The following is a 57,671-nucleotide window of genomic DNA, read 5'->3' on the forward strand; positions in this document are numbered from 1 at the left end:
GGTGAAGGCTCGCCTTACGATATTAATGCCGAAATAGGCCAAATACACTCAAGTGTCGCGCCAATTGCGGATGAAAAAGTTATCGTTAAAACAGCTCCCGATAGTTTTGTAGGAACAGACTTAGGCGAACAAGTAGATGTAATTGGTAATAATAAATTGATCATTGTTGGGTTTATGACCCACATGTGTGTGACATTTACAGCGCAAGGTGCATTTTTAAGAGGTAACCACGCAACGGTAGTCGCTGACGCGTGCGCTACAAGACCATTACAAACTTCAGTAAGTGATGTGTTGGCATATGATCTACATAAAAGTGCCTTAGCAACCATTAATGACTTATATGGCGTGGTTATCCCAAGTGCTGATGACTTAAGCTAAGAAAGTGTTTTTAATTTATAAATTTAAATGGGCAATTTATTGTTCATTTAAATAGCACAAAGTGGTTATTAATATAATGATATGACTTTCATTGTGAAAAGAGTAATTTATGATTGTTTATTATTCAAAAATACATATTTGATTTCTGCCAGCTTTCTTTGCTTTATATAAAGCAATGTCAGCGCTTTTTATTAGGGTTTCTGTGTGTGTATCTGCATTTGGATAACTACAAAAGCAACCAAAGCTAAGTGTTATGTAAGGGGCAATAGGAGAGAACTCATGCGTAATATTCAGTGCTTTTATTTTTTGCTCAATTAACAAAGCAAATTTATGGCATTGCTCTATATTCGTAGCAGGTAAAATGATTGCGAATTCTTCACCGCCATAGCGAGCTGCTATGTCACCCTCACGTTTACATAAACTTTTTAATGCACGAGCAACGTGTTTTAACGTTTCATCGCCTTTGTGGTGGCCATAATTGTCGTTATAGCGCTTAAAAAAGTCGATATCACACATAATTAAACTAATTGGTTGGTGTTGTCTTGCAGAGCGTTTAATTTCGCTCTTTAGGGAAGTATCAAAAAATCGGCGGTTGGCAATATCAGTAAGTGCATCGGTGTTTGCTAACTTATTTAATTTTGTATTAGCGTTAATTAATTGTTTTTGGGCTAACTGCAGCTTTTTTTTATAGTTTATGTTTTTGAGTGCGTTATTAATAATTTCGCCTACGAGCTTGATTCTTATTAAATCTATTTTGCTCCATTGGCGTTTTGTATTAACACAGTCACAGCCAATAAAACCAACAAGCTCCTTGTCAAAGCGCAGGCCAACACATAAAACAGACTGAATACTCTGCGCTTCAAACTCTGCTTTTTCTGAATTCGCTTCTGGCGGTAACTGAGCAACATCATTAACTTTAAATAGGTGTGTTAAGTTCATTACATCAAAAAAGTAGGGTAGCTCGGCTTTAGGGACGTTTTGCAACCTGTCTTTGTAGGCAGTTATGCCGGTGTTCACCCATTCATGCGTATTGGTTAAAGTTTCACTATCGGTATTAAATTCAAATAAGTAGCTTCTATCTGCTTTACAAACGGTGCCTATGGCTTTGAGTGCAAAGTTAATTTGTTGATCAATATTGTCATTTTGAATATCAATTAGTTTGGTGGATATTTTTGAAATAATATGGTCAAAATTATATTGCTCTGCATGACTATGGTCTTGCTCTAAAGTGATCATAGAAACAGAGTCATCAATGATTGAGTAGTTCACATTTAAAAGCTGAGGCGTGAATTCACACTCTAATAAAACAGCTGTTAGAGTAGATGTGAATAATTGCTCAACGGTAACAACCGTATCATCATTAAAGTCGCGAAGCGTAATATTGTTAAAAACATCGCTGCTAAGCGCGTCGTCACTATTTATGTTAAGTAACGTTTTGGCATGTTGGTTTAAGATGTAATTATGTGTTTTATTGTCATAAACAATCACCGCTAAATTAATTAGATTAAAAACCTGCCAAATTGTATTGTTTGAGTCATGGCTCACGGGTTTCTCCGCATTAAAATATGATAACTGACCATATTTATGAATTAATTATTATTTTTGTATCTGCTTAGTTATTTTTAGTACAGTTTTTTGTGTTTTACTAAGTTTTTAGTGCGTTTATTTGGCCTACGTATTACAATTGTGACTGTATATCATTACGTATTTCCCAATTTGCTTTATTTCATAAGCTTACTTTATTTTTAGTGAAGGTCTATTATATTTCATGACAGAAATAACCACACATCACGCTTCTCGTCGCCGTTTGTTAATTGCACTTGCAATTACCTGCTCATTTATGGTGATTCAATTAGTGGGTGCGTATTACGCAAACTCACTTGCAGTACTTGCTGATGCAGGGCATTTGTTTGTTCATAATAGCTCTTTGTTCATTGCTCTCATTGCGTCTAGCTTTGCTATTCATTTAGCTAAAACCTATAACGATGGCCATCAAAAAGCAGAGCTAATAGGGGGGTTGATCAACGGCGTTTTATACCTAGCCATTAGTTCACTTATCTTATATGAGGGCACTGAGCGCTTTATGCATCATAAAGGGGGACATGAGCTGGTTATTAATAGTTACTTGATGTCGGTAATTGCTGCTATTGGTTTTTTATTTCATGGCGCAGCGGCATGGGTGCTTTATAAAGGCCGTAAGGCGAGCATTAATGTGTATGCCGTGTTTTTACACTCGTTTTTTGATTTAATATCAACGGTTTCTACTTTTGCTGCTGGTGTACTTATATACATAACAGGCTGGAATGTAATTGATATTTTATCGAGCATGTTAATTGCGTCTTTTGTCTTATTTACCGGTATTAAGGTCATTATTAGCTGTCTCAAGGGGTTGCGTTCAAATAAAGCTAAGTTACCTAAAGTGGCCGATATTGAAACAGAAATAACCACCATGGAACATGTTGCAAATGTGCACAATGTCACTGTTGTTCGTAAAAACAAAAAGGTTATTGTTGGTGCTCATGTTGTGCTAAAACAACACTGTACTATAGAAAAACATGATGAAGAGTGCCGCTTAAAGGTAATTAAACTGCTTGCAGATAAATTTAATGTGCGCAACAGCGTATTACAAATAGAAAGCTACGAATGCAAGCACATACACTAATGCGTTAAACCTAAAAGCGACTTAACTAAGTCGCTTTTAGTTTCGTATCAAATCAATAATTTTTTCGAAGCACTCCGGGCTCATTAAATCGTTAGCACTCATAGGGCGAGCAAGGTAGTAACCTTGTAGCTTATGACAGCCAATATTTTTTAAAAACTCTAGCTGCTCCCGCGTTTCTACCCCTTCGGCAATGCAATATAACTCTAAGTTTTCAGCGAGTGAGTAAATCGTTTTAATAATAGATTCATTCCCTTTATCAATACCAATACTATTAACAAAGCTTTGATCTATTTTTATCACATTAATTGGAAATTGACTCAAATAAGTTAACGATGAATAGCCAGTGCCAAAATCATCAAGAAACAGGTTGAACCCAGCAGCCTGTAAGCTTTTTAGTTGCTTAGCTGCTTTGTATTTATCTTCTAATAGCGTGTTTTCTGTAATTTCTAAACGAAGTTGTTGTGGTTTTATCTGTGCTTTTTCTAGTATGGAGCTGAGCTGCTGCGTTATATTGGACTTTAAAATATGTTTTGGAGACAAATTTAACGATATGTAAAACAACGGGTTAATGTTCAAAAGTGGAGCAAGCTCAGTAATTGCACGCTGTAATGCTTGCTCAGTTAACATATCAATTAAGCCAGTCTCTTCAGCAATAGGTATAAATAAAGCGGGAGAAACCGGTTTGCCTTGGTTTTCCCAGCGCATAAGTAATTCAACCCCACTTATTGTTTTATCTAGTGTATTAACAATAGGTTGATAGTGATTAAAAAACAGATTATCCCTAGCAGCATCTTTTAAGTCGTTTTCAAGAATAAGCTTTTGTTTAATTTGCTCATTCATTTTTTCATTAAAAAACTGAAATCCATTTCTGCCTGCTTGTTTAGCATGCATCATGGCAATATCTGCGTTACGTATGAGGGCATCGGTCGATGTTGCATCGTATGGGTACAATGCAATACCAATACTGGCTGATATATTAATCGCGAAGTCTTCAATAATAACCTTGTTAGCCAGCTCTTTGCTCATTTCGTTGAGGGTGTGTTGTAAAGAGGCCATTGAGGTAACGTTTTCAACTAACACTAAAAATTCATCACCACTTTGGCGGCCAAATGTAGCGTCATCACCTAAGTATTGGCTCACTCGCTCGGTAATATTGCACAATAGTTTGTCACCCACTGCATGACCAAAGGAGTCATTGACGGGTTTAAATTTATCTAAATCTATAAATATAACAGCGCATTGCGAATCGTCTTTAGCGGCGCTTGTAATGGCATTTTCGATTTTTTGATTCATTAAACTACGATTAGGTAAGCCCGTTAACGCATCGTAATTAGCAAGGTAGCGTAACTCATTTTCAGCGCGTTTCTGCTCTGTTAAATCGGTAATAACAATAACATAATAACTGACTTTATCTTTTTCATTAGCAACGGCTGTGGCACTTAAATGAATAGGGTGTTTTTCAGCTTTTGTGGTCTTTACATAAGCATTTGTTCGCCAGTTTTCTTTTGGTTTAAGTGCTTTTAAAATTGTTGCAAACTCTCTACACTTAGCTTGACCAATGGCATTAATAAATAATTTTGAGGTAACAATCCCCTCTCTGCCTTCATCAGAAAACACATCCATAAAGCTGTTATTGGCTGAAAATGGCACGAGGTCTTCATCTAAAATAAGTAAAAAGTCATTTATTTGACTAAATGCTTCGCCTAATATCTTGGCTTGTTGTTCGTTTGCCAGCTGCTCGGTAATATTAGTAAAAATACCCGACACATAAAGAGGCTCTTTAGTGTCTTCATTATAAATAGTTTGCCCCAAATCATGAAACCATAACCAGTGCCCATCTTTGTGCCGTAAACGATAAGTAGCTTGCCAATGTTTTTGCTTAGTTTGGTTTGTAAAAGTATTCCATTTACTTTGTAGCCTGCGACGCTCATCAGGATGCATAATATTAAAAAAACTACTTATATCGATGCGTTCAGGTAAGTTCTCGTAGCCAAGCTCTGCGCCTCTATCTGTATTTACTGAGTTATCTGCAAAGCTATAGTTCCATACACCGCTTTTATTACTTTTTAGTGCCAGCTCAGTTTGTGTTTTAGAGTGCACAGCGGCGCGGTGAGCTTGTTCAATTGCAATTTTACGGCTTCGGTATTGCCAGAAAAATAAAAACAAAATAACAACAATAGCAATAAAATATAAAGTATATGCAATAGGAGACTGCCAAGGGGCGTAAGCTACACTAAATTTTAACTGTATGGGGTCACTTGTGATCACTCCATTTCGCTGTTGAGTAGAGACAGACAAAGTATAATCACCAGGTTGTAATTTAGTAAAAAACACCTGGTTAGATTTTAAATCGTTGTAGCTCAAAGACGAAGGGCCTGTAAGCTCAACTTTGTAGTAGGTTTTATTAATATTTTTATAATCAAAATTTGAAAACCGAACCGTTAAGCCCATATCGTCGTGCTTAAGCATTAATGGATCAGTGCTGTATTTTGAAGGGGAGTAATTAAGGGCTTGTGAAAACAAACTAATATTAGTAATTGCTAAGTTATTATTGATTTTTCGCTGTTCATTATCAAATTGATCTGGGTCAAACATTAGCACGCCGCTACGGTTACCAAACGCTAACTCGTTGTTGTGTAATCTTAATGCTGCTAGAGCTGTAAAGTGATTGTTACTTAAGCCATCTTTTATTGTGTACGTGGTGATGTTAAGCGTATCTAAATTAAGTTGATAAAGACCGTTATCAGTACTTATCCATAAAAAGTCTTTATTATCTGCAATAAGTTTAAAAATAGAGTTAGTATTTAATGAGTTGTGTTTATCAAATACATGCACTTGCTGATATGTTTTAGCGTTTACTGCAATTAAGCCTTCTTGGGTGGTGGCTAACCACAGCAGCCCTCGCTTAGCATCGTAATAATAATTCTCTACTGTATGGTAAAGATTGTTTTTTGCTGTTTTAGATTCAAAAATAGTAACTAAAGTCGCTGTTTCTTCGTTGTATCGATAAAGCGTGTCAGAGGTACTTAACAGTAATTCGCCAGGGAAAGCCTCAGAGGGGGTATGAAACGTATATGCAAGCATGGGCGATACCTGCTCTTTTAGTCCATTAATAACTCGGTTTTCGCCTGTGTTACCATTAAATATATAAAAGTTATCATTGTTTATATAAGCAAAAGTATCGGGTGCAACTTGTGCAATGCCGAACGTATAGTCGGTATTTAACTTGTACTGAGTAATGTATTTGTTTTTTTCAAATGTTGTTGTTTCTTTATTAAAGAGATCGAGCCCGGAAAAAGTTGCTAGCCATAGGTAGTTATCGCCTTTGCCATATGCAGGGAAAATATCACCTATAGCCGATAGGCCATAGACCGCTTTGCTATCTTTAGATTGTAGATATAAGTCACTCTTTTGGGTTTCTAAGTTATACTGAACAAGCCCATCGTCAGTGCCTATCCACAGTAATTTACTATTATCTTGGTAAATAGTATTTACAATATTATTTTCAGGTAAGGTTATTTTTTTAAACTTTTTTGTTTGTGCTGCCCAAGTAAATATTCCATGTGTTCTAGAACCTAACCAAAGTAAGCCCGACTCATCAAACATAATATCGTTTATCGTGTTCTCTGTTACGTTGTAGTTACTATCTTTGAAGTTTAAAATAGGGCTAATGCTTGTGTTTTTTCTATCGAATTCAAATAACCCACTTTCTGTGGCAATAAACTCACCATACGGTGTGTTTATATAATCCCAAATATTATAGTCACTTATCAAAGTTGTTAATGCTGAAGGGTTTATATTTTTAATTTCATCAAAAGCAATCCGATACATTCCTTCAACCGTACCAATTAACAAACCGAGCTCATCATCTATGGATAAAAATTTAACATTGTTGCTATCGTTTGTAACTTCTTGAATGTCGTTAAGTGTTATTTGTTGTAGGTCGTTATTGGCAAAGCTATAAACATATAGCCCCTGATCGGCACCAATATACAATGTGTTTTGGTATAATGATAATGCTCTAATAAACATATTTTCATCGGGCAAAGATGAGATGAGTGTTAGGCCTTTTGATGTTTTACCATATCGGTAGATGTGCGAATCAATAGAAAAATAAAAATGCGCCGGTTGTTCAGCAACAGCCTGAACAGGAGAGAACTTTTCTTGATTTTGGTTTAAATGCCCTGAATATATTAGCTCTGCTTGCAAGGTATTAGGGTTAATCAAATAACTTCCTGCAAGTTGAGTATTAACCAGAATTTGGCCGTCAATTGCTTTATAAATACTATTAATGTAGTTATTTTTTAAACCCAATTCGCTCTCGTAAGGCGTGACTTGGTATCCGTCGAATCGGTATAAACCTTCAGTTGTAGCAATCCATACATAGCCCACGTCATCTTGGAGTGATTTCACTATAAAGCTTTGCGACAATTGTTCGTTGTTAGTGATACGTTGTAATTGTTCTGAATAAGTTTGTGAAGCAAAGCTATGCTGCGAGCAAACAAATAAAAACATATAAACAATAAAGAAAAACTTACTCAAAAGCACTTACCCTTACAACGAACAAGGTTGGTATTAAATATTGGCGTAATATAACATGAGTTTAATTCAAAAATTACAAAAAGCATTAAATGTAAACTGTTTGTTGTGTTTTTGTTGTTTGTTACAAGGTTAATCTAGTTATAACGTAAGGACATAGTATGAATTACGCAGGAAATATTAAAGCAGAGCACAGTATACTTTTAGTTATCGACTTACAAAGTAAGTTAGCACCAGCGATTGCTTCGTTTAATGACACGCTAGATTGTGCTTTGCAGTTAGCAAAAGCAAGTGCTATTCATCAAATTCCTTCAATAATTACAGAACATTATAAAAAAGGACTAGGTGAAAGTGATGAGAAAATAAAATCTGTGTTACCTAATGCTCGCTATTTTGAAAAAATTAACTTTAGTGCCTGTGCACAAGAGGGGTTTTTAGATACTCTTGCGCAATTAAATCGCCCACATATAGTTGTAATTGGCACTGAAGCGCACGTTTGTGTGTTACAAACATGCTTAGATTTATTACAGCAGGGTTATGCGGTCACTGTGGCAGCTGATGCAGTAGCATCAAGAAACACAGAGCACAAAGCTATTGCACTAGAACAGCTTCGTCAAGCCGGTGCTATAGTCTCTTGTGTAGAGACCATCATATTTCAATGGACAACAAAAGCAGGGACGTCTACCTTTAAACAAATACTACCAATTGTTAAGTAGCGCATTAAAAACGGTTTTAAATCAAATAATTTGTACTTTGTTTGATTTGAAATAATAAATAGCTAGCTGTTTTGAGTTTAAATATCAGCTGAACGTGTTTAAATTAGAACACAATTAATTTAAGGTTTTTATGTCTAGTGTAAGTCGGTTATTCACAATTATTTTTAGTCTTTTGTTTATTGAGTCTATAGGTATTGGTCTTTATTTTGGCACCCTGACAGAAGCATTTCTTGTCGGCTTACCGTTATGTTTGCTCCCCATTTGGCTTTTAAAAACCCAACCCGATAGCAAAATGACACCGCATGTTGTTGCGGCTGCAATTATGATGTTTTCATTTTTACATATTCAACAAGCCTATGGCCTTATTGAAGTGCATTTCGAAATATTCATTTTCTTAGCCATGCTAATAATGTTCATAGAGTGGCGAGTGTTTATTACCGCTATTGTGTTTGTAGCTATACACCATTTATCTTTTTACTATTTGCAAACACAAAATACTGGTTTTTACGTATTTGATCCAGACCGACTCGCCTTTTCAACAGTGCTTATTCACGCAGCGTATGCCATTGTGGAAGCGCTTGTAGCTGGTTTTATTGCCGTAACATTAAATCGCGAACGCCGTGCGGGTCTATCGTTAAGTTATGCCACAGAGCAAATAATGCAAGATCCAAATCAAGTTAAGCTTTCTATGCGAGCAGATGACACAACAAGCAAAGCGGTAGTTGGTTTTAATACTTTGCTTGAGTACTTATCAGATGTGATTAAGCAAGTTCAAGTTCAGTCAGACTCTTTAAAAAATAACTCTAAAGAGCTTATTCATGTTCATGATGAGTTAGCCAATAGCGCGCAGCAACGAAACGCGCAAACAGATGATATTGCTAATTCAGGCGCACAAGTTGCGCATGGTTTTAAGTTAGTTGAACAAGAAAGCGATACTTTAAAACAACAAGTTAATAGCATTACTGAATCAGCCAATGTTGCGCTGGAAGAAGTATTACAAACCGACAGAAAAAGCACCGAGCTACTCACCTTGTTAACAAACACTGAAGAGCAGTTAAGCCATTTAGTGGCCGCTGGGGATGTTATTACTAGTTTACTCAATGAAATTTCAGGCATAGCCGACCAAACTAATTTATTAGCCCTTAATGCTGCAATAGAGGCCGCACGAGCGGGTGAGCATGGCAGAGGGTTTGCTGTTGTTGCCGATGAAGTACGCTCGCTTGCAAATAGCAGCCAAGCAACAACAACCAAAATAGCGTCTACGCTTACTGATCTGGTAAATAATAGTCGCACGTCAACTCAGTCGATGAATCAATGTGTAGAATTTGTGGTTGATTTAACAAAAATAAGCGCAACGATGAAAGAGAATATTTCGTCAATGAGTGATCAAATTCAAGCGGTATCTGCCAGCACTAACTCAGTAGCTCAAGTGGTTTCCGAACAGGCTGGAAATACAGAGCAAATAGCAATGAGTACAAATCAAATGCGCCAAAATCAGTATCAAGAGACTAAAATAGTTGAGCAGTTAACGGCTAAAGTGCAGCTGATAGACGTAAGTATTGATGTATTAGAGCAAAGTATTGCAAAATTTAAGTAAGTCTCGTTATTTCACCATTAGCTTAATTTGTATATGGCTTGCTTTTGTTGTGTCGGCACTTGTTTACTTTCAGCTAGGGCAGCTAAAGCCCTTTGATGAGGGTAATATGCTTAAACAGCAAAACTGGTTTTCGCAATTTAAAAACCAAGTACTGTGGCAAAACAAAGACAGTGCTCAACTTGTGATTATTACGCAAGAAAATTGCGGCTGTACAATTCAAGCACAGCCTCATTTATCAGCCTTGCAACGCTTTGCTACAAACCAAGGTGTTGAAGTGCAAAATTTTGTATTAAATAATGAGTTAAAGTCAGTGGTCCCTGCCACACCTGCCGCCGTTTTAATTGATAAAAATGGTGAGTTTGTTTATGCAGGGCCTTTATCTGAAGGGCTGGCATGCTCTCAAGGTAGTGGCTTTGTGGAAACCGTTATTAGTAATTTACAGGCCGGATTTAACTCATCATTATTAATAGCGGATACAAAAGGCTGCTATTGTGTAAATAACGCCTAAATCATATACCCTTATATAAAAAGCGCTTACAACTAACTTGTATAAAAGTAGGTAAGCGCTTTTTATTGTTTAACGATTAAAGAGTGATTTAAACGTTATTTAATCATTATATAGTCACTAAACCATAAATACCCAACAGTACAAAAACACTGGCTGCTATCGCTCTTACGGTATTTAATGGAATTCTTTTTAGTAACGCCTTACCGGCATAAATAACAGGGACATTGGCAATTAACATGCCTAATGTAGTACCCAGCGTAACCCAAAGTACTGATTGATATTGTGCACCGAGCAACACGGTTGCAATTTGTGTTTTGTCCCCAATTTCAGCAATAAAAAATAAGATTAAGGCCACTAAAAATGCACCATAGCGGTCGTATTTATGGCTCACTTCTTCATCTTTATCTGGAATAAGTAGCCACAGCCCTACCACAATAAAGCTTATATTGACTATCCAAGGTAAGTATTCGACGGCAAAGTTTCCGCTTAGCCAATCACCAAACCATGCAGATAAACCATGATTAATAATAGTAGCAGCGAGAATGCCTAAAATAAGTGCAATTTTATTATGAAAGCGAGCAGCTAATAGTAAAGATAAAAGCTGGGTTTTATCGCCTATTTCAGCAAGGGCAACAGTGACGGTAGAGGTTAAAAAAATATCCATTAATATAATCTTCAGGCGGGAATACTAAACCAAGGCAAACAGCTATCTCCCGCCATGAGGATAGTGTCTACCTAGGTCTCGCCGATAACGCTTGCTACAACATTACAAACTTACCATGCACATGAGGTGCAATTATGTTGATAAGTTTACTCATTACTGAGCGGGCTACTCCCCTAAAAGAGCAGCGATTATTCCACAAAGTTTAAAGTAGGTAAATATATACGGGTAACTTTTAAATTTAAAAGGTGGCTTTGTGTCGTTAGTGCACAAATAAACTTGCTTTTGGCTATCAAGTTAGCTGTAATAATAAACAGAAGGAAGTTGAACAATTTGAAATTATATTCACGTGTAAAGGAATTTAAATATGCAATCAACTGTCGTTAAATCAACAATGGCAACCATTCAAAATGGAGTTATGAAAGCGGACGGAAAGTTTTGGATTACGCAAACCGACTTAAATTTTGAACCTTTTAATGAAAAATTAGGGTTAGAACCATATACAATTGCCCGTGATACAATTTTAAAAGTGGTTGAATGTAAAGGCAAAGGCGCAGGCCTTGTTCCAATAACAGCTGATGCGATAGAGGTTTTCACGCAAGATGGCAGCTCGTATCAGTTTATACTCTCAAACCCCAGTGATTGGATAAATATATTGTCAAATCAAACGAGTGCTTAAAGTAACAAGCATGCCATCAATTAATAATTTTAATTGATGGCAAATAAGGCTTTCATTTAAGGTATAACTCCTAACATGCGGCAAAATGAAAGTACCTAAACTTTAAATACATTAACTTGCCCTTGTAGCATTGCCGCAAGCTGTGCGAGTTCTTGCGATGCCTGTGCATTTTGCTGTGAGCTTTCGCTAACCGACGTGATACTCGCGCTAAACTCATTAATATTACTGCTTAGCTCATTTGCGACCATTTTTTGCTCCTGAGTTGCGGTTGATATTTGAGTATTCATATCTGCAATTTCAGTAACTTCACGGTTAATTTCGCTGAGCACCTGCGAAGAATAATTAGCATGCTCAACACTCTCTTTAGCGCTGCTTTCAGCGTTACCCATGGCATTAACAGCTTGCTGAGCCATGCCTTGTAGTTTAGTGATCATTTCATTAATGCTAGCGGTTGCCTTTTGAGTATTGTGGGCAAGTTGCCTTACTTCATCGGCTACAACGGCAAAACCACGACCAGAATCGCCAGCTCTTGCTGCTTCAATAGCTGCATTTAGAGCTAACAAGTTAGTTTGCTCAGCAACGCTTTGAATCATCATAACAACTTGGTTTATATCATTGGTTTGTGTATTTAGATCTGTAATGAGCTGCGTATTAGTATTAACTAAAGTTGAAAGCGTATTTATTGACTCTATATTATCAGCAACAGCTTGTTGCCCTTGGCCTGCCTTAATGTCGGCACTTGTTGCCTTGTCGGAGGTTGTTTGCGCGTTTTGAGCAACTTGTTCTATTGCACTGCTCATTTGAGTAATTGCAGTTGCAATCATAGCCGATTGTTGCTCTTGCTGCGTTGCTGTACTGGCAACCTGAATACTAATAGAGTTCATTTCTTCAGCTGCAGAGGCAAGTGTCAGCGTTGCGCCTGCCATATCTTTTACTAAACCTTGGATCCGAAGTAGCATATCATTAAAGTTAGATGCGGTATCTGCAATCTCATCCTTACCTTGAACCTCAGCACGAGCTGTTAAATCAGCATTGGTCGCAATGTGCGTTATGGTATCGCGTAATGACATTAATGGATTTTGTATCGAAGAATAAATAAAGTAAGCAACAATCAGTAACAGTAAAATCAATATCGCGATTGTCACACTCATTATCAATTTTATAAATTGATAATTCTCATCAGCTTTAACTTTAAAATCACTTGCTTCTTTAAGTTGTAAATCAATTAAAGCTTGGTAGCTGGCACTCAGCGGATCAAAGAGTTGGTAAAGCTCATAAACAAATTGCTTTTGTGGGATTAGTAAAAACTCACCACTATTAATACTTACAATTAAATTATTCAAGTGCGTAAGCACAGGCTGTAGTTTACTTTCAACGTTATCTACTAAGCGCTTTTCTTCAGCTGTTAGCTGTGTGCTCAGGTAGGCTTTCCATTCATTATCAGCCGTATTTCTAGCATCATTAATATTCGCTAAAAGCGCTGATTTGGTAATAGACTCAGCACGATACTTGTGAAGTAAATCAACAATATTTACAGCGTAATTATCAGACACATGTTTAATTTGCTTAAGTGGTACGACTCGGTCGTCGTATAAACTATCAATCCCTGCTACTAACCTTCCCATTGTGTTTATTGAAAAAAACGATGTAATTAAAAAAATCATAATTGGTAGCAATGCAAGCACGGCTAAACGGGTACGCACAGAATAATTGTTTAACATAGTTATCCAAAATTACAGCAATAATAAAAAAGTATAATATGGATAAAAAATTTTACTGAATTTTTATATGAAAATTATTCAGTTTTAAAACTCTTTTGTGTTTTAAGTTAAAAAATGCCTGCCTAATTTAAAAAAGCTTTTACTCGCATAACCCAATCAATCTTTATTATTGTTACTGCAGATAGGGGGGTAGGTAATCTTGTCATTGTTTGCAAAACGCCAAGCAAATTATGTGTGATTGAACTGCGCTTAGAGCGAGAAGCAGACGGTCAGGTAAACTCGTTTTTGGACAAAAATGAGTTAGAGCTGAAGGACGGCTCTGTGCCATTTGCGGACTGTCGTAACCTTAGACTCTTGTTAGCCATTTACTCTGGTAGTGAAAATGTGAACTCTTGATAGTCGTGTTCTTTAGTCAGTGCTGAGGCTGTATTTTCAAAGTGCTGTAAAAAAAATTCAGACTCTACTGAATCAGGTGTCACATGCTCTTTCACAAATGGGTGCAATGCAATTCCTGCATTCAGAGACAAAGGCACAAAGTTGAAAAATATTTGAGATTTACTGAAACCTAAAGATTTTGCCTCTTCTTCAAATTTATCTGCATTTAAATAGTTACGAATTAGATCTCTAGCATTAGCTCTCAATCTTGATTCATTTCGTGGCAAAGTTAACAAATCGTCTAAATCAGACCAAGATAGAGGTATATCAAAGTACCCTCCACCTTCTTCCTCTTCAGGTACAACAGAATTTACGTATAGATACTTCTTTTTGTTTGTAGGCTTTTCACAAACTTGATTATGGTAGTTCCATAAACTTCTAATTCTGTTTGCTTTGTTATGGTGGCGAGCATTGCGAATTGCCAGAATTATGCAAAGTTCAGGGACTGAATACCAATCTACTGGCTTTCCTAATTCTTGCGCCATCAAATCATATAAATTATGGAATGCATTTAATTTTGCGTTAATTGCAGTTTCCACAGTACCCACGGCTTCTGCTCTATCAATATCAATTAATTGTTTTAATCTTTGATTCGATTCAAGCAGAACTCTAAACGTTTGAGTCAGGTCTTCGAAGGAATGGGTAAGCATATAAACTCCGTACGTATGAATTAATGGCTAACAGCTTATTGAACACCGTTTTGGTGGTTTATAACACACCAAAACGGCGTATATTACATACCCCGATAATTTCACCAATAATTTCCTTTGTAAACAAGTAATTAAAATAGCGAGATATTAAGCATGTTATTTTTCCCCAAAGCGGCGTTTAATAATGTTATCGAACAGAATTAGGCTCTTACTCAAAGAAGTAATAATAAATTTAACTTTTCAGTGTCCGCTCCTCGCTCATACCCGAATTCTTTTGTAGCGAGCTAAGCTTAAAACTCCATAAACACCGGAGTACAACTAATGCACCAGTTAACTATATATCAGCCTAAAGAGCCTTGGAATAAAAATAAGCTTGTAGGACAAAAGTTACCTCTAAAATTACAGCAAATATGGGCTATCCGAATACGACTGGAACTTTTTCATAAAATAAGAGATCTAGCACTATTTAACCTAGCCATAGATAGCAAACTAAGAGGGTGTGATTTAGTTTCACTAAAAGTTAATGACATTGCACATGGTAAAGCAATCCAATCACGGGCAATAGTCGTTCAAAAAAAGACTGGTATGCCTGTTCAATTTGAAATTACTGGAAATACAAGGAAATCAATTGTGGCGCTCATAGAGCAATTTACTCTCAATTCTTATGATTACTTGTTTAAGTCACGAATTCATTCCTCTGAACACCTTTCAACCCGTCAATATGGACGTATAGTTGACTCTTGGGTCACCTCAATTGGGTTAGATAAGACTCAATATGGCACTCATTCAATGAGACGTACCAAACCATCACTAATTTACAAAAAAACTAAAAATTTAAGAGCCTGTCAGCTTCTACTTGGCCATAGAAAACTAGAGAGCACTGTCAGGTACTTGGGAATAGAAGTTGATGATGCGTTAGAAGTATCAGAACAGATCGATGCTTAAATTTGAACCTAAGCCAGACTCGAAGTTAGAGTCTGGCACGTGCCATAATCCGACCTTGAGACACATAGAGATTAAGACTGCAAAGATACGAAAGCGGAAGTTAGCTTTGGCCTGTTTAACGACAAATATTCCGACAAAGCAGTCATGACTATTAGTTTATTGTTAAATCTAATCTTTCTTTTCGTTCATCTACTCAATAACCCCACGCTAAACGTGACTTTAGCGTGGGGTTAGAGTTCACAGTAATTTTATCTGGATAGCTCTTTTATTTTTTTCTCTGAAAACCAGCGATATAAAACAGGTAAAACAAATAATGTTAACAGTGTTGCAGTTACCAAGCCGCCAACAATAACACTCGCTAATGGGCGCTGTATTTCTGCACCAACACCATTAGACATTAACATCGGTATCAAACCTAAAGCTGATGTTATAGCAGTCATAAGTACAGGTCTTAATCTTGAAGTAGCGCCTTCAAAAACGGCTTTAGATGCTTCTAGACCGTCTTTAATACGTTGGTTGATACTTTCTACCATAACGACCCCATTCAATACCGCTACACCAAATAAGGTAATAAAGCCAACGGAGCTTGGTACAGACAAGTATTGTCCAGATAAATATAAGGAGAAAACTCCGCCAATTACAGCAAGCGGCACGTTGACCAATATCAGCATAGCTTGACCAACAGAACCAAAGGCAAAGTAAAGTAGTAGTGCGATTAGTGCTAACGATAAAGGTACAACTATAGCTAACCTATTTTGAGCACGTTTTTGACTTTCGAACTGGCCGCCAATCGAAACAGAATAACCTGAAGGTAAGTCAACCTTTTCAGCAATTACCGTTCTGATATCGGCAACCACGCTTCCCATATCTCGATTTTGTACATTTGCTTGGATAACGACTCTTCGTTGTACATCATCGCGTCTAACTTGTGGTGGGCCTGACTCAAATGAGACTGAGGCTACGTCACCCAGCCGCACCCAAGCACCAGTAGGTGATTGAAGCCGAATATCAGCAATAGCTTCTTTGTTACTTCGGTACTCTTCCTCTATGCGAACGTAAATATCATAACGTTCATTACCATTGATTATTTGTCCGGCTTCAACACCACCAATACCATCACGCACAACCTCCATTATGTCACTCACAGACAATCCAAAGCGTGATAGTTCTTGCCTGTTAGGACTTATCACCAATTGCGCTTCACCAGCAATTTGCTCCAATGCAACATCCCTTGCACCTTCAATGTTTTTAATTGCTGTTTCTATTTCTTGACCTTTAGCCGCCAGTACCTCAAGTTCAGGCCCAAACAACTTTATCGCCAACTGAGCCTTAACACCAGATAGTAGCTCATCGACACGAGTCGCAATAGGTTGAGAAAAGTTGAGTAGCAACCCAGGGAATTCTTCTAAAGATCTCTCCATTTTTCCTTGAAGTTCATATCGATTAGATGCACTGGTCCACTCAGAAACAGGCTTCAACCCTATGTAAATTTCGATGTTATTCACAGGCTCTGGGTCTCCACCTATTTCTGCTCGACCAATTCGGCTTAATGCATAGGTTACTTCAGGGAAAGCCATTAGTTTTTCTTCTAGAATTGGTGCCACAGTGAGCGCGGTATCTAAACTGGAAGAAGGTGCAAGCGTTGCTCTTAAGTTTATCGTCCCTTCTTCTAACTCAGGTACAAATTCAGTACCAATTAATGGAACTAATGCAAAGGCAGAGAAAACTAATATAAGTGCGGCTGAAATGACTAATTTGGTGCGTTTTAGTGCGAATGTAAGCCCTTTTCTGTAGAGTTTGTCTAATGGCCTAAGAACAAAGCTTTCCCTCTCTTTTACACCTGACTTAAATAAATAAGTAGCTAAAGCGGGTACAACAAACAACGCAACCACAATAGCAGATATAACAGCTAAAATGATGCTTATTGCCATAGGTTGAAATAACTTTGCCTCAACACCTTCAAAGCTAAATAAAGGCGTAAATACGACTAAAATAATAGAAGCTGCAAAAAATACGGGACGAGCCACTTCTTTACCCGCATTTTGAAGACGTAACTTAATACCATGCTCATCTTGTTCTACATCATGTGGATCAGTATCAGCACTAGGCACTCTTTCTTTTACAGTTTTTAAATGGGTAGAGTCTGGTCTATTTAAATGCTTAAACATGTTTTCAACCATCACGACTGAACCATCAACTAGCATACCAATGGCTACGGCAATGCCACCCAATGACATAAGGTTTGCAGAAATGCCCCACCAAGCCATGATCATTAACGCGATACCAATTGAAATTGGAATAGATATTAGGACAAGGAAGGTTGCACGTATATTCATTAAAAATAGTGCTAATACAATACAGATGAAAATAAATGCTAGTAATAGTGCATCAACTACTGTATCAACGGCTTTTTCAATCAAATCAGCCTGATCATAAAATGGTTCAAAGCGAACACCTTTAGGCAATGCTTGATTAATCAATGGGATTCTTGCATTGATACCATCAATGGTGGCTTTAGTATTAGACCCCATGCGTTTTAAGACAATGCCAGAGACAACTTCACCTAAATTTTCGACTTTACCGTCTTCGGTTTTGCGCGTCATTGTGACAGCACCTTGACGAATTTCACTGCCCATTTCAACTTTAGCAATATCCGAAACCGTCACAACTGTCCCATCAACTGTTTTGACGGGAACTTGTTTGATATTACTAATACCAGCGTCACCACTTTCAAACCAACCTGCACCTCTAATAACAAGCTGCTCTTGCCCACGGTTCATATACCATCCGCCAACATTGGCATTGTTGTTATCTAGGGCACCAACAACGTCTTCTTGCGTTAGGTTATAAGAAAGAAGCTTAGATGGATCTACATTTACTTGGTACTGCCTAACAATACCTCCAAAGGAGAGTACATCAGTAACACCATCGACAGGCATAACGAGTAATTTTACTACCCAATCATTGAGACTCCTGAGTGCCATAGCATCATAGCCTGCATCTTTATCTGAAATAAGAAGGTACTGAAATACTTGGCCTAGCCCTGAGGTGTTTGGCCCCATTTCGGGTGTGCCGACACCTTCTGGTATCAGTTCTTTTGCGGCTTGAAGACGCTCAAATACAAGTTGTCTTGCAAAGTAAATGTCGGTGCCTTCTTTGAAAACAACCGTGACGCCAGACAAGCCTGTTTTAGAAATTGAGCGCACTTGTTCTACATCAGGTAAGGCATACATGACCGCTTCAATGGGGTACGTAATGAGTTGTTCAACTTCTTCAGCAGCTAGTCCTGGCGCTTCAGTATTTACAGCAACTTGAACATTAGTAACATCAGGAAAGGCATCTAAATTTAGTTTTGGTATAACCATAATTGCGCCGACAATTGTGGCAAACAGCGCAATCAAAATCAGGAGTCTATTATTAACAGACCAATCTATTATTTTATTAAACATAGTCTTGCTCCTTAGTGGTTATGCGGATCAAATCCGCCTTTAGCGATTTCAGAAGCAACAAAAAATGCGCCTTTGGTTACAATTCGCGTCCCACTATCAAGGCCAATGATTTCCCTAAAATCACCTAAGGCTCGGCCTAGTTCTACTTCTACAGCTTTAAATTCTCCAGGGTGGTCTTCGACAAATACGGTCCAATCACCATCTGCGCTGCGGATCAATGCTTCTTCTGGCACAGCCATCACTTTCTGCTTTGTGGCAAACTGAAAGTAAACTTTTACAAACATACCTGAATGAAGGTTATCATCAGCATTCTGTACCCCCAATCTAATAATTCTTGTACGAGTTACGGGATCAATTGTATGGGCTTCTTGGATAACTTTGGCATTGTAACTCTGGCCTTCTAATTTAAGTACCGCAGGAGAATCAATTGATAAATTTAGCTTTTTATTTGGAGAAACTTTTGCTTCAACCCATAGTTGTTTTTCATCAGCTAACAACATGACTGAATCCCCAGCATCAACACGTTGCCCTTGGATAAAGTCGTCTTGAAGCACGACACCTTCACGGTGCGCCGTTAATGCATATTGTCCAAATGCTTTAATGTCTTTGTTAGAAATACCATTTATTGCTTTTTCAGTTAACCCTAAAGCAATGAGCTTGCCATAGCTCGCATTGTATGTTGTTTCAGCTTGTAATAATCGACTTTCACTCACCGTCTTATTACCCAGCTTTTTTACACGTTGCCATTCGGTTGAAGCGATTAAATAGTCAGCTTGTGCTTGTGCCATTGCTTCACTAAATAATGTAACTAACTTCTGACCTATTTCTACATACTCGCCAAGCGCTGCATGGCGACTGATAATGACTGACTCTGTACGTGGTGATACCACATAACTTTTATAGCCATTAGCTTTTATTTCGCCAGGTGCATATACGGAGCTAAATTGATATTCAGGCTTAACACTTTCCACTTTAATGTTAGCAAGCGACATCTTCTTTGGATCAATAGTGATACCTTCTTCATGTCCTTCTTCTCCCTCTTTATTACCACCTTCATGGCCGTGCTCGTCATGGTCACCTTTATCTTCTTCATGTCCCTTTTCGTGTTCATGCTCATCTTGATGTTCTTTTTCTTCTTGTTTCGAAACGTTTGTGACAGAACCAGTTCCATCTGACGACTGTGCAAAAGCATCATGATTTGTAGTAAACCCAACTAACAGGCAGCTAATTACTACGGCTAAAAATTTTTTACTAATTACTGTATTCATTTTTGTAACCTATATTTTTAATAAATTTAAGATTTCGTTTTTCGCTACTGAAAAAACAAAGCGCTCAAATCTCAAATTTGGATAACTGACCCATACTTAAAATGAAGGATATTTCTGCAAGCTTGAATTGATTTTCCAAACGTATTCCTGCATGAAGCCCTTCCGCACGTTGATTTAATGCAAGTAAGTAGTCAGAAGTATTAATGTCACCAGCTTCCCAGCGCTTATTTAATAAGTTTTCGCTGCTATCTAATCTGCCTTTTGTCAGTTTTTGCCATTGCTCATAATATTTTTTACTGACAATAAGCGATTCATAATTAGCTTTTGCTTCAAATGACTGCTTTCGATAAACCGACCGAAAGTTAGCCTCTGCTGCAATTGCTTCTGAATAAGCGGCTTTAACAGTATCTGAATAGTTATTTCTGATATTTAAAGGCATTGAGAAAGTCACGCCAATCAAGTCTTCATCTCCACTTTTCCCTGCGTTAACTCCAATGGTTGGATTGGCTTTAGATTCCATAGTGGTTAGTTGAGCTTTAGATTGTTTTATCTTCCATTGCGCTCTAGCGAGTTTAACTTTTGGATGTTCCTCAACCCACTGAGAGTTAAATGAATAGTTTGTTGCTCCAAAAGTAAATGAAAACAAATTGGTAGTATTAGGCGTCCAATCAGGCAATAACTCCTGAACATTTACCTCTGCATTTTTCAAAGCAATTTGCGACTCAGATATTTCACTGAAAACTTGGGACAAGTTTAAATAAACCAGTTCAGCGTCAAGTGGCTCTAAAAGTCCTGCTTTTCGCTTATCTTCAATAATTCCAACGAGCGTTTGTAATTGATTTTCTCTTACTGAAAGTAACTGAGCCACCTTTTTTGCTGCTTGCCAATTAACTATTGCAGTTAAAGCGTTAGCCTTTTTAGAATCGAGTAGAGATAACAATTGTTGCTGGTTTGCATAAACACCAATTTCACCAATGCTTTTATTTGCTGATTGCTTATCCCAAAAATCAATCGTTTGACTGATACCAATAGAATAATTATCAAAATCACCCTCTTTTTCATAGCTTGCTTCAAGCTCTGGGTTATATACGGCTTTAGTTAAGCTCTTGGCTCTATGATTACTTGCATTAAGTAACTCTTTAGCCGCAACAACTTCGGGATCTTTATTTATTTGACTATCTAGCCATGAAATACTTTTCTGTTTGGCATAAGTGGCAACTGAAAAACTCACAGCCATACATAAAGACAGGACTAAACCTGCATTTTTTAAATATATATACATAAAAATTCTTAATTTTAAAATTAATAAACACGAAACCTTTATCCATTATTAAAGGATAAATAGGTCATTAAAAATTAATCTAATTAAGAAATGGGCGGACGAAGTATCGCTTCAAGAAAGGTACTTGTTTGATCAATTTGATAAGGCGTTTTATTGATAATGTTTAGTTTGCCCGTGGTATTTGAATTACTGACTAAAATCCAAGATAAGTGGCTGCCACTGCAATGTCCGCAGTGATGACAATCTTTTTCATTATGCTGCTCATCACCTACATTATCATTTGAGACATTTCGATCATCTGCATGATCATGTTGAATTTGAAGGTGCTCTATATCTATTTGGTGATTCTCAGGTGTTGCGGATACAACAGCAGTTAACGATTGCAAAACAATCGAAACGACTAATAGTATTTTTAACGCAACATTGAATTTCAAAATAAACACCTACTTAAATATGAAAAATTATAATATCAAAAAAAGGTTTTCTAAACTAGCCATGCGCATGTTTTTCATGCTCGTCACGGCAAGTTTCTTGAGGAAACTCAAACTCAATGGTTGTATGAGATAAATTATAAGAAGAAAGTTCCTTAGCCACTTGTTGTTTTAGCCTAATTAATTTATCAACCTCAAAGTTATGGGCTAACTCTAGGTGAGCAGTTAATACGTGACTTTCCCCGTCTAATGACCAAAAGTGCATATGATGAATCCCATTAATTTCAGGTATAGCCTTTATCGCTTTTTCAATATTATTCTGCACTTCTTCATCAGGTGTAGCTTGAAGAAATAGTGCCAATGTTGTTTTCAGGTTTTTCAAAACGTTAAACAATATAAACAGTGTAAAGCCTATAGAAAGCAAAGGATCTAATATTGGTAGATCTACAAAAAGCAGCACGATAGAAACAATTAGGACTGCAACCCAGCCAAGTACGTCTTCAAGCAAATGCCACGTAAGTACTTTTTCGTTCAGCGTTTTACCCGCTTTTAGTTTAAATACTGCATACCCATTAACAGCAACCCCAAGTAATGCAAGACCCAACATTCCTTCAGCCATTGGCATTTCAGGATTAGATAATCTTGGTATTGCTTCAAATAGCACCCAGACAGAACCAATAACTAATACAATACTGTTAATTAATGCGCCAAACAGGGTAAGACGACGATAGCCATAGCTAAATCTATCGGATGCTTCTTTATCCGAGAAACGACTCAGTATCCAAGCGAATCCTATAGATAAACTGTCACCCAGGTCATGTACAGCATCAGCCATAATAGCGGTACTGTTGGTTAGCCAACCACCAATAAATTCGATAATAGTAAATGAAACATTAAGGAAAAATGTCCAACCTATACGGTCGTCTTTTCCATGCGAATGGCTATGGCTATGATTGTGCATTTTCCACCTCAAGAACTTTTAAATTTCTTACATTGACTACGTTAAAATTGATAAAGTGACGGATCACTCGTTGATACATCCAACGTTTGATTCCTGATAAGTTAGTTCCTTTTTCGAGATAAAACTCATCAGGGGAATTATAAACACCAAAATCATCATGAATACCTTCTTTTTGTATATAGGTATCTTGACCACGCCAATCTGTATCTGGCGAAGAGAAACACTTTGTTGCAACACCATAACCACAAAATTCGTTTTTTATTTGACTAAATTTGTGCTGTAGTGAACTTAAATATTGTTCATCTAATATAAAGCCTTCTAAGTTTATCCAACGATCCTTGAAATAAACTTCAATCCAACTATGAATGATATATTTAGGTGCTAACCAAAATACATAAGTTGGAATAGCTCCTTTTTGTAATCGCTGCTCAATAGTAAAGCCGTGAAAACGACATTGAATACCTAATCCTCGTAACAAAGCCATCAGCAAGTTACCCTTGGTATTGCATTGTCCGTAACCATCGGCTAAAACACTGCTTGCTGAAATATCATCACTCTCATTGTAACCAAATAATATTTCATCTTTAACAAATTGGTAGGCTGCACCAATTTTGTTGAAGTCATCGAGTTCTTGCCAATTACGCTCAGAAATTAATGATTGAATTGTAGAGTGTTCAAAATTTACTATCTTGGTTTTTTCTAGATATTTGCTATTCATTGATGTTTCCTTACTTTGAACAACCAAAGGTTGATTGTTTATCTTCATTTGGTGTTTAACGTGTTTTCTCAGCAACAGCTAATTCTTGTTTAGCATCGCTTAGTATTCGGTAAGCGCCTCGAAGAATTAACATTGAAATGATGCTACCAATGACGATATCAGGCCAACGCTGTTTCAGCACCATAACGAGTATGCCTGCGATAACGACACCAAGATTTGCAATTACATCATTCGCTGAAAATATCCAGCTAGCTCTCATATGTACTTCATCGTTGTTGTGCTTTCGAATAAGGATGAGACAAATCACATTTGCAACTAAAGCAACCATGCCTACGCCAATCATAAACCAAGAGTGAGGCTCACTTTCACCATACAGCCTTCTAGCAATATCCATTAGAATTAGCACGCCTAACCCCAGTTGGAAATAGCCACTCACTAAAGCAGCATTAGCCTTATGTTGGATTGACTTTCCCACCGCGTATAGTGCAATTGCATAGACGATTGCATCCGCTAGCATGTCTAACGAATCTGCAATTAAAGCCGTTGATTCTGATAACCAACCAAAGCCAATTTCAAAAACAAACATCGAGGCATTGATAGCCAGAAGCCAATAAAGCACCGTTTTTTGCTGGTTATCTTTTAGCTCAACTTCACACCCACAATCGCTCATTTTCATCTCCGATTAACTTGTATGCTCTAACTATAAATCCTATAGTGACTATAGGGTCAAGTTTATTTGGAAATTTTATGAAAATTGGTGAGTTATCGAAAACATCGGGGTATTCAGTACAAACCATCCGATATTATGAAAAGGAGGGCTTGCTGTCAGATCCTGATCGCACTGAAGGGAATTTCAGGTTGTATTCTAATAAGGCATTTAAAGAGCTAGAGTTCGTAAAGCATTGTCGAAGTTTAGATATTCCGCTTAATGATATTAAGCGACTCATTGAATTAAAAAACAAGCCAGAGGAGAGTTGCTCTAGTGTAAATGCATTAATTGATCGGCAACTAACTTTAGTTAATCAACGAATGAAGGAATTGAATGCACTCAAAAAAGAGTTAAAACTAATGGCAAGCTCTTGCGGGTCTGACGGTACAATTGAAGTCTGTGGCATTATCAAGTCATTAGATAGTTGAACTAAATATAACTTTAGATTAGTAGTATTCACAAAGGCAATAATGAAAACCATTGGCAAATTAGCACAATCATTAAATTTAAATGTAGAAACCATTCGTTTTTATGAACGAGAAGGACTGATTACACAACCTGAAAAACCAATATCTGGTTATAGACAATATGACGAATCAATAGCAGGACAACTTAGGTTTATCACAAAAGCCAAAGCGCTCGGCTTTACGTTAAGAGAAATAAAATCGCTAATGTCTATGGACAGCAACTGCGCTCAAGTTGAGCTATTAAACCGACAAAAGTTAGCAATCATTCGAGACAAAATTAATGACCTTCAACGTTTAGAGAAAGTAATTGTGGGTATGACAAATACCTGTATGCAAAACGAAGATCCAACACATTGCCCCATAATTGACTCATTAAAATGATTGACTCCGTACTTGTATACGGAGTTTAGAATGATGGTAATATCAACCAATAGACTTTCAAATGATAAATAAAATATTAGACAGAGTAGGCTCTAGTGGCGTTTGGCTAGCGGCACGGCCTGCCTCCCTGCATTAAGGTCACTTGCATCGGCATTAGGACTAGGCTTCTTCTCTCACTTCGAAGGAATAGCTGTAAATACGCTTTTACCTATTTTTGCATCTTTGGAACTATTGGTAAACTTATACAACTGGCACAAAAATAAAAACCATACCAGAGCTGTCTTCAGCATTCTAGGGCCTGTAGCAGTGCTATTAACGCTTTATCCTCTTTGGCTATATGATTGGAGCACATACCTATTTTACTTTGGTATTTGCTTAATGGTCGTTATGTCGGTTTTGGATATCGTAAAACCAGTAAGGGAGCAAACATGCAACGTATGGCTAATTGCCGTCGTTGAAACGATTAACGGTCAATGTCTGCTTTTCGCTCAAAGCTGCCCTTAGAGCATTTACGTTAACTCGTTTTGGGGCAGAAACGAGTTTGGACTTTCCAGCTTTCACTTGACATCGGCTTATAATCTTAAAGTACAAAATGGGAGTAAACTTCCGTTTCTAGTGCTTCAAAGGTAGTTATCGAAATATATTCTGTTTCTTGAAAACGTTAACCTAGATAGCTATATAAACAACTTTTCAGGGTCTTATTTCAGCGAAAACCGGACGATCACCTTTTTATACCAAATGCATTTAAGATTTCCCTGACTTGAACTAACTACTGTATTGGAAATAGCAATTTGGCTCCTATATAAGGAATAATATGAGTATCGTGAGATAAGATTTACTTAGCTACTTTATGTTAATGTAAATAAGGTAATAATTAACTTTTAAGGTTGAAGTAATGGAATATAACAATCTATCCAAGCTTGTAAAAAAAGTTCTCAAAACAGATCAAAGTGGTAATACAACAATGCCCTCAAGACGCGAAATGACAAGCAAAATTTTTGCGTTTATTATGCTTATTCCTGGAATTACCAGCATTGTGATGACAGTAACAAGCGAAGGAGGGGAAAGTATTTTCTTCGCGATTTCTGCAAGCTTCTTTTTAAGTATATCTATATTGCTTTTTGGTCGAAAGAGCCGCTTAGAGTTTAACGGGACAGAAAAACAGCTTAATTTAAAAACCGCATTATGGGGTTACTTTCAAAGAAGTAAAGTTATTACATCGTTTGATACACTATCAATTGAATTAAGTAGTATAGGCGCGCAAGGCCCTTATCAAATTAAGTTTGTTGATCAGTTATATGAATTTAAACAGTATACAGATGCTAAAATGTTCATTTCGTTTTTATATAAAAAATATAATATTATTGCTGCTGAAACCATATCGGATTGGCCAAATAAAACGCCGATAAGGTTTGCTCAAAGCGAATTAGATATTTCACCACAAATTGCTCATGATAGCACTAAAGCTAATTCAAACTCTCATCTGAAAGATGTAGATTTTAATAGAGAGGATCTTGTTTTCATTGAAATATGGGATCGCAAATCGCTAATAAAACTATCCCTGCCATTTTTTGTTTTTACAGCCATTGCCGGCTTAGTTAAATACGGAGTGCTGTAATGTATTTTAAAGAACTATCTAGTGAGCTAGCTATTTATCGACAACCAAGGTTAACTAGATTATTGCTAGTTTTGTTGTGTGGTTTCTTTTTATTTATCGGACTAATTAATGTGTTTAATTCTGATGAAGCAAAATCATTACCAATATGGGTATCTGGGTTTATATGCTGGTTAGGGTGGAGTGGCTCGTTTGGTGGCTATGTATGTCGTTTTGATCTCGCAAAACAAACCTTGGAATTAAAGTCTAGTAGTTTATATACTATTTTTAAACGTGTTTATAAATTATCAGATATTAAAGGTTTTAAAGCTATACCAAGAAAAGGCTACACACATAACTATAGATTATATGCAGTGTTAACTGATAATACTCATGTTGCTTTCGCAAGCTACAAAGGACGAGGATTTGCAGTTAAGGAGTGTATAAAAATGGCTGACTTTGTCAGTAAGCCTTATCAAATCAATATTGATACAGCTCCATTATAATTTTATGAGAACTAAGTAGCGCGGATTAACATATTTTTTAGAAACCAATGCCAAACGCTTAGTTGTACTCCGGTGTTTATGGAGTTTAAGCTTAGCTCGCTACAAAAGAATTCGGGTATGAGCGATAATCGGTCATCGAGACTGGCTGAATATCGTCGTTAATTGATTGGTTAAACTGCTCTTTGCGCATATATTCATGAAAATGAGCGCTGCCCGCATATTGGTTCATTTAACTTTACCTAAAAAATTTAGAAAACTTAGTGATAGTAATGCCTTAGGTAATTTGTTAAAACTATATAAAGTAGATAAATGAGCGTTAAGTCGGCAGAAATATGCGCGATGAGCGCACTATTAAATTGTTATATTTCAAATGGAGTCTTTAAGTGAGTCAGCAGGAATTACACGATTTAATTATTTATCAAGATAGGTATTTTGAGATATTAACGGAGTTTTTCCTCTGCGTTACAGGCTGTTTGCCACGTGATTTTTCTCCATTGGAGAGCTTCTCTGACTCAATTCAAGGAATCGCATCTGTTTTAAGAGAGAACCCTAAAAGAGCTGAAAAGTCTATGATGGCTTTTTCAAGTCTCGAAAAAAATCTTAAGAAATTATATTCAGAAGAAGGTGGTAAAGCTTTTAGTGCAGCCAAGAAATTAGATGCATGTAAATTGAACTTGGGAGGGAGTAGTCGCTTTTTACAAACACAGTTAAATGCTACACGTAAATCACTTCTCTATTCCGATACAGTTTTAATTCCAGACCCTGTCATGCCGTGGTTAGAAAAAAAACGTGATGAAGAAAAGTTTAATCATGTCATACCCCTTCAAATGGCTTTTTTCATATTGCATTTGTCTGACATTAAAGGTGACGAGTTTGATCTACCGCCATTTATTGTATTTCCAAGCTTTGAAAAATCACTTGAAGAACACGATCAGCAAACGCAAGAAAATAGTGTTCAACTTATCACCGATGTGTTTTCACATTATGTCGATTCAGGTATAGCGCACCCGCAAGATATAATGGAGTTCGCTACAAATCACCCCGACCAATACTTTCAAAAGATAGAAGAGGCAAGACTTTTTGTTTCACCAGGTTCTGAGCCAGGGGAGTCTGTGAAAGTAGAATTAGAAAATTACAAAGCTGAAATGAGGCAGTGGAGGTCAGAAGATTGGTGTAATGAGTTGTTTTCGAATGGTGATGCAAGTGTTGTAACTAATGCGATCTTTGAACGTATTATGCCAAATTATCATTTACTAGAAAATGCAGATGAACTTAGGAGTCATCCATTTCTGTGTGTTAATGCGCAGGCGCATTATTACCAGCTTATTGCAAATATGAAGAATGCATCTGCTGGTGAAGTTGCGTCATTTGACCCATCTACATCAGCAATTTTACAGTCTCTTACATCTAAAAGACTTGATTATTTAGCTAATATTGAAGACTCGCAACTTGTGGCATTGAGAAAGACAGATGAAAATATTGAGTTTAGAAGAGAGTTAAGAGATTTAGTTAACAGCTTACCTAATACCAAGGTCGAAGATTTAGGGTATGTTGCTGCTGAAGTGTACTCCCATATTGAAAGAGCAATATCGAAACATGAGAAGCAAGTTTCATTATTTAATGATAAATATCAAGCAAAGCATAAATACACAGCTTTAATTGCTGGTGGTACATTAGGTGTAACTATGTTTCCCGTTTTAGCTCCTTTCTTAGGTGCGTTACTTCCCCTTGGTGCGGCTGCAGCTACAGGTAAGTATGTTTCAGATAAACTTGATGAAAAAGCTGAAATTGGACAATTTTCTCACTCCATGATGGGAGTAATTTCGCGAGCAAAAGGGAAGTGAAATATAACAAGACGCTGCTACGGAAAATTTACTCGCTGGCGCTCCTAAATTTCCGCAGAGCGCGGCGTTAGTTTTCAATGGAGAGTAGATGAACATTTTAAGTAAATTAGTCATTGTCAGTATTGTATTACTCATTACTGGGTGCGCTAGTATTTTAGGTGTCACTGGTGCGGATACTGGAAAAAGAATTAACGATGACTGGGTTGCATATAACGTCACTCATCCGGGGCTTACAATTAAAATTATTGTACCTTATGCTCCCGATTTAATGCCAATATCTACGGTTGGTAAATCATCACCTTCGCCGTTGAGACATACTATTATATTTGGAACCAAATCAAATCAACATAAGCTTGAAGTTGTAGGTAAGTACAAAAAAGAACTGTATTTTGGTAATAAGTTTTATGGTTCAATTTGGTCGGGTGAAGTTTTGATTCGAGACGGTAGCCTTTCAATAGACGGTAAGTTGGTATCAGTAACAGAAAACTAACAAGTGCAGTCAACGGACAAATTTTACTGCAAGCGTTATGTGTCATCGAGGTATTGTGAAAATTTCAAATTTAGTAGATTGCCCGAGTGAAATTGAGGTTGTCGCCAATTGGTATTTTAATGAGTGGGATCATAAGGATTCGGAAGCGACGCTAGAAAATGTTATCGAAAAGGTTTCTTCAATTTCAAACCGAACCGCATTTGTCGCTCATATTGACGGTGAATTAGCAGGAGCTGGAGAATTAAAATATCGCGAATACTCTGACTATCCTAGCTATAACCATTGGCTAGATGGAATCTGTGTACCTATAGAACATCGAGGGAAAGGTATATCAACAGCACTAATCGAGTTTGCTAAATCAAAGTCGATTGAGTTACAAATACCAGCTATATATCTTCGTTGTGAAGAGCACCTCGTGAAACTTTATGAATCTCATGGTTTTCAAGTTGTCTGTGTTGAAGAAACTAAGTTCATAATGGAATTTAAAGTGAACACATAACAAGGGCTTTCAAGTCGGATAAATTACAGTTGGCTTTTTGTTCGTGCCTCACTTATTTTAGCCAACAGCAATTTACCGCTTAAAACGGCGTTACCACTGTCTGCAAATGGCATAAACCGGAAATAGCCCTCGCACTAATTCTATATTTATACATTAAGGTTTCTTCAGGCTTTAAAGTAACTAATTCTCAATCATTCAATCATTCAATAATTTACCTAAATCTAATCCTACTCAAATTTAAGGCGAGACTTTAGTTAATAAATCTCAATCTGAGTGCTATACCTTGCTTTAAATTCAAACAATTCTCAAGCTGCCGCGAATTCTCAACTTAAGTGGCGCTGGCCAAAAAAAATGCAAAAAATTCAAATTTTATAAAAAACCAATTGATAACTATTTTCGTTTAGATTAATATAAACCCACTAAATGAAATTGAGAGTTGTTTGTATTCATGTATGTTTGTCTTTGTCACGGTGTGACCGATAAAAAAATTGAGCAAACCATCGACGATGGTGCTACTACCATGCGCGAGCTAACTAAAGAGCTTAAAGTGGGCAGCCAATGCGGTAAGTGTTGTGGCTGTACTAAAAAGATCCTCAATCGTAAACTGATTCAAATAGCAGATATAACCGATCAAGTGGCCTAATAGTAGTCTATATAATAGTCCCTATCTAAACGAATTGGTTTAACACTTAAAAATTAAACATAAAAAAAGCAGCCTTAGCTGCTTTTTTTATGTTTATAACTTTAACTTACAGTTGTGATTGTAAGTAGTTTTCAAGCCCAGTGTTTTTGATCAGCAGTTGCTGTGTTTCGAGCCAATCAATTTGCTCTTCTTGCTCATTTAAAATGTTATCGAGCGCTTCACGGCTAATGTAATCTTTTTTACTTTCAGCTAGTTTAATGGCAGTACGCAGTTCGTCTACGGTATCAAGCTCAAAGCTCATGTTAGCGGCAATCATTTCTTCGCTGTTTTCGCCTATACGTAAACGTCCTAAATCTTGAAGATTAGGTAAGCCTTCTAAAAATAAAATACGCTCAATTAAACGGTCGGCGTTTTTCATTTTTTGTATCGATACTTTGTAATCAGCTTTGTCTAGTTTACTAAAACCAAAATCTTTAAACATACGTGCATGTAAAAAGTATTGGTTAATACCCACAAGCTCATTAGCAAGTACTTTATTTAGTGCTGCAATAACGTCTTTATCGCCTTTCATAATATAAGTCCTTATTCGCCCATTTGAGCTTGGTGATAGTTTTGAGTGCCAATTTTGTCAATCAGACCCAATTGTTGCTCTAACCAGTAGACGTGATCTTCTTCGGTATCAAATAATAGCTTTTCTAGAATTTCACGTGATTGATAATCTTGCTGTTGTTCACAGATGGCAATAACTTCTTTAACACACTCAACCACTTCAAGTTCTAAGGTTAAGTCGTTTTGCATCATGCTTTTTACATCGTCACCAATTAACAGATCACGACGTTTGGTCATGTTTGGTACGCCTTCTAAAAAAAGAATACGCTTGATTAGCCAGTCAGCGTGGTCTTTTTCTTCTTCCATTTCATGGTTAAGACGCTCATAAAGTTTGTTTAAGCCCCAATCATCGTACATACGAGAATGAATAAAATACTGGTCAATAGCAGCTAATTCGTTAGCTAACAATGTATTGAAGGCGTCGATTACTTTTTGATTACCTTTCATAGCGCTTATCCTAAAAATTCTAATTGTGGCTAGTCTAGTATATAGGCACAGAATTGCAAGTAATTTACTTATAAATCATATGGTTAATATTGAGTTTGATTCTTGTTTAAGTTTGCATTGCTGGCTGACAAATGGACAAGTTGTTATTTGTATTTTAGATCAGCAAGTTACATTTTTTATAACATAAAAAGGCATACTTACTAAGGTTATTAAGTAAAGTATTGCAGCTATTCTAAGTGTTGAGGTTGTTCTTTTACGCTTTATTACTTCGAATTCTGGGATGAATACAGTAAAACTGAAATATTTACACAACTGAGTTTTTTCACTCAATTTATTTTGTAGCCACTCTCGTAATCTAATTATTGCTATTGTAGCGGGGTGATGTCTTTGCACCCAGCTCACGGCTCTGTAATTAATGAAGTAAGAAAGGCTAAGGAGCAGGGAAGTGGACATTTATTGTTTACACAAATATCCGTGAAAAAAGCAGATAAAGCTGAAAACTTAATGCTGCCTCTTGCAGCAGCAACTATCAGTACTCTTTAATTTAATTAATTTGTGATAATACTTATCTATCGTATTTTTGTAGCGGTTTAAATAAAAACCGCTGAGAAGTCTATCTAATATAAGTAAACCTACTTAGAGCTTTAATGTAATCATTTTGGTTATTGAAAACAGTGATTAGTAACACTCGATTACACAGTGCTCAATTGCAAATTCATCATGTAAATAATGTTTAATGGCGTTAAGCTCAATAAGGGTATCTGTTTGCATCACAATTTCACAGTGTGTGGTGTTATCGTCGAGTTGCCATGCTTTTATTGATTTTATTTGAGTAATGGCAAACTGTTGCAGTAACTTTTTACTGATAAGTTGCTGGTCAAAACCAATGGGGGCTGCCTGCATTAAAATGCTGCAGCTGGCTTTAAGTAATAATACGCCGTGATAAATAACATACAGTGATATCAATATCGTCGCTATTAAATCAACTACATACCATTGGTATAAAATAATTAAAGTACCGGCAATAATAACCACAATAGAGGCCATGGCATCAGACACATTATGAATAAACGCCGCCTTTATATTCATGTTGTTTTTAGCGCCGGCTTTAAAGGTTAATAATGCAGTGACTAAATCAATGAATAGCGCTACTGCAGCAACCCACACAATGATCCAGCCATTGATAGGTTGAGGGTTTAAATAACTACTTATGGCCTCAAAAATTAAATAACCACCGATGACTATTAACGTGGTGCTATTAAAAAGAGTTGCTAGAATTTCTGCACGTTTGTAGCCAAAATGGTGGGTTGTATCAGCTTGCTTATTGCCAATTTTTCGAGCAACGAGGGCAATAAAAATTGAGGCCGCATCACTTAGGTTATGTAATGCATCGGCAATTAATGAAAGACTGCCGGAAAATACGCCGCCAACAACTTGCACTGCAGTCAGTAAAACATTTATAAATACGGCAAGAGTGAGCTGTTTATCACTTTGGTTATCATCAACGTGACTGTGTGAATGACCATGACCCATTTTAGTTAAACTTCCTCATTGCTTTACTGTGTACTCATAATGACAACTTTTTGCCATATATAAAAGCGTTGTTTTAATTTGTTTTTTTAATGCCCTAATGAATAAATTGAAATAAGCTCATGAACGTTACTTATTGAATATAAAACGATATGCTAGGGTATAAATAAATGTATTAATGGCTTAAATTATCATAATTAGTTAAGCACTTTTTATATTAAATTAGATGCTTACCAGGCATAAAAGTAGTTTTTTAAGGGTCAATAACAATGAACACAGCAATAGAAATTCGCGATGCAAAGCCAAGTGATGCAAAAACAATTCTACACTTTATCAATGAGCTTGCTATTTACGAAAAAGAACCTGATGCAGTTAAAACCGATGAGCAAGCCATTTTAAACACCCTGTTTTGTGAAGGCGCAACGGCGCACAGTTTAATATGTTTACAAGATGATGAGCCAATTGGTTTTGCCGTGTATTTTTACAATTACTCGACTTGGTTAGGTAAAAATGGTCTTTACCTAGAAGATTTATACGTGAGCCCTGATAGCCGCGGAAATGGGGCTGGTAAAGCCATTATGAAAGAACTAGCAAACAGAGCAATCAATAAAGACTGTGGCCGCTTTGAATGGGTGGTACTTGATTGGAATAAACCCGCGATTGATTTTTATAATAGTATGGGCGCTGAGCCACAAAATGAATGGATTATATATCGTTTAACGGGTCAGGCATTAATTGATTTTGCAAATAAAGATTAGTGCCGAATATGGCCAGTAATACGCTTAGTTTTTGCTAAGCTAAGCGCTACCTAATTTACAAGAGCATTTTATGGGTGATCAGCACTGGCAAAAAGCACGTCAAAGTCGTGATGCGCGTTTCGATGGGCTTTTTTATGTAGCCGTTAAAAGTACCGGTATTTATTGCAGGCCAATTTGCCCTGCGCCCACAGCTCACGAAAAAAATGTAGTCTACTATCAGTTTGCACACTCTGCCGCGCAGGCTGGTTTCAGGCCTTGTATTCGTTGTCGGCCCGATAGTGCACCAGGAAGTGCGGCTTGGCAGGGAACAAAAACAACGGCTCTACGAGCCAAGCAATTAATTGATCAGGATAATCAGCACGACTGCGAAAAGCTCGCCACGCGTTTAGGAATAAGCAGCCGTTATTTAAGGCGATTATTTTCTCAATATTTTGGCATTTCTATCACGCAATATCGATTGTTTAACCAATGTCATTTTGCAAAAAAATTGATTCAAGAAACTAGCTTACCGCTTACCGAGATAGCGTTTGCCTCAGGCTTTAAAAGTGTTAGGCGTTTTAATGATGCTTTTTTAAAACAACTTAATATTGCGCCCTCAGCGCTCAGAACCGCCAAGCACCCAGCTGATATTGGGCTCACCTTAATTTTGCCTTTTCGTCCGCCGTATAACTGGCAGGCATTGCATGGGTTTTTAGCAAAACGATTAATTCAGCCAATAGAGTGGTTAACGCCAACCAGTTATGGGCGTACTTTTACTTATAAATCGTGTAGAGGGCGTTTTGATGCTGAGTTTGTTGCAGATAAACATCATTTTCGGGTGCAAATTGATATAGATAATACGCAATATTTACAGCCAGTTATTAACAACATTCGCCGTGTACTTGATTTAGATGCAGATACTTATTTAATTGAGGCGCATTTAAGCGAACACATTAATAATGCATTTCCACTTACTAAAGGCTTAAGGTTACCGGGTATTTGGTCAAGTTTTGAGGCGGGAGTTAGGGCTATACTTGGGCAACAAGTCAGTGTAGCGGCGGCGCACAACCTAGTGACTAATTTAGTAACACAGCTTGGTGAAAAGCAACACCAACAGGTCTATTTTCCTGAGCCTGAAGTGTTAGCACACAGTGATTTTGCATTCTTTAAAATGCCACAGGCGCGTAAAAATGCACTGCATAACCTCGCTGAATTTTGTGCCGTGAATCCCGATTGTGATGATTTAGACCAATGGCTTAGTTTAAAAGGGATTGGCCCATGGACGGTTAATTATGCAAAGTTACGCGGCCAAAGCCAGCCCGATATTTTACTCGATGGCGATTTAGGCGTTAAAAAGGCACAAGCGGCAGCAAGCTCTTTTGAATCTGCGAACTGTGCACCATTTCGATCTTACTTAACTTTTCAACTTTGGCAGCAATTATGATAGTGCAAACCAGTTTACCCAGCCCGATTGATGACATTATTATTCAGGCAACTGAAAAAGGTATTAGTTATGTGGGGTTTTATCCACCGGCCAGTTATATCAGTACGCCTTTAAACGAGATAAATAATTCGCATGTTTTATCTTGTGTGGCGCAGCTTAATGAGTACTTTGCTCATACGCGTACTGAGTTTGATTTAGAGCTTGATACTGGCGGCACGCCATTTCAGCAAAGCGTATGGCAGGCATTGTGTAGCGTACTCTATGGAAAAGTGGCGACTTATAAAGATATTGCCGAGCAGTTAAACAACCCTAAAGCTGTGAGAGCGGTAGGGGCTGCAAATGGTAAAAACCCAATCAGTATTATTGTGCCGTGTCATCGTATTATTGGTGCAAATAAAAAACTAACTGGTTATGCAGGTGGTTTAGAGCGCAAGCAATGGTTACTAGAGCATGAAGCAAAATAAATAGCTAAATAACGTATCCAAATTTGTATTCTGAGCACTTTAAGGTAGCATAAGCGCACTTTTTATTTGAAGGCACGACAATGGCGCAATTATACTTTTACTACTCTGCAATGAATGCAGGTAAATCAACCACCTTACTACAATCTGCATTCAATTATAAAGAACGTGGTATGGAGCCGGTGATCCTCACGGCGGCTATCGATGATAGAGCCGGAGTAGGTAAAGTATCCTCACGTATTGGCTTGCAAGCAGATGCGCATATTTATGATGCAGATATAGATGTTTTTGCGCTTATTCAAGCTCTTAATGCAGATAAAAAACGCCATTGTGTGCTGGTAGATGAATGTCAGTTTTTATCAAAAGACCAAGTTATGCAGTTAACCGATGTGGTTGATGAGTTAGGAATACCCGTATTGTGTTACGGATTGCGCAACGACTTTAGAGGGGAGCTGTTTATAGGGTCACAGTATTTACTTGCTTGGGCTGATAAGCTAATTGAGCTTAAAACGGTGTGTCATTGTGGGCGCAAAGCAAATCACGTATTACGTACCGATGAAAATGGCGAGGCTATTGCCGATGGTAATCAAGTTGAAATTGGCGGCAACGACCGTTATGAATCGGTGTGCCGCAAGCATTACAAAGCGGCGTTAAATATGGGCCGTTAAGACTTTAATAAAGGTATCTATATCCGCTTGGGTAATACCTAAATGGGTTACGAGCCTAAGTTGCTTACTTGGGCTAAACACAATGTCATGTGCTTTTAAATCGGCTGCTAGCTTTGTGATGTTTATGCTGTTATCAAACGTAGCGTAAACCATATTTGTGGTATTACTCATATTTACTTCAAAGCCTGAAATTTCACTTAACTGCTGTGCTAAATAACGCGCATTAGCGTGATCATCGACTAAACGTTGAGTGTTATTTTCTAACGCATATTGCCCCGCAGCAGCTAACATACCCGCTTGGCGCATACCGCCGCCAAGCACTTTACGCCAGCGTCTTGCTTTAGCGATTAACTGCTTAGAACCTAATAATAATGAGCCAACTGGCGCACCTAAGCCTTTCGATAAACAAATAGAGACTGAATCAAAATGTTTGGTGATTTCTTTAATATCAAGGTTAAGCTCGGCTGCGGCATTAAATGCTCGCGCGCCATCTAAATGCAGTGCTAAGTTATGTTGATGAACAAATTCACGTGCTTTAATTAAATAATCAATACCCAGTACTTTGCCACCTATGGTGTTTTCAAGGCTCAGTAATCGCGTTTTCGCAAAGTGGCTATCATCGGGTTTTATTGCAGCAGCAATTTTAGTAAAACATAGGCTACCATCGGCTTCATTTTCAATAGGTTGTGGTTGAATAGAGCCTAAAACGGCAGCGCCACCGCCTTCAAACTTGTAGTTATGAGCACTTTGCCCACAAATATACTCATCACCTCGCTCACAATGCGCCATTAATGCCAATAAGTTTGCTTGCGTGCCGGAGCTACAAAATAATGCATCGGCCACATTAAAACGCAATCTAGCATAGGCTTCCAATTGGTTAACGCTTTCATCATCACCGTATACATCATCGCCAACCGGGGCATGATACATAATATCTCGCATTTTATTGCAAGGCTTGGTCACTGTGTCTGAGCGAAAATCTATCATGAGTAGTCCTTATGGTTGTTATATGAATTCTTCACAAATTTGTTCACGGGTCGTTTTATCAAAATAACTCCACGCAATAAAGCGACTGACTTTTTGCCCTTGTGCCATTTCAACGATTTTATAGTCGCAAATAGGGAGCTGTTTTAGCTGTGTTTGTAAAGCAGCAAGGGTCTCTTTTTTAGAAACCAACGAGGTGAACCAGATCACTTGCTCACTGAACTGAGCGCTTTCTTTGATCATGTTAGAAATAAAGGTCAGCTCGCCGCCTTCACACCATAACTCATTACTTTGGCCACCAAAGTTGAGGGCGTTACTGGGGGCTTTACCTAAGTTTTTCCATTTACGCTCACTGCCTTTATTGGCTTCTTCTGCGCTGGCATGAAATGGCGGGTTACACATCGTTAGGTGATATAAATCTTTCGCATTAACCACCCCTTTAAAAATATGCTCGGGATTTTTTTGTTGTTTAAGCGTTATTTTTAAATCATTAAACTGAGCGAGCTGCTTGGCTATTTTTATTGCTGCTAAATCGATGTCGCTGCCAGTAAAGTGCCATTGGTATTCGCTATTGCCCGTTAGCGGGTAAACTAAGTTAGCGCCAGTGCCTATATCAAGCACTTTAATTTGTCGGCCAGTGGGAATAACCTGCTGATTATCTTCGCTGAGTAAGTCAGCTAAGTAATGAATATAGTCAACTCTTCCTGGAATAGGTGGGCATAAGTTGTGCTCAGGTATGTCCCAAAAGTTAATGTTGTAATGACTTTTTAATAGCGCCTGATTCAAGGTTTTTACAGCTAAGTTATTACTAAAATCAATACTTTGATTGCCTGCTGGCGTCGTAATTAAAAAAGCAGTTAACGAAGGGGTTTGCGAGGTAAGCAAATTAAAATCGTAACCATTTTTGTGTTGATTGCGCGGATGTAATTTAGAACGAGCTGATTTTGCTTTCATGAGGCTTTTTTAACAACAGGAATAAAAGCCAATAGTAACAAATACAGACAAAAAAAGTGCATAATTTTCCCTTTGGCTTACCAGGCATTACTGGTAGGATGAGTTGTTAGCAATTATAAGGAATTCGCTTTGGCAGTTACTCAAGAGTCTGTTTTTATTAAATTAGATGACCATCAAACACTGCATTTACGCCGTATCGCCAACCAGAAGCCAAGTGGTCCTGTGGTGTTATTAATTCATGGTGCGGTAGAAAATGGCAAAATATTTTACACTCATAGCAATAAAGGGTTAGCGCCTTTTTTAGCTGAACACGGGTATTGTTGTTATGTCGCTGATTTACGCGGGCGTGGTGAAAGTAAACCTGCTATTTGTAAGCAAGCACGGTATGGACAAACTGAGGCGATTGTTGAAGATATTCCGGCATTTATTGAGAAAATTGAACAGTTAGAGAGTAAAAAACCTGACTTTTTAGTTGCTCATTCTTGGGGTGGGGTGTTGCTTAATAGCGTGTTTGCTCGCTTCCCTGAGCTGATTAACGATATAAAAGCGTGTGCCTATTTTGGTTCAAAGCGTTCGCTATTTAATAACCACCCTAAAAAGTTATTTCAGGCCAATTTAATTTGGTATTTTATGGCGCCAATATTAGCGAAAAAACACGGTTATTTACCAGCAAAACGCTTAAAGTGGGGCAGTGATGATGAAACTCAAAAGTCGCACTATCAAAGTATGCAGTGGGCTAAGAAAAATCCGTGGATAGACAGTGATGATGGCTTTGATTACGCTAAAACATTAGCAAATCTCACGCTTCCTCCGACGTTACATATTGCGGCAGTAAAAGATAAAGCATTGGCACAGCCTATCGATATTCAAAAGTTTATTGATGAGTCAGGTACTGGGGTGCAAAAAATGCAAATATATGGCCGCCGCTTTGGGCACAAAGTAGATTACGACCATATTAATATGCTTACCCATCCACAGGCACGCCAAGAACAGTTTATGGATGTGCTTAATTGGTTTGAGGCAACGAGAGCAAACTAAGTAAAGGGGCTTCATAACGCTGCCATTTATCAAGGCTTTTGTTATTTACAGGCTGCCTAATCGCATGTTTACTGAGCGTTGTAACGGCGCTTTTATTTCTGTAAAAGTCTAAACAAGTCTGTTCAAATTCACAGCCAGTAAAACTTAATAGTGCGGTTAATTGATCTTTAGGATTTTCAATTAACTGCTCATAACTTAAATTATAAATAGCTAAGCGGTTAAATTGCTGCCAATAGCTCATCAGTTTTTCATAAAGCTGATGGTACAAAGTAAATTCATTCAAATCACAAAAATAGGGTTCGTTTTCAGCAAAGTAATTAGTAAACACTGAAAATGCGGTTGCGTTAAAGTTGCGGGTCAGGTTAATAAACTTAGCGTCTGGGAATAGAATATAAATTAACCCTAAGTTTTGGTAATTGCTAGGCAGTTTATTGATCACAAATGCGCAATTGCTCCCAGAAGAACTTAAGGTATCTAAATATATAGCTCTGGCTTGGTTAATTAAAGGCGTTGTTAGCTTAGTTAAGCATTGAGGGTAGCGTAACCCTGTTTTATGTTCTAAAAAAGCGACTACCTTTTTACTAATACTGGTGTCTTCTCCAAGCGTTGCCCATTGACTGTGTCCTGCTAACATCTGCTCCAGTAAGGTTGAGCCGCTTCGTGGCATACCAATAATAAACACGGGCGTAACAGGATACTGCTTATTTAGGTTTGCTAAATTGAGCACACTTTCATTGTTATATTCAATAAGTTGATCATAAAACCCAATTAAATCTTCAGTATTAAATTCACTGAGTTTGTGTTGTTGCTGATTGGCAATCACAAAATAGTTAAATGCTTGATCAGTATCGTCTAACTTGTCGTAACTTTTAGCTAAAGCATAGTAGCAGACCATTTTTAAGCGTAGGTTATTTGTTTGCGTTAAAAAGTGGTGTAACTGATCGATGTAATTATTTGCTTTATTAAAGCGGCCTAATTGTACCAATTCAAATAAAACATAAGCCGTAACTGGTGCTACTCCAAGCTTTAATGCTTCCTCAAACGTGGCCTGCGCTTTATCAAGCTCGCCAAAGGTTAAATAGTGCTGGGCTAAATAATAATGAGTGTCTGGGTTGTCTGCGGCAATACTTGTTGCGTATTCGAGTACTTTTTGCGCATCTTCAGGAGAGTTGACCGCATTAAATGCATCACTTAGTGCATACAAAGGTTCTAATACATAAGGGAGATGCTGACACGCTCGTTGTAGTATATAAACAGCGGCATCAAATTGTTCTAAACGCAGTGCTACTTTACCTAAGCCAAACAGGGCGTCACCATTATCAGGCTCTGCTTGTAATAGCATTTTGTAATGAAACTCAGCTTCTCTGAGCTTGTTTTGTGATAATAACTGGTCCGCTTTCTTTAGTAGCATAATACAACTAATATTCTTTTTATTTACTATAACCCCAAAGTGACAAAAAATGCGAGTGTAAAAGTCATTTTAAATAGGTTTATAAAGGGCAATAAAAAGGCGAAATGCATTACACATTTCGCCTTTGATTATCATTAACACATGTTAGAAAGTATAGGTTGCTTTAGCGTAGTAAAAGCCACCATTAATTCCGTATGGAGATGTTTCGTAGTACTTACCACCCCAGTTGTTATTTGGTGCCACTGTGAAATCAAGTTTTTCTGCTTCCTGATCCAGTAAGTTTTGTGCACCCAATGAGAAGCTAATTGAGTCATTCATGAAGTAAGTGACTTCAACATCTAACGTCATAGCTGCGTCAGCCATTTTAGCTGTTTCATCATAATCTACATGAACGCCTTGGTATTCGCCAAAGTAGTTAAGGCGAGAAAATGCTGAAAAGCTTTCCCATTGTTGTGCCCAGCTCAGTGTTGCACGGTGATTAGGTAAGTCATTTTCAAGACGGCTTACTTTAAATGCACCAGTTATATCACTTGAGCGGGTTACTTCTGTTTCATTCCAGTTGTACGCTAAGCTAAATGTAGAGCTACCACTGAACAATTCAGCTGAGTAGTTAGCAACTAAATCAACACCTTGTGTAGTGGTATCAAAGTCATTAGTAAAGAAACTAACTTGCGCAAGGTTTTGTACGTTAGGTACGCCCGCAGCTTCAAGCGTGTCTTTATCTGCTTGGCTAAGTTCAATTTTATCTGATTGGCTAATACGGTCATCTACTTGGATGTTGTAGTAATCAACCGTTAAGAATAAATCGCCAATAGTATACACCGCACCAAAGGTGTAGCTTTGTGATTCTTCAGGCTCAAGTTCAGTACCACCTAGTTGAATAGCAATTGGGTTTGTAGGTGGTAACAAAGCCGAATCTACTAGTACACCACTGCTTAAGTTAGTTTGTACGTTACTAACATTCGCTTGGCCAACGGTAGGCGCACGGAAACCGGTGCTGATAGAGCCACGAATATTTAGATCTTCAGTCAAGTGGTATTGACCCATTAACTTATAGTTAGTGGTTGAACCAAAGGTATCGTAATCTTCGTAGCGAAGCGCTAAGCCCATTAGGAACTCTTCAGTAAATGGCGCTTCAATATCAATATAAGCTGCATAGTTACGACGGTCATATTCGCCTGCATCTGATGGTTTAAATCCAGGGAAACCGTTAGAACCTATACCAAAACCTTGATCAGTTAATGGACCTGCAATAAACGAAGCCTCATCACCTGCCACTACGGTAAAGGTTTCTTCATGCCATTCTAAACCACCGGCAATGTTTACATCGTAAGCTAAATCAAAGTCAAACCCTTTTGAAATATCAAAATTAAAGTTTTTCTCTAATTGTTCATATTTACCTGGGCTAAAATCACGCGGGCTATCTGGACCCAGTGAAGCATTGATTGTGTCGTATATAAAGTAGCGAGATTCGTTATACCCTACCGTACCACTTAGATCATAATAAGCGCCTTCTAAAAAGCCGCCAGTAAACTCACCTTTAGTACCGATAGTAAGTGACGTATCTGTAATATTACCACCAAAGTTTGGTGTAAAACCGCCCGGAAGCATTTCGTTAAATGCGAAACAATCAGGGTTATTTGCTACACCATTAATGTAGTCAGGGTTATCAAGAACGTTGTCATCAATCATAATGGTTGGACAGTTACCGCTCATATCACCGGTTAAATCACCAACAAGCAGTGTTTCGCCACCATCATTTGAGTATGCACCAGGGCGAGTATGTGGGTTACGGTAATAAAAACCACCGCGTACATCACGCTCTGAGTAGTTACCAAACATGTAAAATTGTGAGTCGTTAGTAAGTTCTAAACCAACATTACCAAAGATAGAGATGTCGTCATCTACCTCAGGTGCACCCCATACTTGGGTGATCGGGGCAATGTTTGGTACGCCAGCGGCATCAAGTGCGGTAGCATCCGCTCTTTGTACTGAGCGGCTGGTTGCGTCGGCTGTTTTGTACTGAAAGCTTAAATTAGCAAAACCGCTATCGGTAAATGGTAAGCCCACATTACCTGAAATTTGAGTTGTATCACCGTCGCCCTCATAATATTCGCCTTTGCGAACTTCGAAAGATCCGCCTTCCGAGGCATCTTTAAGTTGGAAGTTTAAAACCCCAGCAATCGCATCAGAACCATATTGTGCAGCGGCACCATCACGAAGTACTTCTACTTGTTTCAGTGCAATACTTGGAATTACTGAAATATCAGCACCTTGCGCACCATCGTTAATACCACCACCTAAAAAGGCGATAACTGAAGCACGGTGACGACGTTTACCGTTAAGTAAAATTAGTGTGCTATCTGAAGGTAGTCCGCGTAAGTTTGCAGGGCGCACTAATGAAGCAGCATCACTGATTGGCATTGAGTGTACGTTTAAAGAAGGAATAGCCCCTTTTAATAGCTCTAGCATATCAGTGTTACCTGATTTACTTAGCTCTTCACCACCAATAATATCGATAGGTACAGGAGAGTCACCAATAGAACGAGGCGCAGAGCGCGTACCTACTACGGCAATTTTTTCTACATTTTTGTTAACTTTAACTTCGGTTTGCTCTTCTTGAGCAATTGCTGAACCAGAAACAAATAAGCCTGCGGCTGTTGTTGCTAGAGCAAATTTGATGGCCTGTTGAAGCGCATTGCTTTTTAATTTCATTCTAAATATCCCCAGTTAGAATTGATTTGTATAGTCTATTTAATGACTTTATTGTGGACGGTTCACATTCAATGGGGAGCAGATATTGCTAACTCACTCCTAAAAGCTTAATAAACTAAGCGCACCTCCTGTGAGTCCTCGAAATAGACTATAGATAAAAAAACTAAAGAGGGCAATGGGTAATTAACCACTATTTAACAAGTTGAAACAAATGATTTATCTAAAAATAACGCAGAGTTAATCATAAGTAGGGCAGGGAAAAGGGGTAAAAGCAGGCATTGATACATAGTTATTAATTAAATAAGCTATTTTAGCTACTTTCTATTATTGAATTAAACTGACCTGCTATTGATATTTTCACCATGATGTTTTTTCCACTGTGCAAGTTTTTCTTTGTACTCATCCCATACACATGGACAGCAACTACCGCCGCCGCAGCACTCATCAGATTTTGGCCTTTCGGGTTTAGTGTTGGGTATGTTTTTTTGCATGTTTTTAATTAAAACTGAGGAAAATGAACTTTAAGAATAAATGATTGAATAAAGCGTGTAAATTATTCTTTGTGAACTGAAAGCGCTGTGTGAGAATACAGGCTATGCGATTATATAAAGTTATCCATCGTGCACCCTGGCGGGTTGCTAAAATAAGTAAAAAGCGGCAACAACTACGCTTTCGTCGTGCTATGGTCGCGCTTAAAATTGCGCTTGCCCAAGAAAGGCAAGAAACCAAAGAAATGCTAATAATTTACAGGCGTTATACCCAAGGGCAAACAAATAAAGCAGAACTAAAACGCGCCAACGAGCAGTTTGTTGATATATTAAAAGGACTAGGGCTAGGCGTTTTTGCGTTATTACCGTTTGCACCATTAACTATTCCACTGGTTGTTAAACTAGGGCAGTTAGTAGGTGTTGATGTATTACCGAGTTCTTTTAGTATGAATAAGCCGATTAAAGAAATTGATAAAGAAATTGCTCAACAAAACCAAGAGCAAGACTCAACGCCCTCAAAGAAGAAGTAAGCTAGCAGAACATAATTAGCTATACCTTTTAATAGTGCTTATTGTTATGCTAAGGCATCATTTTCTATTATGTGAGTCATTTAATGAGTGCTTTACTTCGTCATACCTCTTCAGGAATTCCTCTATCTTTTATCGTTAAAAACGAACTAACCGATTGGCTTACGCAGCAACCGAGTTTTGTACAGCGCTGGCTAGCAAACACAGATTTTGAAAAATCAGGACTCGCACTAGTACCAAACCCAGAAACGGGTGAACTAAGTCAGGTATTTTGTGTAATGCAAAGCACTGATGATTTTTGGGCTGCTGGCGAGCTTGCCAGTAAATTACCTGCGGGTTGTTATCAAATTCAAGGTGATGAGTCTTTAGTTGCTCAACTTGCTTTAGGCTTTGTGTTAGGTGGTTATGAGTTTAGTGAGTACAAGCAAAAAGCCACAGCAAAAGCTCAGCTTGGCATTGCTGATAAAACATTATATGAACAAGTAAAACAACAAGCGGACGCCATTAATTTAGCACGCGATTTAGTTAATACCCCAGCTGCTGATATGATGCCGCAGCATTTATCGCAGGTAATGAGTGACCTAGCAGATACATTCGACGGTGAATTTTCGCAGTGGATAGGTGATGAGTTATTAGAGCAAAATTACCCAACTATTCACATGGTAGGGCGCGCGAGTGAAAATAAACCACGATTACTTGACTTGAAATGGGGGGCAGTCGATGCGCCACAAATTACGTTAGTCGGTAAAGGCGTGTGTTTTGATTCCGGTGGACTGGATTTAAAACCTAGTTCAGGCATGCGCAACATGAAAAAAGACATGGGTGGGGCCGCGCATGTTATTGCCCTGGCTCAGCTAATTATGGCCGCTAACTTACCAATACGCCTTCGTGTTTTAGTGCCTGCGGTTGAAAATGCTGTTTCGCGTAATGCATTTCGCCCTGGCGATGTAGTAAAAACCCGTAAAGGTATTATGGTCGAAATAGACAATACCGATGCAGAAGGGCGACTAGTGCTGTGTGATGCACTAAGCGAAGCACAAAACGATGATCCTGAATTAATCATTGATTTTGCTACACTAACTGGTGCGTGCCGTATTGCGTTAGGTACGGAGTTACCGGGGTTTTTCTCAACGGATCGCGCTGTAGCAAATGCCATTATGGACTCGGGAATGCAAGTTAACGACCCTGTTTGGCAATTGCCGTTATTCGAACAATACAAACCATTTTTGAAAAGCGATGTGGCTGATATGGCTAACTGTGCAAGTACGCCATTTGGTGGCGCAATAACCGCTGCGCTTTATTTGAAAGAGTTTATAGAGCCAAATACACCATGGGTTCACTTTGACGTAATGGCATGGAATTTACGTGCATTACCCGGGCGTCCAGCTGGTGGTGAAGCACTGGGTATTCGTGCAGTATTTACTTACCTACAAAATCGATTTAACTAACCTGAACTTGGATTAAGGTTTACCTTGAGTTATTTGATGTTAAAGTGCATATAACTCAAGGGGTAAGCCATCTGGATCGGCAAAAAAGGTGAATTTTTTGCCGGTTATTTCATCTTCTCTAATATTTTCGACGATGACATTGTGTGACTCTAAATAATGTTTAGCAGTATTAATACACCCAACTTTAAATGCTAAATGTCTAAGTCCTTGTGCTTCGGGGTAGCTTGGTCTACTTGGCGCATCATTAAACGAAAATAATTCTAACTGACTACCATCAGGTAAAGCTAAATCGAGTTTGTAAGACTGACGCTGTGCACGATAATGCTCATTAATAATCGTGAGTTTTAATATTTCACTATAAAAATGTTTAGAGCGTGGGTAGTTGCTACAAATGATGGCTACATGATGAATGCCTAGTAGTTGCATATATTTTCCTTAAAAAGCAAAAAGCGCACTAAAAGCAGTGCGCTGTTTATCAATACATGTGCATGTTTATATATTAGCTTTTAGCTAGGCTCTGCGTCTTTACACGCTTTTACAGCCGGTGCAACAAGCTCTAAACCCGTTTTATCACACGGTGGAAGCTCAGCATCACTAACAGCAATAGGCGTTACTCGCTCGCCCCATTTTATATAGCTTGCCGCCCAAGTAAGGCCAGCCCCAAATGCCGCCGACATAATGTTTGCATGCGGTTTAATTAAGCCTTGCTCAACGGCTTCACACAATGCAATTGCAATGGTGGCAGCAGAGGTGTTGCCATATTCACCAATATTGACCATTACTTTTTCGTCATCCACTTTTAAGCGATTTTGAATAGCTTGAATAATGCGTAGATTGGCTTGATGCGGAACTAGTACATCGATATCGTCTAACTTAAGATTGGCTTGTTCAAGCACGTCGTCACAGGCTTCACTCATGCCTTTAACGGCACGTTTAAATATTTCACGGCCTTCAAATAAAAGGTCTGATGGACCAATTGGCTCATATTTATTTAAATCACTGCCAAAATTAGTAATGTGTAAAATATCACGATCTTCGCTGTCACAACCGGTTTTAGTCCCTAATAAGCCTGCAGGAGTTTCTGCTGCTTCAAGCACAACGGCACCGGCACCATCACCAAATAATACTGCGCTGTCGCGTCGTGCCCAGTTTACATACCACGTCATGCGCTCAGCCGCGATAACGACAGCTTTTTTGATCATGCCAGCTTGAATTTGCGCTGTCGCAGCTTGTAAAGCATATAAGAAACCAGAACATGCCGCGTTGGTGTCCATGGCTGCAGCGCCTGTGGCACCAATATTTTTTTGTACTAATGAGGCGGTGTTTGCGACTACTGTTGAGGGGGTGCACGTTGCTAAAATAACTAAATCGATATCTTTTGCATCTACGCCAGCACAAGCAATGGCATGTTTTGCAGCCACACTAGCAAGTTCAGCAGTACTTACATGGCTAACTCTTCGTGCCTTGATACCTGTGCGTGTGGTGATCCACTCATCGGTTGTATCTACAATTTCACTTATTTCGTCGTTGCTGATGCTTGCTGGTGGAATGCATTTACCCCAACCAGTGATATGTGCGTAAGGCATAGTGTGTTCTCTTAAAAGTGGTATGACGTGTTCGTCTAATGAGGACGTTATATCAAAAATTAGCTGTTAACACTAGTTTAAAGCATGGTTTGCTTAGTAATTACTGCTATTTTACGGACTATTTGCTGCATTTTTGTTTAAAGGTAAGTGGCTTGTTTTTATTGTGTTAATTAAATGCTTTTAATGATTTTGCGTGTTTTACACGATAGCTCATAGGCTTTCTAAGCTTAATAGAATACGAATACTTTGTTGACCATATATGCTTGAGTGCGGCTGAGTGAGCAGCTAATATGGGGCGCATATTATGAAATCATTACTTAAAAAGCATTACTTAAAAAGCATTACTTAAAAAGCATTATTTATAATGGATAACAAAGCAATGTATATTCAGTCAGGTGAATCTTATTGTGTTAATTAAAACCGATCCTGCTATTAGCCGGTTATTAATGCTGCGCAGTGGCGCCATTGCTGTGCAGCTTATTGCGGTGTTAAGCGTTTATTTTTTATTAGAGCATCAAATTGCGCTCATGCCGTTGCTAGCCGTTATTACGCTTGAGGCGGTTTTTCAGTTAGCAAGTATCTTTGCTTATAGAAATGTTAGCCAAGCAAAGCCAGTTGGCATGCTGATGCAACTGACCGCTGACGTACTTTTTTTAACTATTTTGTTGTCTTTAAGTGGCGGTGCAACTAACGCATTTGTGTCGTTATTATTGTTACCTATTATGATAGCGGCAATTACATTGAGCGCTCGTGGGCTTGCCTATATTGCTGTGCTGGCTATCGCTGCCTACAGCATGCTACTGATTAAAATGCCAGAGCATAGCATGCACCAAATGAACATGAGTGGCCACTTTATTGGCATGTGGGTTAATTTTGTTATCAGTGCCTGCGTGATTGCGTTGGTTATTGGTGCAATGAACCGTGCTTTACAACAACGTGAGCGCACTATTGCCAAAGTTAGAGAGAAACAGTTGCGTAGTGAACAACTGGTTACTCTCGATGGCGCAGCGGCGCAAATTACTCATCAATTAGCAACGCCTATTGCTAATTTACAATTATTGTTTGAAGAGCTTGTAGAAGAGTATCCCAACAATGAAATTATTCAGCAAATGCAATCACCCTTGCTGCAATGCCGCACTCAGCTTAATGATTTTAGAAAGCTCTCTATGCAGCTACGAGATAAAAACACGCAAACACCTATAAAAGCAGAGCAGCTGCAAAATCAAATTCATGATACGTTGCTATTACAATACCCTAATCAACAAATAAACTGGCTTAATGAGGCGCCTAAAGCCACATTAAAAAGTGATGCCATGCTGCTACCTGCTATTTTAAACTTATTACAAAATGCAGCGCTTGCTAACGAAAAAAAAGGCCAAATGCAATTAGAGTTGAGTTGGCAACAGCCAGATGCGCAAAGTATTGCGTTAATTATTCGGGATTTTGGCGCTGGTTTTTTATCCTCAGAGTTAGCGGAGTTAGGCGGGCAGCTCATGCCCAGCGAGCAAGGCATGGGAATAGCGGTTATGCTATCAAATGTCACGTTTGAGCGTTTAAATGGTTCGTTAACTGTTTATAATCACCCCGATGGTGGGGCGGTGGCCAAGATACAAATGCCACTATTAATAACCGAGTCGGCGCTATGAAGCTGCTAATTATTGAAGATGACATTAACCTTGCTACCACTTTGGCAAGGCGCTTAACAAAACACAGCTTTAACTGTGAGGTTGCACATAACCAAACAGAGGCTTTACTTAGGGCTCGCCAGCAGCAACCTGATTGTATTTTATTAGATATGAAGTTAGCAGATGAAAATGGGCTGGCGCTTATTGCACCGCTGCGCCATTTACTCACACATGCTCATATTGTATTGCTTACCGGCTTTGCAAGTATAGCTACAGCCGTAGAGGCGATGCGCTTGGGCGCTAATGACTATTTAACTAAGCCTGTCGATATGGCAAGCTTATTAAAAGCGCTAAAAGTAGAGCCGGTATCGACAGTAACCGAAATTCCTGAAGAGGTTATGTCACCCGAGCGTTTAGAGTGGGAGCATATTCAACATGTATTACACAGTAACAACGGTAATGTATCAATGACTGCAAGGCAGCTTAATATGCATAGACGCACTTTGCAGCGCAAGCTACAAAAAAAACCTGTGCAGCAATAAGCCCTCACTTGAGCAAGCAATTAATGACTCATACCGCCGCGCTAATAAAAAGCCAAAAAATTATACTGTTCGACGCCCAGTGCAAGCTTTGTAGTGCGTGGTGTAATTTTATTATTGCTCACGATCCTCAGGCCATGTTTAAACTGTGCAGTGTACAATCGCCAAAAGGACAACAAATATTAATGCACTTTGGCTATTCGACAACTGATTTTGCCTCTATGGTTTACATTGAAAACGCTCAAGCATTTATACAAAGCCATGCATTTTTTGAGGTGATTAAACAGCTAGGCTATCCGTGGAAACTTAGTGGTATATTTAGTGTGTTGCCAAATCGTTTTAACAATTGGCTTTATGATAAAATTGCATCAAATCGATATACCTTATTTGGTAAATATCACTATTGCAGGATCCCTTCAAAGCAAGACCAAGCCCACTATTTATAAGTGCTTTAATAGATGCCTGAATGTATTGGCTGTGCTAAAATCGCGGCGTTTAAATTTAAGCATTAAAAAGGCACTTACATGGCAAATACGGCGCACGCACTGCATATTTTAGTAAAACATAAAGAGATTGCAGAAGACATCATCAAGCAATTAGGCAAAGGCGCAAAGTTTCAAACTTTAGCTAAAAAGTATTCGTCATGCCCATCGGGTAAAAAAGGCGGTGATTTAGGTGAGTTTAGACGAGGCCAAATGGTTCCACAGTTTGATAAGGTGGCCTTTAGTGGTGCAATTTTAGAACCGCATTTAGTAAAAACGAAATTTGGTTGGCATGTGATTAAGGTGCTTTATCGTACATAAACTAACGCAATTTTAAGTTGCCGCTATACTTATCATTTGTTTAGTTTGTTACATTGCTAAAGCAACTTGGAATAACTATGAAGCTTATTATTTTATGCTGCAGTTTAATTTTAATGGCAGTGTCATTTTTTGCCAGTAGCACTGAGCAAACGATCGCCCTTAAGCTTGGCAAACCAAGCACCCAAGACATACCAAAAAACCACTATATTTTAACATTATTAGAAAAGAGCTTTGCAAAGGTTAATGTAAAGCTCAATATTGCTTATAGTCTTGAGCCAATGAATACTAAAAGAATTTTAGAAGAGCTCACACGTAACGATGATGTTAATTTAGCTTGGTTAACTTTGCCAAACTCCCTTGCAGAGCAAAGACATTTAATCCGCACAAGTTATCCTATTTATAATGGGCTGCATTCAAAGCGCTTGCTCATGGTTAAACAAAGCCGGTTAAAAGAATTTTCTGATATAAAAACCCTTGAACAACTAAAGCCGTTCATAGCCTTACAAAAGCAAAGTTGGTCTGATTATTATGTATTAAAGAACAATGGCTTAACAGTTAATGGTGATTTGAGTTATGAAAGCATGTTAAAAGCGTTAGATGAAGGACTTGGCGATTATTTTCCGCGTTCAGTAACTGCTATAAAAGCCGAAATACGTAAACATCCTCAGTATAACTTTGTTATTGAGCCTCATATTATGCTGCAATACGATAATTACTATTATTTTTACGCAAACGAAAATAACAAAGCAATCATTGAGTTATTAGAGCAAGGCTTAACAAAGTTAGCAGATAGCGGCGAGTTAAATGCGCTTTATGAACACTATTATCGTGATGTTGAGGACGGGCTTAATTTAAATAACAGACGGGTGTTTAACTTAAAAAATTAATAAGGTTAGGCCGCAAAATGTAGCCTAACCCGAAAATTATTGCTCCTGCTTGGCTTCTTCTTCACTTATTTGCTTAAGTGCTTGAATAAACGATTCACTCGGTTGCCCACCGGTAAGCGCGTACTTATCATTTATAATGAAAGTAGGTACTGAGGTTATTCCCATTTGTTTAAAGTTATTTTGCTCTTGGCGTACCGCTTGTACGTATTTATCTGAGTGTAAAATTTCTCTGGCTGTGTCTTTGTTAAGGCCGACTTTTTCTACCACATCCAGTAACGCATCTTCTTGATTTAAATATTTTAAATCGGTGAAGTGTGCTTCAAAAAACGCCAATTTCAGCTCAGTTTGTTTGCCTTCTTCACGCGCCCACATTAGCAAGCGGTGTAGATCAAAGCTGTTGATCATGATGCGTTTACCGTCAAAGTTAAAGGTAAACCCAGCTCGTTCACCCGCATCCGCCATGTTTTGACGATTTCGCGCGCTTTCTTCTTCAGTTAAACTGTATTTTTGCTGCAAGTGCTCGTTTAAGTCTTGTCCTTCAAGTGGCATATCTGGATTAAGCTCAAAAGGGTGCCATGTAATATCCGCACTCATTTCGTCTTTTAATTCTGCCAATGCGGTTTCTAAGTTTTTATACCCAATAATACACCACGGGCACATTACATCTGAGACGATATCAATTTTTAAGTTTTTCATAGGGATCCTTGAAGGATTGCTTTTTAATAACAATGGATATTGGGATGAAGTTTAGTTTATCAATCATTGAACATAAAAAGAGCAGCGAAAGTGCTGCTCGTTTATTGAATGTTTTCAAGTTAGCTGTTTAAGCCAAATGGATCGTCAATGCTGTGGCTTGGCTGGGTAAACCAACGCGGGCCGTCATCTGTCATATAGAAGTGATCTTCTAATCTCACACCAAATTCATCTGGAATAACCAGCATTGGCTCGTTACTAAAACACATGCCTGTGGCAAGCGGGGTTTTATCGCCGCCCACTAAGTATGGCCATTCATGAATGTCTAAGCCAATACCATGGCCTGTGCGGTGTGGGCAACCTGGTGTTTGGTATTCAGGGCCTAAGCCTTGAGCTGCTAAGTAGCTGCGAGCTGCTTCGTCAACCGATTCACAGGTTTCGCCAAGGGCGGCTTGATTGAAAGCTGCTAACTGGGCCGCTTTTTCAAAATCCCAAAATAGGCGTTGGCGGCTGGTTGCTTCACCAAATACATAAGTACGCGTAATATCAGACAGGTAATCGTGCACTTTACATCCAGTATCGATAAGCACCATGTCGCCTTTTTTCAAAATTTGTGGATCTTTTACACCATGAGGGAATGAGGTAGCAAGGCCAAACAATACAATACAGAAGTAATTTCCCGGGGCACCTACTTTTTGATGCGCTTTTTTTATAAATTCTTCGACTTCTACTGTGCTAATTCCTTCATAAAGCATGCTCGCAGTAGCCTGATGAACCGCTAAAGTCATATCCATGGCGCATTGCATTAATGCTAATTCATTGGCTGATTTATGCATTCTACAATGTGCGGTTACAGGTTGTGCGTTAACTAGTTCTAATCCTGAACTGGCTTTATTGATGCCATCAAAAATAAAAAACTGTGCGCTTTCATCAATGCCCACGGTAGCGGTGTCGCTAATATTAAGCTGTTTCAGCACTTTAACGAATAGCTCAAAAGGGTTCTCGTGTTCTTGCCAGCCGTGTATTGGGCCATCAATGACTTTAAAGCCATTTAAAGAGCCAATTTCAAAGTGGGGGGCAATGTATTGCACCTCACCCGTGGCGGGTAAAATAGCGCCGACTAGTCGTTCACTGGCGTACCATTTCATACCGGTAAAATACGTTAAGTTGGTACCTGCATTTAAATATATCGCATCAATATTATTAGCTTGCATATAAGCTTGCGCTTTGGCCATACGTACTAAATACTCATCGGCCTGAATTGGCGTTACTGAGTGGGTCATATTGCTTAAACTATCAAGTGCTTGTTCGGGTGTGTGTGTACCAATACCAACTGTGGTCATATATTTCTCCTACAAAATTTTGCATAGTGTGTAGGCTAAACGCGTTCAATTCAAATTAATTGCGATTAGTGAACAAGGGATTAAACAAATGGGGGGAGTTATCAAGTCCCTCATTCCCAAGGACTTGATAACCTTGGGCTATTTTTTCGCGTAGGGTAAACGATTGAGCTTATTCGCCGTGTGGTAGCTATCTAATCCGGTTACTGCAACGGTATCGATGGCTTGTAAGTCTAAAAAGCCATCACTTTGAAGTGCTGATTTATCTACGTACACATCCATTATTTCGCCAATAACCAGCTCAGTGCCATTAACAGCTAAATGCTGGTTCTCAACAAATTTTACTGCGTATTTTAGTCGGCTTTGTGCAACAAAAGGCGCTTTAAAGTCGTTTAAGTACTCTGTTTTTAAACCCGTTGCATTAAACTCAGACTCGTCTTTGGCGTAACGTGCAGAGGTTTGGTGTGCTTGCTGGTATATATCACTGTTTACTTGATTAATGGTATAGATACCTGTTTCTATAATATTTTCGAATGTATGCCTTGGTACGCTGTGCGGGCGCATTATCATGCCTACTAGCGGTGGGTGTGCGCCTAAATGAATAACTGAACTGACAATGGCTAGATTAGTATTACCTTGTAAGTCTTGTGTGCCAATTAAGTTTGCACTTTTAAACCCTGAAAGTGAGTTGATAAAGTGTGTACGGGTATGTTTTTCAAGTGCGGCTATGCGGTCTTTCGAAAAATGCATGTGTTTGTTCCTTACCATTTTATGGTGTTTCCTTGCCAATCTAGGTAGGCAGGTTCGCCGTTGAGTTCTAGCTGTGGGTTTTCGTAAGTAAATTTAAATAATTGCTGAGCAACAAAGTCAGGGGTAAACAGTTTATCTGCGGGCACATTTTTTTGAAATGGCTTAGAGAGCTGTGTATCTGTAGTACCCGGGTGAAATAAAACAAGTTTGGTATTTTTAGCGCGACGAGCAAGTTCAATGGCGGCTGTTTTAAATAACATGTTCAGCGCAGACTTAGATGCGCGATAGGTATACCAGCCACCCAATTTATTGTCGTTAATACTGCCTACACGAGCGCTCAAAGCAGTAATTGTGCAGTGAGTTTTATGATTAAGCAGCGGCACTATACTTTGTAAGCACAGCAGGGGGACAAGTGTATTAGAGTGCAAAAGCTGCATAAAATAATCACTGTTAATTTCTTCGAGCTTTTTTTCCGGCATGTGCTGGTCGTTATGTAATTGACCATTAAATATAATTACCTGAGCAAGCCCAATTTGTTGTGACTTTAACGACTGGGTTAGCTCATTTAGGCTTTGCGCCGAGTAGTCGCTGTGGAAATAGGTTACCTTGTCATCATTATGCTCAATATTCGATGAGCTGACACAAATTATATTAAATTGTGTTGCTTGCTGATTTAAATGATTTACGTAGGATTGTGCAATGGCGCTACTGGCGCCAAATAAAATCACTGTTTTCATTTTTCACCTTTAGATTTGATATTGCATTGACCATTACTACACTGCGCATTGGGCATTAAAAAACGGCTAATGTGGTGACGATATTTTGCAAAAAAAGTGTAAGCATGATCGGCAAAAAAGCGAATTACTGGCAAACGAATTATTTTAAGCCAACGGTATTTCCCAACGGTGCGCCAAGCTTGATAAGTGACGTCTAAGCCGTAAATCATCTGCCCCTTATCAGTTTGGGCGTGCAATAAATCCATGGCATTTTGTTTATCGATTGCAGGAAAACGCTCACTAAAATCATCCGCATTTAAATCTTCTAGTGTAATTTTATGATCAACATCGGCACGTTTTAAATGTTGCATTTCTGCATTGCAAAGGGGGCAATTGCCATCGTAAAAAATGATCATGTTGTCGCTTTGTGTTTATTTTACATATGCTTTTTTACGACAAGGCGATGCAAATGGATCTATTAAATATTCCCGCTTAATGATATTAATAGGTCTCCAAGAAACGAAGGAGAGCTAGAAATGAGTGAACAATATGCCGCCTTGCGAGGTAATGTTAGTCTACTTGGTCAATTATTAGGACAAACTATTAAAGATGCCCAAGGCCAAGAGATTTTAGATAAAGTAGAAGAAATTCGGGCTTTATCAAAATCATCTCGCAGTGGCAATGAAGCCGATCGCCAAGCGTTAATTGATGTACTTCATGCGCTTAGTGATGAGGAGCTTTTACCGGTTGCCCGTTCATTTAATCATTTTTTAAACTTAGCTAATGTTGCAGAGCAGTTTCATACCGTATCACGTTTTAATGATGTTGGTTTTTGCCAACTAAATCCTCTCACTCAAACATTAAAAACGTTAGCAGCAAAGGCCGAACAAGGTCAGCTTAATCATAATCATTTAGCCGACACACTCTCAAAACTCCACATAAACTTAGTACTAACCGCTCACCCAACCGAAGTGACTCGCCGTACTATTATTAATAAACATGTTGAACTAAGCGATTGTTTAGCGTCGCTTGAGCGTACCGATAACCTTGCGCAAGAGCGCGAAGCGATATTAAATCGAATTGCGCAGCTAATTAGCCAAGCCTGGCATACCGACGATATTCGTCGTTCTCGCCCAAGCCCAGTTGATGAAGCTAAATGGGGCTATGCGGTAATTGAAAATAGCTTATGGGATGCCGTGCCACGTTTTTTACGTGAGTTTAGCCAGCATGTTAAACAGCATTTGAGCCTTGAGCTACCAGCTAACTACAGTCCGATAGAATTTACGTCATGGATGGGGGGGGATCGAGATGGTAACCCGTTTGTAACCGCCGAGGTGACAAAGCAAGTACTCGATCATGGCCGTTGGATGGCGCTGGATTTATACCAGCGTGATTTAGAAACTTTGTGTGCTGAACTTTCTATGTCTGATGCCAGCGATGAGCTTATTAAGCTGGCAGGGCAAGAGTTTGAACCTTATCGAGCCGTGCTCAAAGAGCTTAAAAATCAAGTGGCTGAAACAGTGATGTACTTAAGCGCTAAAATTAAAAATAAGCGTACAGAATCACAAGATTTAATTACTGATATTAACCAAATTAAGCACCCAATTGAGGTGTGTTATCGCTCATTGTTAAAATGCAATATGCAAGTGGTTGCTGATGGCTTGCTATTAGATGTGATCCATCGTGTAAATAGCTTTGGTTTGCGTTTGGCAAAACTGGATGTGCGACAGGATTCGTCAAGACACAGCGATGTGTTTTCAGAATTAACTCGTCATTTAGGTATTGGCGATTACAATCAATGGGAAGAGCAAGACAAACAAGCTTTTTTACTGACAGAGCTAAATTCACGTCGTCCGCTTATTCCTAGGCATTGGCAACCAAGTCCAGAAGTGCAAGAGGTGCTCGACACCTTTGATGTTATTGCACAGCAAGATGAAAAAACCTTTGGTTTATACATTATATCTATGGCACGAACCGCCTCTGACATATTAGCAGTGCAGCTATTACTTAAAGAGTCTGGCTGTGGTTTTGAACTGCCCGTGGCGCCTTTATTTGAAACCTTGGACGATTTAAACGATGGCCACAACGTCATCACTACGCTTTTAAATAACGAGTGGTACCGTGGACACATCAAAAACACCCAAAATGTAATGATTGGCTATTCAGACTCAGCCAAAGATGCAGGCATGATGGCTGCTGGTTGGGCACAATATGAGGCAATGGATAAGCTCGTACAACTAGCGGATGAACGCGGTATTGAGCTTATTTTATTCCATGGACGTGGTGGTACGGTTGGACGTGGTGGTGCGCCTGCTGCACAAGCATTGCATTCTCAGCCGCCGGGGTCGTTAAAAGGCGGGCTTAGGGTAACAGAGCAAGGTGAAATGATCCGCTTTAAGTTTGGATTACCCAATGTGGCATTACAAAGCTTAAATATTTATGCAGGTGCGGTACTACAAAGTAATTTATTGCCACCACCAGAGCCTAAATCACAGTGGCGTGAAGTAATGGCATTAATTAGCGATGTGTCGTGTCAGC

General features: G+C 38.4%; 58 protein-coding genes (2 of these 58 running past the window's edge). 30 read left to right on the top strand and 28 right to left on the bottom strand.

What is annotated here, in order from left to right:
• A protein-coding gene (locus KK487_RS18140) for a cysteine hydrolase family protein (protein WP_016899610.1) crosses the window boundary here: on the top strand, nt 1–378 show its 3' portion. Its footprint begins 210 nt before the window's first position; only the last 378 of its 588 coding nucleotides appear in the window; its start codon lies off the left edge, out of view; it ends in the stop codon at nt 376–378.
• Between the two features lie 120 nt (nt 379–498).
• Here KK487_RS18140 and KK487_RS18145 read toward each other — a convergent pair whose 3' ends face one another.
• Nucleotides 499–1,923: a sensor domain-containing diguanylate cyclase gene (locus tag KK487_RS18145; protein WP_029609939.1), complete on the bottom strand. Its 1,425-nt coding sequence runs from the start codon at nt 1,921–1,923 to the stop codon at nt 499–501.
• A 223-nt stretch (nt 1,924–2,146) separates the two neighbouring features.
• Here KK487_RS18145 and KK487_RS18150 point away from each other — a divergent pair, with 223 nt between their 5' ends.
• On the top strand, nt 2,147–3,040 hold the full coding sequence (locus tag KK487_RS18150) for a cation diffusion facilitator family transporter (protein ID WP_013463085.1): 894 nt from the start codon (nt 2,147–2,149) through the stop codon (nt 3,038–3,040).
• 36 nt (nt 3,041–3,076) lie between these two features.
• On the opposite strand, the gene KK487_RS18155 is transcribed toward KK487_RS18150, so the two are convergent.
• Complete coding sequence (locus tag KK487_RS18155) at nt 3,077–7,582, bottom strand: EAL domain-containing protein (RefSeq protein WP_020476943.1); 4,506 nt, start codon at nt 7,580–7,582, stop codon at nt 3,077–3,079.
• 158 nt (nt 7,583–7,740) lie between these two features.
• Here KK487_RS18155 and KK487_RS18160 point away from each other — a divergent pair, with 158 nt between their 5' ends.
• The 3 genes from KK487_RS18160 (at nt 7,741) to KK487_RS18170 (ending at nt 10,400) form a co-directional block, all read left to right on the top strand.
• Nucleotides 7,741–8,295 (top strand): isochorismatase family protein, encoded by a 555-nt coding sequence (locus KK487_RS18160; protein WP_016899612.1) that lies wholly within the window; start codon nt 7,741–7,743, stop codon nt 8,293–8,295.
• Between the two features lie 130 nt (nt 8,296–8,425).
• The gene (locus KK487_RS18165) at nt 8,426–9,892 is read left to right on the top strand and encodes a methyl-accepting chemotaxis protein (protein WP_016899613.1); all 1,467 of its coding nucleotides are present in this window, start codon (nt 8,426–8,428) and stop codon (nt 9,890–9,892) included.
• Nucleotides 9,876–10,400, top strand: coding sequence for a DUF6436 domain-containing protein (locus tag KK487_RS18170; RefSeq protein WP_016899614.1), 525 nt, complete (start codon nt 9,876–9,878; stop codon nt 10,398–10,400). Before KK487_RS18165 ends, KK487_RS18170 begins: the two co-directional genes overlap by 17 nt.
• A gap of 106 nt (nt 10,401–10,506) precedes the next feature.
• On the opposite strand, the gene KK487_RS18175 is transcribed toward KK487_RS18170, so the two are convergent.
• Entirely contained in the window at nt 10,507–11,064 is a 558-nt protein-coding gene (locus tag KK487_RS18175) for a TMEM165/GDT1 family protein (protein WP_016899615.1), read from the bottom strand.
• 364 nt (nt 11,065–11,428) lie between these two features.
• Between KK487_RS18175 and KK487_RS18180 the strand changes: the two genes are divergently transcribed.
• The gene (locus tag KK487_RS18180; protein WP_013463090.1) at nt 11,429–11,740 is read left to right on the top strand and encodes a hypothetical protein; all 312 of its coding nucleotides are present in this window, start codon (nt 11,429–11,431) and stop codon (nt 11,738–11,740) included.
• 95 nt (nt 11,741–11,835) lie between these two features.
• Here the strand turns inward: KK487_RS18180 and KK487_RS18185 are convergent, their stop codons facing one another.
• Nucleotides 11,836–13,461 (bottom strand): methyl-accepting chemotaxis protein, encoded by a 1,626-nt coding sequence (locus KK487_RS18185; RefSeq protein WP_016899616.1) that lies wholly within the window; start codon nt 13,459–13,461, stop codon nt 11,836–11,838.
• Between the two features lie 365 nt (nt 13,462–13,826).
• Nucleotides 13,827–14,546, bottom strand: coding sequence for a PI-PLC domain-containing protein (locus KK487_RS18190; protein WP_058155173.1), 720 nt, complete (start codon nt 14,544–14,546; stop codon nt 13,827–13,829).
• 321 nt (nt 14,547–14,867) lie between these two features.
• Between KK487_RS18190 and KK487_RS18195 the strand changes: the two genes are divergently transcribed.
• The gene (locus KK487_RS18195) at nt 14,868–15,491 is read left to right on the top strand and encodes a tyrosine-type recombinase/integrase (RefSeq protein WP_004589486.1); all 624 of its coding nucleotides are present in this window, start codon (nt 14,868–14,870) and stop codon (nt 15,489–15,491) included.
• A gap of 248 nt (nt 15,492–15,739) precedes the next feature.
• On the opposite strand, the gene KK487_RS18200 is transcribed toward KK487_RS18195, so the two are convergent.
• The 7 genes from KK487_RS18200 to KK487_RS18230 form a co-directional block, all read right to left on the bottom strand.
• Nucleotides 15,740–18,940: an efflux RND transporter permease subunit gene (locus KK487_RS18200; RefSeq protein ID WP_004588883.1), complete on the bottom strand. Its 3,201-nt coding sequence runs from the start codon at nt 18,938–18,940 to the stop codon at nt 15,740–15,742.
• Between the two features lie 11 nt (nt 18,941–18,951).
• Nucleotides 18,952–20,208, bottom strand: coding sequence for an efflux RND transporter periplasmic adaptor subunit (locus KK487_RS18205; RefSeq protein ID WP_002962258.1), 1,257 nt, complete (start codon nt 20,206–20,208; stop codon nt 18,952–18,954).
• 64 nt (nt 20,209–20,272) lie between these two features.
• Nucleotides 20,273–21,490, bottom strand: a complete 1,218-nt coding sequence (locus tag KK487_RS18210) for a TolC family protein (RefSeq protein WP_008468875.1) — start codon at nt 21,488–21,490, stop codon at nt 20,273–20,275.
• A gap of 83 nt (nt 21,491–21,573) precedes the next feature.
• Nucleotides 21,574–21,924 (bottom strand): hypothetical protein, encoded by a 351-nt coding sequence (locus KK487_RS18215; protein ID WP_004588885.1) that lies wholly within the window; start codon nt 21,922–21,924, stop codon nt 21,574–21,576.
• Between the two features lie 55 nt (nt 21,925–21,979).
• A complete protein-coding gene (locus KK487_RS18220) occupies nt 21,980–22,882 on the bottom strand; it encodes a cation diffusion facilitator family transporter (protein ID WP_004588886.1) in 903 nt (300 codons plus the stop codon).
• Nucleotides 22,869–23,600 (bottom strand): transglutaminase-like domain-containing protein, encoded by a 732-nt coding sequence (locus tag KK487_RS18225; RefSeq protein ID WP_004588887.1) that lies wholly within the window; start codon nt 23,598–23,600, stop codon nt 22,869–22,871. The genes KK487_RS18220 and KK487_RS18225 overlap by 14 nt, the downstream gene beginning before the upstream one ends.
• A 55-nt stretch (nt 23,601–23,655) precedes the next feature.
• Nucleotides 23,656–24,270, bottom strand: a complete 615-nt coding sequence (locus tag KK487_RS18230; RefSeq protein WP_004588888.1) for a cation efflux transmembrane domain-containing protein — start codon at nt 24,268–24,270, stop codon at nt 23,656–23,658.
• A gap of 77 nt (nt 24,271–24,347) precedes the next feature.
• Here KK487_RS18230 and KK487_RS18235 point away from each other — a divergent pair, with 77 nt between their 5' ends.
• The 5 genes from KK487_RS18235 (at nt 24,348) to KK487_RS18255 (ending at nt 27,257) form a co-directional block, all read left to right on the top strand.
• On the top strand, nt 24,348–24,737 hold the full coding sequence (locus KK487_RS18235) for a Cd(II)/Pb(II)-responsive transcriptional regulator (protein WP_004588889.1): 390 nt from the start codon (nt 24,348–24,350) through the stop codon (nt 24,735–24,737).
• A gap of 42 nt (nt 24,738–24,779) precedes the next feature.
• Nucleotides 24,780–25,157 (top strand): MerR family transcriptional regulator, encoded by a 378-nt coding sequence (locus tag KK487_RS18240; RefSeq protein WP_004588890.1) that lies wholly within the window; start codon nt 24,780–24,782, stop codon nt 25,155–25,157.
• A gap of 102 nt (nt 25,158–25,259) precedes the next feature.
• A complete protein-coding gene (locus KK487_RS18245) occupies nt 25,260–25,661 on the top strand; it encodes a MerC family mercury resistance protein (protein ID WP_239978102.1) in 402 nt (133 codons plus the stop codon).
• A 391-nt stretch (nt 25,662–26,052) separates the two neighbouring features.
• The gene (locus KK487_RS18250; protein WP_036955027.1) at nt 26,053–26,775 is read left to right on the top strand and encodes a hypothetical protein; all 723 of its coding nucleotides are present in this window, start codon (nt 26,053–26,055) and stop codon (nt 26,773–26,775) included.
• Nucleotides 26,775–27,257: a hypothetical protein gene (locus KK487_RS18255; RefSeq protein WP_036955025.1), complete on the top strand. Its 483-nt coding sequence runs from the start codon at nt 26,775–26,777 to the stop codon at nt 27,255–27,257. The genes KK487_RS18250 and KK487_RS18255 overlap by 1 nt, the downstream gene beginning before the upstream one ends.
• Before the next feature lie 91 nt (nt 27,258–27,348).
• Here the strand turns inward: KK487_RS18255 and KK487_RS18260 are convergent, their stop codons facing one another.
• On the bottom strand, nt 27,349–27,486 hold the full coding sequence (locus KK487_RS18260; RefSeq protein ID WP_161781326.1) for a hypothetical protein: 138 nt from the start codon (nt 27,484–27,486) through the stop codon (nt 27,349–27,351).
• A 154-nt stretch (nt 27,487–27,640) separates the two neighbouring features.
• Here KK487_RS18260 and KK487_RS18265 point away from each other — a divergent pair, with 154 nt between their 5' ends.
• The 4 genes from KK487_RS18265 to KK487_RS18280 all read left to right on the top strand — a co-directional run bounded on the left by KK487_RS18265 (nt 27,641) and on the right by KK487_RS18280 (nt 30,733).
• Nucleotides 27,641–29,101 (top strand): hypothetical protein, encoded by a 1,461-nt coding sequence (locus KK487_RS18265; protein WP_128583032.1) that lies wholly within the window; start codon nt 27,641–27,643, stop codon nt 29,099–29,101.
• 88 nt (nt 29,102–29,189) lie between these two features.
• Complete coding sequence (locus KK487_RS18270) at nt 29,190–29,591, top strand: hypothetical protein (protein WP_128583031.1); 402 nt, start codon at nt 29,190–29,192, stop codon at nt 29,589–29,591.
• Nucleotides 29,592–29,646: 55 nt separating this feature from the next.
• Complete coding sequence (locus KK487_RS18275) at nt 29,647–30,090, top strand: GNAT family N-acetyltransferase (RefSeq protein WP_215522189.1); 444 nt, start codon at nt 29,647–29,649, stop codon at nt 30,088–30,090.
• Between the two features lie 448 nt (nt 30,091–30,538).
• A complete protein-coding gene (locus KK487_RS18280) occupies nt 30,539–30,733 on the top strand; it encodes a (2Fe-2S)-binding protein (protein WP_036955022.1) in 195 nt (64 codons plus the stop codon).
• A 106-nt stretch (nt 30,734–30,839) separates the two neighbouring features.
• On the opposite strand, the gene bfr (KK487_RS18285) is transcribed toward KK487_RS18280, so the two are convergent.
• The gene (gene bfr, locus KK487_RS18285) at nt 30,840–31,304 is read right to left on the bottom strand and encodes a bacterioferritin (RefSeq protein ID WP_036955020.1); all 465 of its coding nucleotides are present in this window, start codon (nt 31,302–31,304) and stop codon (nt 30,840–30,842) included.
• Between the two features lie 11 nt (nt 31,305–31,315).
• Nucleotides 31,316–31,789 (bottom strand): bacterioferritin, encoded by a 474-nt coding sequence (bfr, locus tag KK487_RS18290; protein WP_013463107.1) that lies wholly within the window; start codon nt 31,787–31,789, stop codon nt 31,316–31,318.
• Nucleotides 31,790–32,170: 381 nt separating this feature from the next.
• Here bfr (KK487_RS18290) and KK487_RS18295 point away from each other — a divergent pair, with 381 nt between their 5' ends.
• Nucleotides 32,171–32,332, top strand: a complete 162-nt coding sequence (locus KK487_RS18295) for a hypothetical protein (protein ID WP_013463108.1) — start codon at nt 32,171–32,173, stop codon at nt 32,330–32,332.
• A gap of 135 nt (nt 32,333–32,467) precedes the next feature.
• Here KK487_RS18295 and KK487_RS18300 read toward each other — a convergent pair whose 3' ends face one another.
• On the bottom strand, nt 32,468–33,322 hold the full coding sequence (locus tag KK487_RS18300; RefSeq protein WP_013463109.1) for a cation diffusion facilitator family transporter: 855 nt from the start codon (nt 33,320–33,322) through the stop codon (nt 32,468–32,470).
• 266 nt (nt 33,323–33,588) lie between these two features.
• Here KK487_RS18300 and KK487_RS18305 point away from each other — a divergent pair, with 266 nt between their 5' ends.
• From KK487_RS18305 to KK487_RS18320, 4 genes are all read left to right on the top strand, one after another.
• Nucleotides 33,589–34,077, top strand: a complete 489-nt coding sequence (locus tag KK487_RS18305) for a GNAT family N-acetyltransferase (protein ID WP_016899173.1) — start codon at nt 33,589–33,591, stop codon at nt 34,075–34,077.
• A 70-nt stretch (nt 34,078–34,147) separates the two neighbouring features.
• Nucleotides 34,148–35,500 (top strand): DNA-3-methyladenine glycosylase 2 family protein, encoded by a 1,353-nt coding sequence (locus tag KK487_RS18310; protein WP_024602405.1) that lies wholly within the window; start codon nt 34,148–34,150, stop codon nt 35,498–35,500.
• Entirely contained in the window at nt 35,497–35,964 is a 468-nt protein-coding gene (locus KK487_RS18315; protein ID WP_016899172.1) for a methylated-DNA--[protein]-cysteine S-methyltransferase, read from the top strand. Before KK487_RS18310 ends, KK487_RS18315 begins: the two co-directional genes overlap by 4 nt.
• 80 nt (nt 35,965–36,044) lie before the next feature.
• Nucleotides 36,045–36,629, top strand: coding sequence for a thymidine kinase (locus KK487_RS18320; protein ID WP_016899171.1), 585 nt, complete (start codon nt 36,045–36,047; stop codon nt 36,627–36,629).
• Here KK487_RS18320 and ltaE read toward each other — a convergent pair.
• Nucleotides 36,612–37,616: a low-specificity L-threonine aldolase gene (ltaE, locus tag KK487_RS18325; protein ID WP_016899170.1), complete on the bottom strand. Its 1,005-nt coding sequence runs from the start codon at nt 37,614–37,616 to the stop codon at nt 36,612–36,614. The two genes, KK487_RS18320 and ltaE, sit on opposite strands and share 18 nt — an antisense overlap.
• A gap of 18 nt (nt 37,617–37,634) precedes the next feature.
• The gene (gene rlmF / locus KK487_RS18330; protein WP_016899169.1) at nt 37,635–38,567 is read right to left on the bottom strand and encodes a 23S rRNA (adenine(1618)-N(6))-methyltransferase RlmF; all 933 of its coding nucleotides are present in this window, start codon (nt 38,565–38,567) and stop codon (nt 37,635–37,637) included.
• A 129-nt stretch (nt 38,568–38,696) separates the two neighbouring features.
• Here rlmF and KK487_RS18335 point away from each other — a divergent pair, with 129 nt between their 5' ends.
• Nucleotides 38,697–39,605, top strand: coding sequence for an alpha/beta fold hydrolase (locus KK487_RS18335; protein WP_016899168.1), 909 nt, complete (start codon nt 38,697–38,699; stop codon nt 39,603–39,605).
• Here the strand turns inward: KK487_RS18335 and KK487_RS18340 are convergent.
• The 3 genes from KK487_RS18340 to KK487_RS18350 all read right to left on the bottom strand — a co-directional run bounded on the left by KK487_RS18340 (nt 39,574) and on the right by KK487_RS18350 (nt 44,222).
• Nucleotides 39,574–41,016, bottom strand: a complete 1,443-nt coding sequence (locus KK487_RS18340; RefSeq protein ID WP_016899167.1) for a tetratricopeptide repeat-containing sulfotransferase family protein — start codon at nt 41,014–41,016, stop codon at nt 39,574–39,576. The genes KK487_RS18335 and KK487_RS18340 overlap by 32 nt on opposite strands.
• Before the next feature lie 144 nt (nt 41,017–41,160).
• Nucleotides 41,161–43,731, bottom strand: a complete 2,571-nt coding sequence (locus KK487_RS18345; RefSeq protein WP_016899166.1) for a TonB-dependent receptor plug domain-containing protein — start codon at nt 43,729–43,731, stop codon at nt 41,161–41,163.
• A gap of 332 nt (nt 43,732–44,063) precedes the next feature.
• Nucleotides 44,064–44,222 (bottom strand): oxidoreductase-like domain-containing protein, encoded by a 159-nt coding sequence (locus tag KK487_RS18350; protein WP_076916046.1) that lies wholly within the window; start codon nt 44,220–44,222, stop codon nt 44,064–44,066.
• Nucleotides 44,223–44,326: 104 nt separating this feature from the next.
• On the opposite strand from KK487_RS18350, the gene KK487_RS18355 reads away from it, so the two are divergent.
• The gene (locus KK487_RS18355; protein ID WP_016899164.1) at nt 44,327–44,749 is read left to right on the top strand and encodes a hypothetical protein; all 423 of its coding nucleotides are present in this window, start codon (nt 44,327–44,329) and stop codon (nt 44,747–44,749) included.
• An 83-nt stretch (nt 44,750–44,832) separates the two neighbouring features.
• Nucleotides 44,833–46,194: a leucyl aminopeptidase family protein gene (locus KK487_RS18360; protein WP_013463121.1), complete on the top strand. Its 1,362-nt coding sequence runs from the start codon at nt 44,833–44,835 to the stop codon at nt 46,192–46,194.
• A gap of 39 nt (nt 46,195–46,233) precedes the next feature.
• Here the strand turns inward: KK487_RS18360 and gloA2 are convergent, their stop codons facing one another.
• Both gloA2 and KK487_RS18370 read right to left on the bottom strand, forming a co-directional pair.
• Nucleotides 46,234–46,620 carry an SMU1112c/YaeR family gloxylase I-like metalloprotein gene (gloA2, locus tag KK487_RS18365; protein ID WP_008464296.1) on the bottom strand — a complete coding sequence of 129 codons (387 nt, stop codon included), beginning with the start codon at nt 46,618–46,620 and terminating at the stop codon, nt 46,234–46,236.
• Between the two features lie 80 nt (nt 46,621–46,700).
• On the bottom strand, nt 46,701–47,780 hold the full coding sequence (locus tag KK487_RS18370; RefSeq protein WP_013463122.1) for a ketoacyl-ACP synthase III: 1,080 nt from the start codon (nt 47,778–47,780) through the stop codon (nt 46,701–46,703).
• 407 nt (nt 47,781–48,187) lie between these two features.
• Between KK487_RS18370 and KK487_RS18375 the strand changes: the two genes are divergently transcribed.
• The 5 genes from KK487_RS18375 to KK487_RS18395 all read left to right on the top strand — a co-directional run bounded on the left by KK487_RS18375 (nt 48,188) and on the right by KK487_RS18395 (nt 51,634).
• Nucleotides 48,188–49,426: a sensor histidine kinase gene (locus KK487_RS18375; RefSeq protein ID WP_013463124.1), complete on the top strand. Its 1,239-nt coding sequence runs from the start codon at nt 48,188–48,190 to the stop codon at nt 49,424–49,426.
• The gene (locus tag KK487_RS18380; protein WP_013463125.1) at nt 49,423–49,947 is read left to right on the top strand and encodes a response regulator transcription factor; all 525 of its coding nucleotides are present in this window, start codon (nt 49,423–49,425) and stop codon (nt 49,945–49,947) included. The genes KK487_RS18375 and KK487_RS18380 overlap by 4 nt, the downstream gene beginning before the upstream one ends.
• Nucleotides 49,948–49,970: 23 nt before the next feature.
• Nucleotides 49,971–50,390 (top strand): thiol-disulfide oxidoreductase DCC family protein, encoded by a 420-nt coding sequence (locus tag KK487_RS18385; RefSeq protein ID WP_013463126.1) that lies wholly within the window; start codon nt 49,971–49,973, stop codon nt 50,388–50,390.
• Nucleotides 50,391–50,468: 78 nt separating this feature from the next.
• Nucleotides 50,469–50,747, top strand: a complete 279-nt coding sequence (ppiC, locus tag KK487_RS18390) for a peptidylprolyl isomerase PpiC (protein ID WP_008464312.1) — start codon at nt 50,469–50,471, stop codon at nt 50,745–50,747.
• 77 nt (nt 50,748–50,824) lie between these two features.
• Complete coding sequence (locus KK487_RS18395; RefSeq protein WP_016899163.1) at nt 50,825–51,634, top strand: substrate-binding periplasmic protein; 810 nt, start codon at nt 50,825–50,827, stop codon at nt 51,632–51,634.
• A 36-nt stretch (nt 51,635–51,670) separates the two neighbouring features.
• Here the strand turns inward: KK487_RS18395 and KK487_RS18400 are convergent, their stop codons facing one another.
• From KK487_RS18400 to KK487_RS18420, 5 genes are all read right to left on the bottom strand, one after another.
• A complete protein-coding gene (locus KK487_RS18400; protein ID WP_016899162.1) occupies nt 51,671–52,330 on the bottom strand; it encodes a DsbA family oxidoreductase in 660 nt (219 codons plus the stop codon).
• A gap of 119 nt (nt 52,331–52,449) precedes the next feature.
• Nucleotides 52,450–53,670: a M24 family metallopeptidase gene (locus KK487_RS18405; protein ID WP_016899160.1), complete on the bottom strand. Its 1,221-nt coding sequence runs from the start codon at nt 53,668–53,670 to the stop codon at nt 52,450–52,452.
• Between the two features lie 138 nt (nt 53,671–53,808).
• Nucleotides 53,809–54,417: a flavin reductase family protein gene (locus tag KK487_RS18410; protein ID WP_016899159.1), complete on the bottom strand. Its 609-nt coding sequence runs from the start codon at nt 54,415–54,417 to the stop codon at nt 53,809–53,811.
• An 11-nt stretch (nt 54,418–54,428) separates the two neighbouring features.
• Nucleotides 54,429–55,154: an SDR family NAD(P)-dependent oxidoreductase gene (locus KK487_RS18415; RefSeq protein ID WP_016899158.1), complete on the bottom strand. Its 726-nt coding sequence runs from the start codon at nt 55,152–55,154 to the stop codon at nt 54,429–54,431.
• Nucleotides 55,151–55,549, bottom strand: a complete 399-nt coding sequence (locus KK487_RS18420; RefSeq protein WP_016899157.1) for a thiol-disulfide oxidoreductase DCC family protein — start codon at nt 55,547–55,549, stop codon at nt 55,151–55,153. The genes KK487_RS18415 and KK487_RS18420 overlap by 4 nt, the downstream gene beginning before the upstream one ends.
• Nucleotides 55,550–55,669: 120 nt before the next feature.
• Between KK487_RS18420 and ppc the strand changes: the two genes are divergently transcribed.
• Nucleotides 55,670–57,671 carry the 5' portion of a phosphoenolpyruvate carboxylase gene (ppc, locus tag KK487_RS18425; RefSeq protein WP_016899156.1) on the top strand. 644 nt of this gene lie beyond the right edge of the window, so the window shows 2,002 of its 2,646 coding nt (coding positions 1–2,002); it begins with the start codon at nt 55,670–55,672; its stop codon lies beyond the right edge, outside the window.

This window comes from Pseudoalteromonas sp. SiA1 (assembly GCF_018732205.1).
Lineage (GTDB): Bacteria > Pseudomonadota > Gammaproteobacteria > Enterobacterales > Alteromonadaceae > Pseudoalteromonas > Pseudoalteromonas tetraodonis.

Coding starts and splice junctions, on each gene's coding strand:
- KK487_RS18150 (WP_013463085.1), top strand. CDS start 2,147: ATGACAGAAATAACCACACATCACGCTTCTCGTCGCCGTTTGTTAATT.
- KK487_RS18160 (WP_016899612.1), top strand. CDS start 7,741: ATGAATTACGCAGGAAATATTAAAGCAGAGCACAGTATACTTTTAGTT.
- KK487_RS18165 (WP_016899613.1), top strand. CDS start 8,426: ATGTCTAGTGTAAGTCGGTTATTCACAATTATTTTTAGTCTTTTGTTT.
- KK487_RS18175 (WP_016899615.1), bottom strand. CDS start 11,064: ATGGATATTTTTTTAACCTCTACCGTCACTGTTGCCCTTGCTGAAATA.
- KK487_RS18180 (WP_013463090.1), top strand. CDS start 11,429: ATGCAATCAACTGTCGTTAAATCAACAATGGCAACCATTCAAAATGGA.
- KK487_RS18185 (WP_016899616.1), bottom strand. CDS start 13,461: ATGTTAAACAATTATTCTGTGCGTACCCGTTTAGCCGTGCTTGCATTG.
- KK487_RS18190 (WP_058155173.1), bottom strand. CDS start 14,546: ATGCTTACCCATTCCTTCGAAGACCTGACTCAAACGTTTAGAGTTCTG.
- KK487_RS18195 (WP_004589486.1), top strand. CDS start 14,868: ATGCACCAGTTAACTATATATCAGCCTAAAGAGCCTTGGAATAAAAAT.
- KK487_RS18200 (WP_004588883.1), bottom strand. CDS start 18,940: ATGTTTAATAAAATAATAGATTGGTCTGTTAATAATAGACTCCTGATT.
- KK487_RS18205 (WP_002962258.1), bottom strand. CDS start 20,208: ATGAATACAGTAATTAGTAAAAAATTTTTAGCCGTAGTAATTAGCTGC.
- KK487_RS18210 (WP_008468875.1), bottom strand. CDS start 21,490: ATGTATATATATTTAAAAAATGCAGGTTTAGTCCTGTCTTTATGTATG.
- KK487_RS18220 (WP_004588886.1), bottom strand. CDS start 22,882: ATGCACAATCATAGCCATAGCCATTCGCATGGAAAAGACGACCGTATA.
- KK487_RS18225 (WP_004588887.1), bottom strand. CDS start 23,600: ATGAATAGCAAATATCTAGAAAAAACCAAGATAGTAAATTTTGAACAC.
- KK487_RS18230 (WP_004588888.1), bottom strand. CDS start 24,270: ATGAGCGATTGTGGGTGTGAAGTTGAGCTAAAAGATAACCAGCAAAAA.
- KK487_RS18235 (WP_004588889.1), top strand. CDS start 24,348: ATGAAAATTGGTGAGTTATCGAAAACATCGGGGTATTCAGTACAAACC.
- KK487_RS18240 (WP_004588890.1), top strand. CDS start 24,780: ATGAAAACCATTGGCAAATTAGCACAATCATTAAATTTAAATGTAGAA.
- KK487_RS18250 (WP_036955027.1), top strand. CDS start 26,053: ATGGAATATAACAATCTATCCAAGCTTGTAAAAAAAGTTCTCAAAACA.
- KK487_RS18255 (WP_036955025.1), top strand. CDS start 26,775: ATGTATTTTAAAGAACTATCTAGTGAGCTAGCTATTTATCGACAACCA.
- KK487_RS18260 (WP_161781326.1), bottom strand. CDS start 27,486: ATGAACCAATATGCGGGCAGCGCTCATTTTCATGAATATATGCGCAAA.
- KK487_RS18270 (WP_128583031.1), top strand. CDS start 29,190: ATGAACATTTTAAGTAAATTAGTCATTGTCAGTATTGTATTACTCATT.
- KK487_RS18280 (WP_036955022.1), top strand. CDS start 30,539: ATGTATGTTTGTCTTTGTCACGGTGTGACCGATAAAAAAATTGAGCAA.
- bfr (WP_036955020.1), bottom strand. CDS start 31,304: ATGAAAGGCGATAAAGACGTTATTGCAGCACTAAATAAAGTACTTGCT.
- bfr (WP_013463107.1), bottom strand. CDS start 31,789: ATGAAAGGTAATCAAAAAGTAATCGACGCCTTCAATACATTGTTAGCT.
- KK487_RS18295 (WP_013463108.1), top strand. CDS start 32,171: ATGTCTTTGCACCCAGCTCACGGCTCTGTAATTAATGAAGTAAGAAAG.
- KK487_RS18300 (WP_013463109.1), bottom strand. CDS start 33,322: ATGGGTCATGGTCATTCACACAGTCACGTTGATGATAACCAAAGTGAT.
- KK487_RS18305 (WP_016899173.1), top strand. CDS start 33,589: ATGAACACAGCAATAGAAATTCGCGATGCAAAGCCAAGTGATGCAAAA.
- KK487_RS18310 (WP_024602405.1), top strand. CDS start 34,148: ATGGGTGATCAGCACTGGCAAAAAGCACGTCAAAGTCGTGATGCGCGT.
- KK487_RS18315 (WP_016899172.1), top strand. CDS start 35,497: ATGATAGTGCAAACCAGTTTACCCAGCCCGATTGATGACATTATTATT.
- KK487_RS18320 (WP_016899171.1), top strand. CDS start 36,045: ATGGCGCAATTATACTTTTACTACTCTGCAATGAATGCAGGTAAATCA.
- ltaE (WP_016899170.1), bottom strand. CDS start 37,616: ATGATAGATTTTCGCTCAGACACAGTGACCAAGCCTTGCAATAAAATG.
- rlmF (WP_016899169.1), bottom strand. CDS start 38,567: ATGAAAGCAAAATCAGCTCGTTCTAAATTACATCCGCGCAATCAACAC.
- KK487_RS18340 (WP_016899167.1), bottom strand. CDS start 41,016: ATGCTACTAAAGAAAGCGGACCAGTTATTATCACAAAACAAGCTCAGA.
- KK487_RS18345 (WP_016899166.1), bottom strand. CDS start 43,731: ATGAAATTAAAAAGCAATGCGCTTCAACAGGCCATCAAATTTGCTCTA.
- KK487_RS18350 (WP_076916046.1), bottom strand. CDS start 44,222: ATGCAAAAAAACATACCCAACACTAAACCCGAAAGGCCAAAATCTGAT.
- KK487_RS18355 (WP_016899164.1), top strand. CDS start 44,327: ATGCGATTATATAAAGTTATCCATCGTGCACCCTGGCGGGTTGCTAAA.
- KK487_RS18360 (WP_013463121.1), top strand. CDS start 44,833: ATGAGTGCTTTACTTCGTCATACCTCTTCAGGAATTCCTCTATCTTTT.
- gloA2 (WP_008464296.1), bottom strand. CDS start 46,620: ATGCAACTACTAGGCATTCATCATGTAGCCATCATTTGTAGCAACTAC.
- KK487_RS18370 (WP_013463122.1), bottom strand. CDS start 47,780: ATGCCTTACGCACATATCACTGGTTGGGGTAAATGCATTCCACCAGCA.
- KK487_RS18380 (WP_013463125.1), top strand. CDS start 49,423: ATGAAGCTGCTAATTATTGAAGATGACATTAACCTTGCTACCACTTTG.
- KK487_RS18385 (WP_013463126.1), top strand. CDS start 49,971: ATGACTCATACCGCCGCGCTAATAAAAAGCCAAAAAATTATACTGTTC.
- ppiC (WP_008464312.1), top strand. CDS start 50,469: ATGGCAAATACGGCGCACGCACTGCATATTTTAGTAAAACATAAAGAG.
- KK487_RS18395 (WP_016899163.1), top strand. CDS start 50,825: ATGAAGCTTATTATTTTATGCTGCAGTTTAATTTTAATGGCAGTGTCA.
- KK487_RS18400 (WP_016899162.1), bottom strand. CDS start 52,330: ATGAAAAACTTAAAAATTGATATCGTCTCAGATGTAATGTGCCCGTGG.
- KK487_RS18405 (WP_016899160.1), bottom strand. CDS start 53,670: ATGACCACAGTTGGTATTGGTACACACACACCCGAACAAGCACTTGAT.
- KK487_RS18410 (WP_016899159.1), bottom strand. CDS start 54,417: ATGCATTTTTCGAAAGACCGCATAGCCGCACTTGAAAAACATACCCGT.
- KK487_RS18415 (WP_016899158.1), bottom strand. CDS start 55,154: ATGAAAACAGTGATTTTATTTGGCGCCAGTAGCGCCATTGCACAATCC.
- KK487_RS18420 (WP_016899157.1), bottom strand. CDS start 55,549: ATGATCATTTTTTACGATGGCAATTGCCCCCTTTGCAATGCAGAAATG.